Raw genomic sequence first — 43,690 nt, 5'->3', positions numbered from 1 at the left:
TAACGACAATGGGAGTGAAAAACTCCCACGCCGGAAGACCAAGGGTTCCTGCGCAACGTTAATCGACGCAGGGTGAGTCGATCCCTAAGGCGAGGCCGACAGGCGTAGTCGATGGGAAACGGGTTAATATTCCCGTACTTCTAGTTACTGCGATGGGGGGACGGAGAAGGCTAGGCCAGCAAGGCGTTGGTTGTCCTTGTTTAAGGCGGTAGGCTGAGATCTTAGGTAAATCCGGGATCTTAAGGCCGAGAACCGATGACGAGCTTTCTTTTAGAAAGCGAAGTGGTTGATGCCATGCTTCCAGGAAAAGCCTCTAAGCTTCAGGTAACTAGGAATCGTACCCCAAACCGACACAGGTGGTCAGGTAGAGAATACCAAGGCGCTTGAGAGAACTCGGGTGAAGGAACTAGGCAAAATGGCACCGTAACTTCGGGAGAAGGTGCGCCGGTGAGGGTGAAGGACTTGCTCCGTAAGCTCATGCCGGTCGAAGATACCAGGCCGCTGCAACTGTTTATTAAAAACACAGCACTCTGCAAACACGAAAGTGGACGTATAGGGTGTGACGCCTGCCCGGTGCCGGAAGGTTAATTGATGGGGTTAGCTTCGGCGAAGCTCTTGATCGAAGCCCCGGTAAACGGCGGCCGTAACTATAACGGTCCTAAGGTAGCGAAATTCCTTGTCGGGTAAGTTCCGACCTGCACGAATGGCGTAATGATGGCGGCGCTGTCTCCACCCGAGACTCAGTGAAATTGAAATCGCTGTGAAGATGCAGTGTATCCGCGGCTAGACGGAAAGACCCCGTGAACCTTTACTATAGCTTTGCACTGGACTTTGAATTTGCTTGTGTAGGATAGGTGGGAGGCTTTGAAGCGTGGACGCCAGTTCGCGTGGAGCCAACCTTGAAATACCACCCTGGCAACTTTGAGGTTCTAACTCTGGTCCGTTATCCGGATCGAGGACAGTGTATGGTGGGTAGTTTGACTGGGGCGGTCTCCTCCCAAAGAGTAACGGAGGAGTACGAAGGTGCGCTCAGCACGGTCGGAAATCGTGCGTAGAGTATAAAGGCAAAAGCGCGCTTGACTGCGAGTCCAACACGACGAGCAGGTACGAAAGTAGGTCTTAGTGATCCGGTGGTTCTGTATGGAAGGGCCATCGCTCAACGGATAAAAGGTACTCCGGGGATAACAGGCTGATACCGCCCAAGAGTTCATATCGACGGCGGTGTTTGGCACCTCGATGTCGGCTCATCACATCCTGGGGCTGAAGCCGGTCCCAAGGGTATGGCTGTTCGCCATTTAAAGTGGTACGCGAGCTGGGTTTAGAACGTCGTGAGACAGTTCGGTCCCTATCTGCCGTGGACGTTTGAGATTTGAGAGGGGCTGCTCCTAGTACGAGAGGACCGGAGTGGACGAACCCCTGGTGTTCCGGTTGTCACGCCAGTGGCATTGCCGGGTAGCTACGTTCGGAAAAGATAACCGCTGAAAGCATCTAAGCGGGAAACTTGCCTCAAGATGAGATCTCACCGGGAGCTTGACTCCCCTAAAGGGCCGTCGAAGACTACGACGTTGATAGGCTGGGTGTGTAAGCGTTGCAAGGCGTTGAGCTAACCAGTACTAATTGCCCGTGTGGCTTGACCATATAACACCCAAGCAATCTGGTGTTAACGATCAAGACAGACAAACGACAAGCTGGAACTGCACGAGATTACAAGATCCGTCTGACTTCTATCACCAACCCAAGCTTTTAGCTGCTCGGACTCAAAACCGGTCAGCAACAAATTGCTTGACGACCATAGAGCATTGGAACCACCTGATCCCATCCCGAACTCAGAAGTGAAACGATGCATCGCCGATGGTAGTGTGGGGTTTCCCCATGTGAGAGTAGGTCATTGTCAAGCGCCTATACCGAACGCCCCGATCTCAAAAAGATCGGGGCGTTCTTCTTTGTGGGGCAAAAATACACGCCAGCGCGGCGACCATGATCGACAGTCACTTCTCTGAACTCTGTCGGCTGCGGAGTGCATGCTTCTCCCGCGCGTGTTACACCACGCTTTCAATCGCTTATCTGATACCTTGAATCGTACCTGTCACGGAGTATGTTCCGATGAACGTGTACGACCGCTATGTTCTGCCAAAGCTGATCGATTTTGCCTGCGGCATAGGCCCGGTGATGAACGTTCGAAGGTCGCTGATCCCTAGAGCCTCCGGCGAGGTGCTGGAGATAGGCATCGGTACCGGTTTGAACCTGGCTTTCTATGACGCAGAGAAGGTGCATTCCATCATAGGCGTAGACCCGGCCGCGCAGATGCACGCCCTTGGGGCGGAGCGTGCCAGGTTGATAGACATTCCGGTGGAGATGATTGCCGTGGATGTGCAGGGTATCGCAGCAGAAACGGCGCGTTTCGACACGATCGTCATGACGTTTACGCTGTGTTCGATAGTCGATCCGATGCCGGCGCTGATCGAGATGCGCCGCGTACTCAAGCCGGACGGTCAACTGCTCTTCGCCGAGCACGGCTTATCTCCGCACCGTTCCGTGAGCCAATGGCAGCACCGGCTGACGCCAGCCTGGAGACGTGTCGCCGGCGGTTGCCATCTGGATCGCGATATAGGCGGACTGATCACCGCTGCCGGATTCGAACTGACGGAATGCCGGGAGGAGTACATCCCCGGCCCCAAGCCGATGACCTATGTATATGCCGGACGGGCGAGAGTGGAAAGGCTACAGCCGGAAACCCTCTGATATGTACTCGGCCAGGCATTCGGTCACCGGATTTCTGTTGGAGTCGTTGCGTAGCAACACAATGCTTGCCGAGGGCATCGGTGGCAGTTTCTCCTGTTCGCCGATGATTCGCATGCCTGCCGGTATAAGGCTGCGAAGCTGCGCCGTGATTGCCAGACCCGCTCCGACCACCGCCATAATGGCTGACAGACTTGGGCTGGTGTACGCCACCCGATAATCCCGCCCCATTGCATCCAGCGCATTACAGGCCCAAGCGCGGCAGAAGCAGTCGCTGTTGAACATCGCCAGCGGCAGGGTCGGGAGCTCATGCAAATCGAAGCCGGCTGCCTGAGCCCAGACCACCTCCTCCTGTTTCAACAGCTGGCCGATCTCCTTGCCTGGCTCGCGTGTCACGATAGTCAGATCCAGATCCTTTCGCTGCAGCAGCTGGAAAGACGGTTCGCAGTGCATTTCTACCTGGACCATGGGGTAGGTCTGAGCGAAACGGGCCAAAACCGCAGGCAGATAGCGCATGACGTAGTCGTCTGGGGTTCCCACCCTGACGACACCGACCATATTCGGCTCACGGAAGGAATTGATAACCTCGCTCTGCAGCGTGAGGATTCGCCTGGCGTACCCCAGCAACAGCTCTCCTTCTGCCGTGATGATCAGCTGGCGGCCTTCACGCCGAAACAGCGGCCGCTGTAGAACATCCTCTTCCAGACGTTTCATCTGCATGCTGACTGCAGACTGGGTTCGATTCAGGATCTGGCCAGCACGGGTAAAGCCGCCATGGTCTGCGATGGCGACGAAGGTGCGCAGCAGCTCGCTGTCGATGGTGGGGTAGTTAGCCAAAGCATCAATTTCGCAGATCGATTACATAAGAAACATTCGTTTGTGTGATGTTAACGCCGGTAGCAGAATTTTTCCATCTCAGGAGGATGGATCATGAACCGACGCATCACGCTTCGCTTGCCCGCTGCCCGCCCCATCGCGTGCTCATGGCTACTGACAATTCCGGCGTATCTGCTGCGCAAGTTCCGCAGATGGCAGCGGCTTTCATACGAGCGCAGCTTGCTCGGATCGATGGACCATCGCATGTTGCGCGATATCGGCGTCACACCAGCCGAAGCCGAAGAAGAAAGCCGTAAACCATTCTGGCGCGAACGATGAGCCGCTCAGCGTGACAATAGTCTCCGGCAGGTTTCGAGGATTCGGGCTGTGTCCACAGGGCTGCGGCCCGGGGCACCTGCACAGTGACCCCAGTCGGAGACGAGTGGAATGACCTCGGCTCTGGGGATCATCGCCGCCTCGTAGCGTGCATCCTGCTCGGTGAAGTACAGGTCAGTGCTGCCAGGCATGATGATGCAGTCAGCGCTTATCGTCTGCAGCGCCTGTGCGAGGTCCCCGTCGTATCGACAGCCGCTGCTCACGTCGGCGCGCCTCCACGTTTCAAGCATTGCTAGCAGATCATTGGCATCCTGTGCCAGGTGGTCCTCCTCCCAGAACTTGAGCAGCGCCTCGATTGTCGGGCAGCCGAGCTGCTGATACAGGCCGTTGCGGTAGAACGCCTGACTGTAGGCCCAGCCAGCATAAACCCGCCCGAATGCGCGCAGCCCCTTCTCGGGCGGTCGTTCATAGTCCCCGCCTTTGAAGGTGCAATCTGCTTGCAGCGCAGCCCGGACACCGTCCAGAAACACCTGATTATGGGGCCAGCAACGGGCCGTTGCGCAGATGCTCATGACTCTGGCTACGCGCTGCGGAAAACTTGCCGCCCACTGCAAAGCCTGCATGCCACCCATTGACCAGCCAAGAATCAGCGCCGGACACGCGTCATTGAAACGCTCTTCGATCAGTTTTTTTTGCGCATATACATTGTCGAGTAGGGAGACGTAAGGAAATCGCGGCCCACGCTGTTCTTCTACGGTATTGGACGGAGAGGAGGAGTGGCCGTTGCCGAACATGTTCGGAACCAGGATACAGAAACGCTCCGGATCGAGCGGAGAGTGCGCACCAACAAGAGGCATATTTCCGGAGTGTGCCCCACCGTAGTACGTCGGGAGAATCACCAGATTGTCCCGGGCCTTATTCAGCTCCCCTAATTGCACATAGGTGATCTGCGCTCGGCGCAGGGTGTCTCCGCTCTGCAGAGCGAAATCGCCTAGCTCGAAGCGTGTAGGTAGCGGCATTGAATGGGTTCTCCATGGTCCCGGCCTTCAGTTTGGCCGATGAGTTTGCATCACATACATGCATGCTGGCATGTATGTTGAATGGAAGATTCGTACCAACTGCCAGCACGTGCAGTCACTTACGACTCGGAGCATAGACATGACGGTTAAGACATCCGCCGACGGCCTTAAACAAACCCTGCAGGACAAGGGTGTGAAATATGCACTAGCCGGCTACGTGGACATCCACGGCATCATCAAGGGCAAGTTCGTACCGGTGGAGCATATCGGTCGGATGATCAAGGGGTCAGAACTGTTCACGGGCGCCGCACTCGACGGTGTTCCGCAGGACATCGCCGACAATGAAGTCGCTGCCATGCCCGACATGACGAACATCACCGTGTGCCCATGGAATACCGAACTGGCATGGTTTCCCAGTGATCTTTACCTGGATGGCGCACCGTTCGAAGCCTGCTCGCGCAACATTCTCAAGCGTCAGGTTGCCGCAGCTGCGGATCTGGGCCTGACGTTCAACCTGGGCATCGAAACCGAGTTCTTCCTGTTCAAGGACAGCGGCGACGGCGGGTTCGAGCCGATCAGTGGCCGCGATACGCTGGCCAAGCCCTGTTACGACCCGCGGACACTAGGCGACAACATGCCTATCGTGGGTGAGCTGGTCGAAGCCATGAACAGCATGGGTTGGGATGTCTATTCATTCGACCATGAAGATGCCAATGGCCAGTTCGAAACCGATTTCACCTACACCGACGCGCTGGGCATGGCCGACCGCCTGGTGTTCTTCCGGCTGATGGCCGGGGAGATTGCACGCAAACACGGCGCGTTCGCCAGTTTCATGCCCAAACCGTCCGCAACGCGCACCGGCAGCGGCGCCCACTACAACATGTCGCTGGCCGATCGCGAAACCGGGAGGAATCTCTTCGATACCGCCAACGGCGTCGATCCGCACGGGTGCGGTGTCACCGAAATGGCCTATCACTTCATCGCCGGCATCATGAAACATGCCAAGGCGATCAGCGCAGTGATCGCGCCGACCGTCAACAGCTACAAGCGGCTCGTGCGCAAGGGCAGCATGTCGGGCTCGACCTGGGCTCCGGTATTCGTCTGCTACGGCAACAACAATCGCACCAACATGTTGCGCATTCCGTCGCAGGGCGGTCGGGTGGAATGCCGTGCCGCAGACATCGCCTGCAACCCGTATCTGGGTAGTGCGCTGATCCTGGCGGCGGGGCTGGAAGGCATTCGCGAAGCGATGGATCCCGGTCTGCCGCACCGCGAGAACATGTACAACTACACCGACGCCCAAGTACGTGACATGGGCATCGAGATGCTGCCGCAGAACCTGGGCGAAGCGATCGACGCGTTTGCGGCGGACCCGCTGTCCCGGCAGGTGTTCGGCGAAGCGATGTTCAACAGTTTTGTCCAGTACAAGCGCGACGAGTGGACCGCCTATCACACGCACGTGTCCGACTGGGAGCTGAACCGATACCTGAAGTTCTTCTGAGGCTGGCCAGCTGCGCAAACATGGCGCGGCTTTTGCTGGTACACCGTCACACCCACTGATTTTCAGGAGTTGATCATGAAAAAGCCTGTTCACCTTGTCAGCCGGTTGAAGCGATTGGCGACTGCCACCGTACTCGGCATTACCGCGTCGACAGTCATTGCGCCAATGGCTTCGGCCCAGGAGCGCGATAGCTTCAAGATTGCCTGGAGTATTTATGCAGGCTGGATTCCCTGGATGTATATCGAAGACTCAGGAATCATGAAGAAGTGGGCTGACAAGTACGGCATCGAAGTCGATATCGTACAGATCAACGATTATATCGAGTCGATCAACCAGTACACCGCCGGCGAGTTTGACGGGGTGGTAGCCACCAGCATGGATGCGCTGTCCATCCCCGCCGCCGGCGGCGTCGATACCACCGCGTTGATTGTCGGTGACTACTCGAACGGCAACGACGGCCTCGTCATGAAGGGCAGCAGCGACCTCAAGGACCTCAAGGGTGCCCAGGTCAATCTGGTCGAGTTGTCGGTGTCGCATTACCTGCTGGCTCGCGCGCTCGACAGCGTGGGTATGAGCGAGCGGGATGTCACCGTGGTGAATACCGGTGATGCGGATATCGTGGCAGCCTTCAACACGCCTGACGTCAGGAACGTCGTCACCTGGAATCCGCTCCTTGCCGACGTGGCAGAGATGCCGGATGCCAACATGGTGTTCGATTCCAGCCAGATACCTGGCCACATCAAGGATCTGACCATCGTCAACACGCAGACGCTGGCCGACAATCCGGCGCTGGGCAAGGCAATGGTCGGCGCCTGGTTCGAGTTGATGGCAGTGATGGCCACCGACAGTGAAGAAGGCCAGAAAGCGCGGGCATTTCTCGGTGAAGCATCGGGTACGGACCAGGCAGGCTACGAAGCCCAGTTGGCCGGCATGAAAATGTTCTGGGAAGCGTCCGACGCCGTCGAGTTCATTTCAAGCAGTGAAGCGATCGAAGCAATGGACAGCGTCCGGCAGTTCTCTTTCGACAAGGGGTTGCTGGGTGAAGGTGCCGATTCACCGGATTTCGTTGGCATCAGCTTTCCTGGCGACAAGGCACTCGGAAGCACCTCGAACGTGAAGCTTCGCTTTGATCCGTCTTACATGCAGATGGCCGCTGACGATAAACTCTGATCAGTCGACCTTCACCGGGCGGGCTGCACCCTGCAGCCTGCTCTCAGCTGGATCTCCAATGCGCAGAACCAAGGAAGACGCGGAAAAGACGCGTCTGCGAATCATCGAGGCGGCACTGACGCTGTTCAGTCGCAACGGTTACTCGAACACCACGCTGGCGATGATCGGAACCGAAGCGGGATTCAGTCGGGGTCCGATCTACTGGCATTTCAAGAACAAGGATGACCTGTACCAGGCGGTGCTGAGCTACTCGCAGGAGCCGCTGGAGCGGCTGATCCAGCAGGCGCATGAAGGCGCCGATTCCCCGCTGGAGGCCATCGAGCGATTCGCCGCGGACTGGATGGAGTTGCTGACCGGCGATGCCTGGTTTCGCCAGTCATTCGAGATATTGCTCAACAAGACCGAACTCACCGAGGCCGTCGCCGGTGTGCTGGACCGGGAACGGCGTCTGACTACCACCGTCGTCGACACGCTGGCCGAGCTGTTCACCCTTTCGCAGCGACAGCAACTCGTCAGTCCACAGCTCGATGCAAGGCAGTTGGGCCTGTTGACCTATACCTATCTGATGGGGATCACTCAGAGCTGGTTGTTTGCTCCGCAGCTCTTCGATCTGGGTAACGAACAGGCTTTCTTTCTTGGGCGTCTGCGCGCGATGCTTCATCACGGGTGAGAACTGAGTCCCGCAATCGCTCGAGACAATTGGCAAGTTTGCTCTTATTATTCTTCACGGCACACCCTGTGTGCCGCAAAGGAAAGCTGCCAGGGCGGCAGCAAATAATAAGCATCAAGGAGCAACCGATGTTCAAGAAAGCATTCATTGCAGCAGTCCTCGCAGGCGCTGCCGTTTCTACTGCCAATGCAGCCGAAGTCAACGGCTATCTCTTTGGCAACGTGGGTCAGGCAGAAGTCGACCTCGGCGCGTTCGAGTCGGACTTGCAAGATCTCGGCCTCTCCACCTCGTCGGACGAGAAAGACACCGCTTTCAAGGTCGGCGCTGGTGTGCAGTTGAATCAGTACGTCGGAGTCGAGTTTCAGTACGTCGACCTGGGTGACTTCACTGTGGACGCGTCAGCAGCAGGCGGCAGTGCCAAGGCTTCGTTCAGCACGTCCGGTCTGGGCGCCAACCTGGTCGGCACCATCCCCATGGGAGCTTTGAAGCTGTACGGCAAAGTGGGCTACAACAAGCTCGAAACCGAAGCAAAGGTGTCCACTGCAGGCTCAACGATCTTTCGTGACGAAGAAAAGGAAAACATCACGTCTTATGCACTTGGCGCAAGCTTCGCGCTGACCCCGCAATTCGAACTGGGACTTGAGTTTGAACGCTACCAGGACCTGGGTAGCGACGATACAACAGGTGGCGAAGAAGACGCCGACCTCGTATCGCTCGGTCTGCGCTACAATTTCTGATGCAATATCCGGCGGCGCTCAGCGCGCCGCCATCCTCCGGCAACTCCTCCGGCCAGCCTTGGGCTGTCTATCTCATCGCTGCTCAATGGAGCGGCCACCCGGTGTGTCATCTCAGCTGTCGCTGAAGTGACTGCGTTTTCTCTCGAAGCCGCCTGCCCTTTACACTATAATCGCGCGCTTTCGAAGCCGGGCAGGTTCCGGTATCTCGGGTTGGCCAGAGGGGTATCGCTAAGGTGATCAAGACACCGTACTACCTGATCGACAAGAGCAAACTGCTGCGCAATCTGGAGAAGATTGCCTATGTACGCGAGCAGTCGGGCGCCAAGGCACTGTTGGCGCTGAAGTGCTTCGCCACCTGGTCGGTGTTCGACCTGATGAATCAGTACATGGACGGTACCACCTCGTCGTCGCTCAACGAGGTCAAGCTGGGTAAGCTGAAGTTCGGTGGCGAGACTCACGCCTACAGCGTTGCCTATGCCGATGATGAAATAGAGGAGGTCCTTGCCCATTCGGACAAGGTCATCTTCAACTCGATCAGCCAGCTTCAGCGCTTCGCCGACGCCTCGGCCTCACATGTGCGGGGTCTCAGACTCAATCCGCAGGTAAGCAGCTCCGAATTCATCATTGCAGATCCCTCGCGTCCGTTCAGTCGCCTCGGCGAATGGGATGCGCAAGAGGTGGAGCGGGTGATGGATCTGGTCTCCGGATTCATGATCCACAACAACTGCGAGAATAGCGATTTCGACTTGTTCGATCGGATGCTCAGACAGATCGAGGAGCGTTTCGGTCATCTGCTCGAGCGCGTCGAGTGGGTCAGTCTGGGCGGCGGGATCCACTTTACCGGCGACGGTTACCCGGTCGACCGGTTCTGTGCGCGACTGAAAGCCTTTTCCGAGCGCTTCGGAGTTCAGGTCTACCTGGAGCCAGGAGAAGCAGCGATCACTCTGAGCAGCTCGCTTGAGGTAAGCGTCCTGGACACGCTTTACAACGGCAAGCAGCTGGCGATCGTCGACAGCTCGATCGAAGCTCACATGCTCGATTTGCTGATCTACCGGCAGCCAGCCAAGATGGAGCCGTGCGACGGCCCACACAGTTATATGGTCTGCGGCAAGTCGTGTCTGGCCGGGGATATCTTCGGCGAGTTTCGGTTCGACCACCCATTGCAGATTGGTGACCGGCTGTCATTCATCGACGCGGCCGGTTACACGATGGTCAAGAAGAACTGGTTCAATGGTGTGCAGATGCCGGCCATTGCGGTGCGTCAACTTGACGGCCAGATCGAACTGGTCCGGGAATTCAGCTTCGACGATTTCGTCAACAGCCTCTCCTGAGGCAAGCAACCCAGCCTTTCCAAGGAGGCGTTTCGAGGAAAAGAGATGAAGAAAAACGTACTGATTATTGGTGGCGGAGGTGTTGCCCAGGTCGTTGCGCACAAGTGTGCCCAGCACAACGACGTACTTGGCAGCATTCATCTTGCCTCGCGTACCGTCGAAAAGTGTCAGGACATCATCGACAGCGTGCGCGAGAAGGGCAGCCTCAAGGTTGCCGGTGACCTGCAAGCCCATGCTCTGGATGCGCTCGATATCGAGGCGACCAAGGCATTGATTGACAAGACACAGTCGCAGATCGTCATCAACGTCGGATCGTCTTTCATCAACATGTCCGTACTCCAGGCCTGCATCGAGACCGGCGCTGCCTATCTCGATACGGCGATCCACGAGGAACAGGACAAGATCTGCGAAACGCCGCCGTGGTATGCCAACTACGAGTGGAAGCGCAAGGCCGCCTGTGAACAGAACGGCGTCACCGCGATCCTCGGTATCGGTTTCGATCCGGGTGTGGTCAACGCCTACGCCGCGCTGGCCGTCAGCGAATACTTCGACTCGGTCGATTCGATCGACATCATCGATATCAACGCGGGCAGCCACGGCCGTTATTTCGCCACCAACTTCGATCCCGAGATCAACTTCCGCGAGTTCACCGGCCGGGTGTGGTCGTGGCAGGGCAGTCAGTGGCAGCAGAATCAGATGTTCGAGGTCAAGCGCACCGATGACCTGCCAGTCGTTGGGCTGCAGACCAGCTACATGACCGGGCACGATGAGCTGCATTCCATGTCGCAGAATTTGAATGTACCGAACATTCGCTTCTGGATGGGTTTCGGCGAACACTACATCAACGTGTTCACCGTACTGAAGAACCTGGGGCTGTTGTCCGAGCAGCCGGTGACCACTGCCGAGGGGCAGGAGGTAGTGCCGTTGAAAGTGGTCAAGGCTGTGCTCCCGGACCCGTCATCGCTGGCACCGGATTACACCGGCAAGACCTGTATCGGTGACCTGGTCAAGGGCACCAGTAATGGGCAGGACAAGGAAGTATTCATCTACAACGTGGCTGATCATGCCGAAGCCTATGCCGAGGTTGGTAGTCAGGGCATCTCCTACACCGCGGGTGTCCCGCCAGTTGCAGCGGCGCTGCTGATCGCCAGCGGCGAGTGGGACGTGAGCAGAATGGTCAATGTGGAGGAACTGCCACCCAAGCCGTTCATCAATCTGCTGAACGAGATGGGCCTGCCGACACGCATCAAGGACGCCGAAGGCGACCGTCTCCTGAGTTTCTGATGTGGGCCAGGCCTGCCGCCAATCGGCAGGCCTGTTCAGCCGATTATCTACTGCACCAGTCGCTTGACCAGCTCGACCCGCCGGTTCTGCTCCCGGCCTTCGTCCGTGGCGTTGTTGGCGGTAGGCGAATACGGACCTGCACCGGCAGCATGCAGGCGTTTGGCGTCGATGCCATAATCGTTTACCAGCCGCTGCACCACCGCCCTCGCGCGATCCTGAGAGAGCTGGAGGTTGTGCTCCACAGGCCCGGTATCATCAGTGTGCCCGACCACGTACAGCTCCAGCTTCGATTGCTCCTTCAGCAACTTGCCGACCGAATCCAGAGCGGGCTTGGATTCCTGCGTGACGGTCGCTTTGTTGGTATCGAACTGGATACCGTAGATCGAGGCTCGGCCAGCTTCTTCCAGTTCCTGGAGCAACAGGTCCGGATTGACTGCGACCAGATCCACTTCGGCCTCGCGAGTCTCGATCACTACCTGCTGAATTGCCGTGCTGTCCCGATAGCCGCCGACGAACAGCGCCACGTATGCCGGGCCCGAAAGCGTACGACGCTTGCCGACCAGGTAATAGGGTTTGCGATAGTAGTTGTAGACATTGCCCGTGGGCGAAACCTGGGCGCCGAGCGTGCGCGCCTGTGAAGAGTTGCCGCACTCGGCGAGCTTGCACTCGAAGATGATCTCGAAATCGGCCGCATCCAGCGCGGAGCGGTAATTCTCGTATACCTGCAGGGACGACACGCCGTCCAGCTCGTAGTAATGCTGGGTAAGCTCGCCAGTCAGATCCAGACGTTCGAAGTTCATTCCCGAGTTGATGCGGGATTCGGCGCTGACCGGCACGGCAAAGGTTTCGTAATCACGGTGGCGGCGTTCGCGAATTCGCGAGCCGGGGTAGCGCGATACCAGCGGGTGGTCACGTGCGCGTTCCGATTCGGAGATTTCCGGTTCTTCGGCCTGGGTGGCAGGCGCCTCACGAAGGTAGCTCGTATCGACCTTGATAAGCTTCAGGCTTTCCTGAGCCGGGTCGATCACGGCCTGGTGGACGACAGATTCTCCGTCCTTGCCGCCGATGAACAGGCCTACATGAACCGTGCCGACATCGGTATCGTGCGCAGCGGCCAGGTAATACGGCTGCCGCCAGCTGCCGAGCAGGTTTTCTCCGATGGCGATGTTGGCCCCCAGAGCGCGAACCTGTCGCAGGTCACCGCACTGATCCCGTTCACAGCTGAACAGCACCTCGAAGCCCGCTTCGGTCAGCTGCGAGCTATACGTCTGGTACAAGGCCAGGCTTGACGTTCCCCGAACCTGGTAGGCATGTCTGGTCAGGTTGCCCACGACGGTCTTGACCGGAAATTCCAGATTGAGCTGGCTTCCCGGTAGTCCGACGGGAATCTCGAAGCGCTCATGCGTGACTTGCTGATGCGCAACGACGGTTGCGCCCTCTGGACGTGATAACAACGGATGATCTGCAGTCCGGGCGAGGCCCAGAGTCGACCAGACACATAGAAAGGTGAGAGCAATCAGGCGAACCATTGGGTATCCTTTCGACGACCGATCCTGTGAGGGATGTACGCGGGAGCGCCTTGAGCCTGGCGGCAGTGGCGCTTTCCCAAAGGGAATGGACCCGGTCGTGGCAAGTAGGTTCACCGTGCGGCGCAAATTGTCGCGCTGCTACGCCATCCTCTGTGAACTGGCGCACTGATCGATCCGTTTTTTCCGTTTCATGGTGGTGGAGACTGCATGCAGCAAGGCGATTCACTGGTACCCGGATTCATGATCGTCCACGGCAACCGTCTCGAGTCGCTGCGGCATCTGGTGGTCAACTGGCTTGCCCGAAATCCGCTTTCACCGCTCGAAAATGAAGTGATGCTGGTGCAGAGCAACGGCATCGCCCAATGGCTCAAGCAGGCGCTGGCAGCAGATGTCTCCACGGACGAATCGGGTGGATGCGGCATCGCTGCGGCCATCGATGTCCAGTTGCCGGCCCGCTTCATGTGGCAGGCCTATCGTGGGGTGCTGGGCAAGGAGTCGGTACCGGAAACGTCGCCGCTGGACAAGCAGCCGCTGACCTGGCGGCTGATGCGGCTGCTCCCGGCGCTGATCGACGCCCCTGCATTCGAACCGCTGCGCCGTTTCCTGAAGGATGACGACGATTGTCGCAAGCGCTATCAGCTGGCTGTCCGACTGGCCGATCTGTTCGACCAGTATCAGGTATACCGCGCCGACTGGCTGGCTGACTGGTCGGCAGGTCGCGACCAGCTGCGCCAGGCCCGGGACGGCATCCGTCCCCTCGAAGCCGCGGACCTATGGCAGCCGGCCCTGTGGCGGGCGCTGCTGGCAGATGTCGGCGAGGCCCATCTGAGCGACAGCCGCGCCGGTATCCATCCGCGCTTCGTGGCCGCGCTGGGGCAGGCTTCCCAGCGCCCCGACGCCTTGCCGAGGCGGGTGGTGGTATTCGGCATTTCCTCGCTCCCGGCCCAGTATGTCGAAGCGCTCGCCGCGATGGGCCGGCATTGCCAGATACTGCTCTGCGTACTCAATCCCTGTCAGCACCACTGGGGCGACATCATCGCCGATCAGGATCTGCTCCGGCATCAGTACCGGCGGCAAGCCCGGCGTCCCGGTGCCCCGCTTCACCTGGACGAACACACGCTGCACCAGCATGCCCATCCTCTACTCGCAGCGTGGGGCAAGCAGGGCCGTGACTATATCAATCTGCTCGACAGTCACGATGAGCAGTCCGAATACCGCGCGGCGTTTGAACCCATCAACGGCGGGCGAATCGACCTGTTCGACGAGCCAGACACCGCAGCGCTGCTGGGCCAGCTCCAGGACGACATACGCGATCTGCGCCCGCTGCAGGAGACCCGCGCCCGATGGCCCGCGGTGAATGTGGAGGCTGATGCGTCAATCCGGTTCCATATTGCCCATAGCGCGCAGCGCGAAGTCGAAATACTGCACGACCAGCTGCTCCACGCTCTGGACAGCGATCGGACGCTCCGGCCGCGCGACATCATTGTCATGATGCCCGACGTCGACAGCTATGCCCCGCACGTCCAGGCGGTGTTCGGACAGCATCCGCCAGGGGACCCGAGGCATATTCCGTTTTCGCTCGCCGATCAGGGCCAGCGCGGACAGGAGCCGCTGCTGATCGCCCTTGAGCATCTGCTGAGGCTTCCCGAAAGCCGGCTGCCAGTCAGCGAGATCCTCGACCTGCTGGATGTGCCGGCGGTGCGCGAGCGGTTCGGCCTGCGCGAAGCGGACCTGCCCACCCTGCAGCGCTGGATCGAAGGTGCCGGAATCCGCTGGGGCCTCGATGAAACGCGCCGTACGGCATTGGGCATGCCGCCGGGACTCGAGGCGACGAGCTGGCGCTTTGGTCTGCGCCGCATGCTCCTGGGTTACGCGGCAGGGCAGAGTCTGCCCTGGGCGGACATAGAGCCGTACGATGAAATTGGTGGATTGGATGCCGCGTTGATCGGTCCGTTGAGCGATCTGCTGCACCGCCTGGATCAACACGAAAGAGCGCTGGCCGAACCGGCCGCGCCGAGTGTCTGGGGGGAGCGGCTGCGCGCGTTGCTGGCTGATTTCTTTACGGTGCATAGCGAGCGAGACCAGTTGCTGCACGCCCAGTTGCTGGAAGGGCTGGCCGGCTGGCTGGAGCTGTGCGAGACGGTGGACCTGCACGAGCCGTTACCGCTGAACGTGGTCGCCGAGGCCTGGCTCGACGGCGTCGGTCAATCGCAGCTGAGCCAGCGCTTTCTGGGTGGTGCAGTAAGCGTGTGTACGCTGATGCCGATGCGTGCCATCCCGTTTCGCCGAGTCTGTCTGCTGGGCATGAACGACGGGGATTATCCGCGCGCCCAGCCGCCACTGGATTTCGATCTGATGGGGCGTGACTACCGCCCCGGCGATCGCTCGCGGCGCGAGGACGACCGGTATCTGCTGCTTGAAGCGCTGCTCTCAGCACGTGACAGCCTTTACGTAAGCTGGGTCGGTCGCAGTATCCGCGACAACAGCGCACGGCCGCCCTCGGTACTGATCGGGCAATTACGCGACCACCTGCACAACGGTTGGCAGTCTGCGGGCGAGGCGGGTCTGCTGGAAAGCCTGACCACCGAACATCCGTTGCAGCCTTTCAGTCGCTCGTATTTCGATGAGCAATCACCGCTGTTCAGCTACGCCAGTGACTGGGTCAGGCTACACACGAACAGTGCCCAGACGCCGGTCAACACGGCTCTGCCACCACTGCACCCGGACGGCCCCATTGAGCTGATCGCTTTGCAGCGGTTCTTGCGTCATCCCGTCGAGCACTTTTTTGCCGCGCGGCTGAAGGTGTGGCTGAGCGAGGATGAGGTGGTCGCGAGCGACGACGAGCCGTTTGCGCTGGGGGGCCTGCAGCGCCATCAGCTCAGCCAGGAGTTGCTGGAGACGCTGCAGGATGCGCCTGTCGATGCAGATTTGCAGACTCTGATCGAGAAGGAAGCTGTGCGGCTTCAGCAGCGCGGCAGACTGCCGCTGGCCGGATTCGGCGACCTGACGCGCGGAGCGCTGATCGAGCCGCTGCATGATCAGCTGGTGCGCTATCGGGAGCAGGCGCAACGCTGGGATCGCCTTCTGGAGCACCCTTTGCCGCTCTTTGCCAGCGCCCCGGGGATCGAGCTGCGCAGCTGGCTGGCCGGCGCCCGCGAGTCGAGCTCCGTGTCGGGCCAGATGCGGCTGCGGCTGGTCACTGGCAATCTGCTGGCAGGGCGCGGCAAGACAATGCGCTGGCGCAAGATGCTCAACGAGTTGTCCCTGCACGTGCTGGCTGCGGCCAGTGGCCACGCGCTCGCAACGACACTCTTCGCCGCCGATGCGACTATCCGCCTGCAGCCGCTCGACACACAGCAGGCTCAAGGCATGGTCGGGGACTGGCTGCTCGGATGGCTGGAAGGATTGAGACGGCCCCTGCCCGTGGAGGTGGAAACGGCCTTTGTTCTGCTCTGCGAGGATGACCCGGCGAAGGCCTTGAGCAAGGCCCGAAGCCAGTATGATGGATCCGATTTCAGTCTGGGAGAGGTGCGCAAGAGCGTGGCGCTGCAGCGAAGCTATCCGGATTTCGCCAGCCTCCTGGCGTCCGAAGAGTTCGAAGGATGGGTCGAGGCTCTCTATCGTCCGCTGGCACGAGCGGCCCACGATGGCTGGCTGGAATGCGTGCCAGTCGAGGAGAGGGGCCATGACTGAATCATCACTACCTCTGGCGCTGCGTTGCCCCCTGCGTGGCAGCCGGCTGATCGAAGCCAGCGCTGGAACAGGCAAGACCTTCACCATATCCGCGCTGTATCTGCGTCTGGTTCTCGGCCATGGCGGCGAGTCCGGCTTCGTCCGCGAGCTGCTGCCGCCCGAGATTCTCGTGGTGACCTTCACGGAAGCCGCGACCCAGGAGCTGCGTGACAGGATTCGTGCTCGTCTGGTCGAGGCAGCCAGCGCCTTCCGCGGGGAGGTTGCCGAGCCCGATCCGATCCTGGCGGGTCTGCTCGAGGATATCGATTCGCAACAGTGGGCGAGTAGCGCACGCAAGCTGGACATCGCTGCCCAATGGATGGACCAGGCGGCGGTCTCGACGATCCATGGCTGGTGCCAGCGGATGCTGCGCGAGCATGCCTTCGATAGCGGTAGTCTCTTCGTTCAGAGCCTGGAGACCGATCAGCGTGATCTGCTAGCCGAGGTGGCCCGGGACTACTGGCGCTTGCATTGCTATTCATTGCGCGACGCGGCACTGGACTGGGTCGATCGCAACTGGCAGGAACCGGCAGGCTTGCTGGCGAAGGCGCGTATCCTGCTCGACCAGCCTCTGCCGGAGCCCGCGCAGAGCCTCCAGACGTTGATCACTCAGGCGTTGGAGAGGGCGGACGATGAGCTCGCCAAACTCAAGCAGCCCTGCGCGAACTGGGGCGACGAGCTTGAACAGCTGCTGGACAAGGCGGTCGCGGACGGCACTGTGGATCGGCGCAAGATTCAGAAGCGCTACTACGCCAGCTGGTGCGACGTCCTGCGCAAGTGGGCCAGCGATCACCAGGCCTACGAGTTGAAACTCCCGGAGTCTGCCTGGGCACGCTTGTGCGAAGCAGGCATGGGTGAAGCCTGCAAGAACGGCGGTGCCATCGATCATGACGCATTGCGCGGGCTGCCCGGCCTGCGCCAGGCGCTGGCCAGCCTGGAAGGTCCGGAGCAGGTGGCGCTGCGTCACGCCGCTGCGTGGATGGCCCGCCGTTTCGAGGCGGAGAAGCGCCGGCGGGCGCAGATAGGGTTCGACGACATGCTGACCCGGCTGGACGCCGCCTTGCAGGGTGTGAACGGCGATCGACTGGCGACGGTGATCCGGCAGCAGTTCCCGGTGGCACTCATCGACGAGTTTCAGGACACCGATCCGCTGCAATACCGCATCTTCGATCGCATATACCGCGTCGAACACAACGCGCCGGAAACCGCGCTGCTGTTGATTGGTGACCCCAAGCAGGCGATCTATGCCTTCCGCGGAGCGGACATCTTCACCTATCTGCGGGCGCGTGAAGCGACGGCAGGCCGGCACGAGCATCTGGACACCAACTTCCGTTCCAGCCAGGCGATGGTTTCTGCGGTCAACAGGGTGTTCGCCAGCGCAGAAAACAGCTTCGATCGCGCCGCGTTCCTGTTTCGCGATGGGCCACGCAATCCTCTGCCTTTTCATGCGGTCAACGCGCGTGGCCGAGGCGAAGTCTGGAGCGTCGCGGGACGGCAGGCGCCGGCACTGACTGCCTGGTATAGCGAGGCGAGCGAGGCGCTCAGCGCCGAAGCCTACCGACGAATGCTGGCCGAGAGCTGTGCAACGGCGATGGTCGAGCTGTTGCGGGCCGGACAGCAGCGGTATGCCGGATTCGTCGACGGCAGCCAGACACTGCGCCCGGTTCGCCCAGCGGACATGGCCGTGCTGGTGCGTACCGGACGCGAGGCACAGGCGATTCGTCAGGCGCTGGCCGAGCGCGGCGTTCGCAGCGTGTATCTCTCGGACAAGGATTCGGTGCTTGATACGCTCGAGGCCAGCGATGTGTTGCGGTGGCTCCACGCCTGCGCCGATCCCGGCAATGACCGGCTGCTGCGCGCTGCGCTGGCGAGCCCTACACTGGATCTCACTTGGGCCGAGCTGGACCAGTTGAATCAGGACGAGCGGCACTGGGAGCGCTGCGTGGATCGCTTTCGGGACTACCGCAAGGTGTGGCAGCGTCAGGGCGTGCTGCCGATGCTTCATCGACTGATCCATGACTACGACCTGCCAGCGCGGCTGCAGCAGCGTCAGGACGGCGAGCGCACGTTGACCAATCTCCTGCACCTCGCGGAACTATTGCAGCGCGCCGCGCGTGAACTTGACGGTGAGCAGGCGATGATTCGCCATCTTGCCGAGCTGACCCGCCGCGCTGCGGAGGGGGCAGCGGACGAGCAGGTGCTTCGGCTGGAGAGCGATGCCGAACTGGTCAAGGTGGTGACCATTCACAAGTCCAAGGGGCTCGAGTACCCGTTGGTCTTCCTGCCGTTCATCTGCCACGCGCGGCCGGTGGAAGCGGGCCGGCCGCTGCGGGTACAGCTGGCCGGGGAGTCGCGGCTGGAACTGCGGCCGGACGATGAGACAGTCCGTTTGGCCGATCGCGAGCGTCTCGGCGAGGATCTGCGGTTGCTGTATGTCGCATTGACCCGAGCCCAGCACGCCTGCTGGCTCGGGCTGGCGGACCTGAAAAAGGGCCAGAGTGCCCGATCCGTGCTGCATCACAGCGCGGTGGGCTATCTGCTTGGCGGCGGTGAGGTGCTGCCGCAGCCGCAGCACCTGCTTCTATGGTTGCAGCGCTGGGAACCGGACGGGCAGGTTGTCGACGTCAAGCCGGTGCCCGAGGCTGATCGCACGGTATATCAACCGGAGCAGGTGGACGCCATGGACCTCGCGGCACGCCGCCCCTCGCATGCCGCGTTCGAGCATTGGTGGGTCGGCTCCTACAGCGCTCTGGCCGTCGGCGGCGAAGCAGCCGAAACCCCACTGTCCGATCAACTGGCCGATGACCAGCGATCGACCCGGTTCGTTCCGCTGCGAGCCGGCGAGACGCCGACCATACACCGCTTTCCACGCGGCCCGCAGCCGGGCACGTTCATTCACGGTCTGCTGGAATCAGCCGGTCTTGACGGCTTCGCCTCGCTGACTGACGCAAAGCGATGCCGGGACTGGCTGTACCCGCGGTGCCAGCGCCGCGGCTGGGCTGAATGGACCGAGACCCTCGGCAGCTGGCTGGCGGCTCTTCTGGCGCGTCCGGGCCTGGTGCCTGATAGCGATATGTCGCTCGCCCGGCTGCATCCCCGCCAGTATCAGAGCGAAATGGAGTTCATGTTCAGCGCCAGTTGCGTCGACGTGCAGGCCATCGATCGGCTGGTTCGGGCTGCCACCCTGGACGGACAAGCCCGGCCGGCCCTGCAGCGTGATCAGCTCAACGGCCTTTTCAAGGGGTTCATCGATCTGGTCTTCGAACACCAGGGTCGTTACTACGTACTCGACTACAAGTCCAACTGGCTTGGCCAAGGCGAGGCGGACTACAGCTGCGAGGCGATGCAGCGTGCGGTACTCGAACACCGTTATGACCTGCAGTACGTCTTCTATCTCCTGGCGTTACACCGCCAGTTGCGTGCCCGGCTCCCTGACTATGATTATGACCGGCACATCGGCGGCGCCCTGTACTGGTTCGTGCGCGGAGTCGAAGCACCCGGTGGCGGGCTCTGGCATACCCGTCCTCCCCGCCAGCTGATCGAGAGATTGGACCGGCTGTTCGCTGGCCAGCCCGTCGAGGAGACAAGCCATGCAGGGTGATCAACTCGATCTACTGGCCACGGCGCCACCGCTACCGATGGCCTTGACCGACACCGAAGCGCTCATGGGCCTGCTGCACCAATGGCGGGAAAACGGCTGGTTGCGTTCGCTGGACAAGGCTCTGGTCGACTTCCTGCTGGAGCAGGAACCCGGCTGTTCCCCCCTCGTGTTACTCGCGGCAGCGCTGGTCAGTCATCAGCTTGGCCACGGCCACGTATGTCTGCATCTGGGTGCAACCCTGGAAGAGCCCGATCTGGCGCTGTCGTTGCCCCCGGAGGGCGAGGCGGCGCAGGGTGCGCTGTTGCCGTCCAGGCTGCTGGGCGGACTGAGCCTGGAGCACTGGCAGGAGGCGCTGCAGAGCAGCGCGGTAGTCGACGCGCATGAACCCGAGCAAGGCAGTCGGCCCCTGGTGATGGCAGGCCCGAGGTTGTATCTGCGCAGATACTGGCAATATGAGCGCGATACGGTCATTGCGTTGAGCCGGCGCCTGCGTCAACCGCTGGCCCTCGCGCCGGGCATGTCCGAGCGGCTGGACAGGCTCTTCGCGGACAGCCTGCAACAGCCGGACTGGCAGCGACTGGCCTGTGCGCTCGCCGCCCGCGGTCGTTTCAGTATCATCACCGGCGGGCCCGGTACGGGAAAAACCACCACCGTGGTGCGCCTGCTGGCGCTCCTGCAGGGCCCGGCCGTCGAAGCCGGGCGCCCGCTGCGCATTCGGCTGGCTGCACCGACCGGCAAGGCCGCTGCACGCCTGACCGAGTCGATCGGCCGCCAGGTAGGGGAGTTGCCCGTCGACGCCTCGATCAAGGCGCAGATCCCTACGGAAGTCAGCACGCTGCACCGGTTGCTCGGCAGTCTGCCGGACAGCCGACATTTTCGGCACCATGCCGGCAACCTGCTGGCGCTTGACGTGCTGGTGATTGATGAAGCCTCCATGATCGACCTGGAGATGATGGCTCGCGTGCTCGGTGCGTTGCCGGCCAATGCCCGCCTGGTGCTGCTGGGCGACAAGGATCAACTGGCTTCCGTCGAGGCCGGGGCCGTGCTTGGCGATCTGTGCAAGCGCGCCGACGACGGTCTGTACAGCGCTGACACGCTCGCCTGGCTGGAACAGGTCAGTGGGCAGTCGCTAGCTCAGGCGCGACTGACGGCGGGCGATCCGGACCGGCATCTGCTGGAGCAGCAAACCGCGATGCTGCGACACTCGCATCGTTTCGGGCAGGACAGCGGCATTGGCGAGCTGGCCAGGGCAGTGAACGACTGCGACGCCCAGGGAGCGCGCGCTCTGCTGCGTGCAGGTAGGTTCGCGGACATTTATTTTCGGCAGCTCAGGCACGCGACCGACCCGCTTTTTGCAGCGCTTGTTACGGATGAGGGGAAGGGGCTGCCAAGCTATGCCAGCTATCTGCAGGTGCTTGCCCAGGCCCGGCCCGACGCGGCCACCGCGGCGGATGATGGTGCCTGGCTACGCTGGGCCCGAGACATTCTCGCCGCCTTCGACCGTTTTCGCCTGCTGTGTGCCGTACGCCGCGGCGAGTGGGGCGTCGAGGCGGTCAATCAACGCGTCGCGACATTGCTGCGCCAACGCGGCCTGCTGACCAGTGATCAGGGTTGGTATGAAGGCCGGCCGGTGCTGGTGACCCGCAACGATTACGGTCTCGGGCTGATGAACGGCGACATCGGTATTGCGCTGCGTATTCGCGAGCCGGCATTGCATGCCGGGGAGGCCGAGCAGTTCGCCCTGCGGGTGGCGTTCCCGCGCAATGACGGTGCTGGCGGCATCCGCTTTGTGCTCCCCAGCCGTCTGCCTGAAGTGGAAACCGTATTCGCCATGACCGTACACAAGTCCCAGGGATCGGAATTCGAGCATGCGGCGCTGCTCGTCCCGGCTACGCGCAACCCGGTCCTGACCAAGGAGCTGGTGTATACCGCCATCACCCGTGCGCGAAGTCATTTCACACTGCTGGAAAGTCGCGAGGATGTGTTCGACGATGCCGTGCGCCGGCGAGTGCGCCGGTTCAGCGGACTCGATCTCCGCCCGGTGCCCTAGCGGTCTGCCTGCAGGCTTGCAGCAGAGCACAGAAAAGCCGGCGCTGGCGGCGGAGAAACAGCAGAAATTCGGGGTGCCACTGCACGCCAAGCAGAAACGGCTGGGTCGGATCCTCCACTGCCTGGATGATGCCGTCCAGATCGCGCCCGACGATGCGCAATCCATGCCCCACTCGGTCGATCGCCTGATTGTGCAGGCTGTTGATCCGGCAGCGGCGGGTGGCGAGCAGCTTGGCCAGCCAGCTGTCGGACTCCACGCACAGGGTCTTGAGCGGGAGAATGGTCCAGCGGTTCGACGTCATCTTGCGGTGGGACCTGAGCTCCTGAAACAGGTTGCCGCCGCGTCTGGCGTTGAGCAACTGTGCACCCCGGCATATGCCCAGCAGCGGCAAGCCGCGGGCCAGCGCGTCGTCGATGACGGCCGTCTCCAGGGCATCGCGCTCGGCGTCGTACTTGGGCTGCACCTCGGGCTCGGCCGCGTAGAGTACGGGGTCTATGTCGTGGCCACCGGTGACCACCACAGCGTCGTAACGCAGCTCAGCCAGAGGGTCTCCGGGGCGCACCTGAAGCGGCTTGCCGCCATACATGCGCACGGCCCAGGCCACCATGAACCGCGGACCGAACGCGCCACGCGTCGGCCCGGTAATCGCTACGACCGGTCGTTTCATGGCGCGTCGCTTAGCCAGTGTTTTTCGATCTGGTCGACCCAGCGGGTAAGCAGGCGCCCCAGGCGCTGATCCAGATGGCGGCAGTAGGCGCGGCAACATGCGTCGAGCCGCTCGGGGTCGGCCGCCAGACGTTCGACTTCCAGCCAGTCATTCCAGGCGATGTGCAGGCCCCAACCGAGCTGATCGATGCGGCAGTCAGGCAAGCGGTAGTGAAAGGTCGGACGCGACTTGATCAGTTCGTCGCCGGTGTGCGCCGCTACCCGGTCAGGGTCCAGGTGCTTGAACAGCGGCAACATGTCCAGCGCCCGGTTGCGGGTGGGGTTGTGTCGAAGATAGTCCTCGATCAGGGTCGGGAGGTCGGGCCAGTAGTACGGGTTGATCATGTGCCTTATATACGCGCCGGGGAAGGGTTCGGCAAAGGCCGTCAGGCGGCGGGTCATGTTGATCTTCGCCCGAGCGTTGATCCAGTCGAACAGGCAGAAAAAGGCTTTCAGGTAAGCGGCGATGACCTCTGGATTGCTGCTTGGGACTTCCGGATTGAATTGCATGCCGAATGCATTGGTCATGCGGTCAGCGGTACCCTTGGCTCCGGCTTCACGCAAGCGTGCGATCAGGCTATTGACCTCTGACAGCCTTTGCATCGGCAGTGGCGGGCTCACCAGCTCGACCGGGACCAGCGAATCGGCGGCCCATTTCAGCAGTTCCTCGGCGGACAGCCGTAGCTCATCGCCCAGATCGTCTGCGTCACGGTGTTCCCGGCCGAGCTGCTTGAGAAGTCGGAAGTCCAGCTCCACGACCCAGTCTCCGGCGGGATCCCCGGTCAAGGTGCGCTCATAGCGGCTGGTCTGTTCGATCTGCAGGTGAAAAAAGTCGGCTGTAAGCCGCGCCAGTTCGCCGATCTGCAGACCGTTCATTTCCAGTTCGACGCCAACCCGTCGCAGCTTCCCTTCCGTGGTGTGCTGGACCGGCGGCAGCCCTGGCCCGACATCAATGCCTGTCATGTAGTCTCCGGTGTGGTGCAGCGGCCGGTTCAGTCGCCCAATGCCACCCCGTCCAGGCGTGGATCGGCACCACCTCGCCAACCGCTCTCTATGCGTTCTATGCCATGCAGTCCGCTGGTCATCGGGACGATGCGAATCTGGTGCCCCAGCGCCTCGAGTTGCGACGCCAGTGCCTCCAGTTCCGTACCGGCTTCGATCTCGATACCCTGGCCGCGTTCCACCATGTTCGGCAGGGCGATTGCATCCTGCACATCAAGGTTCCAGTCCAGTACGCCGATCAGCGTCTTCAGCACATAGCCGATGATGCGACTGCCCCCACGCGAACCGATGACGAGCCTGGGCTCGCCTTGCGCGTCGAAAACCACGAACGGTGACATGGAGCTTCGCGGACGCTTCCCCGGTCCGACGGCATTGGGGTGTGCTCTGCCATCAACGGTCGGGGCGAAGCTGAAATCCGTCAGCTGACTGTTGACGACGAACCCCTGACTCAACATCCGGCTGCCGAAGGGCGCTTCGTTGGAACTGGTCAAGGCGAGCATATTGCCTTCGGCATCGACCACGCTGAAGTGTGAGGTGCCAGTGCCGTCTGGATCCGGGCCCCATCGTGACTGTTCGAGTACCGGGACGCGGGAAGGTTCGCCGGGCGAGGGATCGTCCATTGTCTGCTGCGGATCAATCAGCTCGCTGCGGCCAGCGAGGTAGTCCCGGTCGAGCAACGCCTCGACAGGCACCTCCACGAAATCCGGGTCGCCTATGTAATAGTCGCGGTCCGCAAAGGCCAGCCGGCTTGCTTCGGCAATCAGATGCCAGGTGGTCGGATCATCGGGCGACATCTCCCCCAGCGGGAAGCGTTCCAGCATGCCCAGCGCCTGAAGTATGGTCAGGCCACCGGAGCTGGGCGGCGCGCCGCCACACAGCGTCCATTGTCGATAGCTGCCGCAGACCGGTCGGCGCAGAACCGACCGGTACCCGGCCATGTCCTCGAGTGTCAGATCATCCGGACCCCAGCGACCCTCGCGCACCCTGGCAACGAATTGATCCGCGATATCGCCCTGATAAAAGCTCTGCGGGCCGTCGTCGGCGATTCGCTGCATGGTGCGGGCCAGTTCTTCATTGCGCAGCCGCGGCGGGTCCTGTCTCGCCTGTCTGCGAAAGTAATCGCGCGTGTCGCCGAACAGGCGCAGAGACCAGTCCTGCCGGACCTGGGTCTGCAGGCGCGGGGGCATGTCCATACCCTGTTCTGCCAGTCGAATCGCCGGCTCGAACAACGTTTCCCAGGGCAGACGGCCGTGTTCCTGGTGTGCAGCGCCGAGCATCGCGACCAGGCCCGGCACGCCGACCGAGGCACTGCTGGGAATCGCAACCGCCTTCGGGAGAGGCAATCCCAGTCTGCGAAACCGGTCTTCCGTGGCCGCCTGGGGGGCCGTCTCGCGCCCGTCGTACATCATCGACCTGCCGGAAGCGGCATCGTGCAGCAGCAGGAACCCGCCCCCGCCGATGCCGGTTTCCGGAGCCTCGATGAAGCCGAGCACCATCTGCGTGGCAATGGCGGCATCCACTGCATGCCCACCGCGCCGCAACATGTCGAGGCCTGCCTCGACGGCGGCGGGGTGGGCTGCGCTGACCATGAAGTGTTGAGCCTGGCGCTCTTCGACAGGCTGAGTGGTGGGGTTTGAGGTGCCCGGGTCGGTGCCGGAACAGCCACTCAGTGCGAGGATGAGACCTGCGAGCCAGGTTCGTATATGTGGAGGTAATGCGGGCAGCGTCATCAAGGTGGCATGAAGTCGGGTCATGACCTTCAGGCTAGCCGCAGATACACACAGCGTCTAACCGGCGATGGTGTAGAATCGCCGTTTCGACTCGTCATGAGCAATCCATGAGCAAACTATCCGAATTCAGGGCTGCCGAACGGCGTCTGGCCGAGCAGTTGGCCCAACTAGAATCCCTCAAGCGCGATGCCGGTCTGCAGCAGGAGCTGAGTTTCAGCGATGAACTGCGCGCGCTGATGCAGCAGTACGACATGTCTGCCGCGACGGTGCTGGCACTGCTTGGCCCGGAGACCGGCGCACGGATGACCCGGCGGACCGCATCGAAGCACTGAGCTCGAGCAACACACCCGACCGGTGCGGTTGGCGAGCCGGTGTCTTCGACCTATCATCGACCAACGCCTGGTAGCGATCCGGACTCACGGGTCGCGGCGGAAGTATTCCAAACGCTCGCAGAAGCAAGGAAGCGCCCTATGTTGGAGCACCCACGGCTCGACACAGCCGAACGAATCCTGTTTGGCGCCCTGCTGGCGCTGTTGGTCTGGCTGCCGTTGCCCATGGGCAGCAACCGGGATTGGGCCGTCGGCCTGTTCATTCTGTCTGCCGGCCTGCTTGCTGCGATCTGGAGTGCGGTTCAGTTGGTGCGCAGGGAGCCGCTGGGGACCGGCTTCCGGCGGGCCCTGCTACCGCTGGGGTTGTTGCTGGCGACCCAGGTGTGGGTCGCCATTCAGTGGGTGGGGGGGCTCAGTCAGGACCCCGGCAGTACATTTCAGTATCTGATGCTCGGTATAGGCTACTGCTTGCTGTACCTGCTGGTAGCGGGGCTGGTGCGAACCCGCAAGCGCATCTCGATCCTGCTTGGGGTGCTGGTGTTCAGTGGGGTATTTCAGGCGTTCTTCGGCACCTTCATGACACTCTCGGGAATGGAGTGGCTGGTGCTGGAGGCCAAGCAGTTTCACGTCGGCCACGCGACCGGAACCTTCGTCAATCGTAACCATCTGGCAGGCTATCTTGAGCTTGCCATGGCAGCCGGGATAGGCCTGCTTATGGCCTTGCGTGACGGGGGGCGGTTCCGTTGGGCGCGCCTGATCGAAACGATCATCGGGCCGAAGATGCGCGTGCGTCTGGGGCTGGTGATAATGGTCATCGCCCTGGTGATGAGCCACTCGCGCATGGGCAACACCGCGTTCTTCGCCAGCCTTCTGATCGTCGGCGGTGCCTTCGTGTTGATCGACCGGGAAAATCGACTGCGCAACAGTCTGATCCTGGCGAGCATCATCGTGATCGATATCGTCATCATCAGTCAGTATTTCGGCCTGGATCAGCTCAAGGACCGGCTCGTCAACACGCGGCTGAACGATGTGGTGGTAGATGGGAACGTGGTGCTGGAAGCCAACGAATATCGCGGACTGGTAGTCCAGCAGGCGCTACCGCTGGCTCGGGAAAACCCGCTGACAGGTCAGGGAGCAGGCAGCTTCGAGGCGGTTTTTCCGCCGTACGCCGGCAGTGACATCCCCTTGCATTACGATCATGCGCACAATGACTTTCTGCAGTTTTTCATCGAGTTCGGGCTGATCGGCAGTCTGCCGCTGGCGCTTTTCGTAGGGATATCGATGTTCTATGCGATCCGGGCGATGCGTCAGCGGCAGTCGTTATATCGCAGTGGACTGGGCTTCGGTACGGCGATTGGCATTCTTTCGCTGATGATCCACTCAAGCACCGATTTCAATCTGCAGATACCGGCCAACGCTGCAACGTATATCGTGTTGTGCGCGGTGGCTGTGACGGCGAACTATCACCGTGTGGATCGCGGCGCCGACGGTGAACGAACCGCCGGCGGGTAGATCTACGCGTCGTTACTGGTCGAACACGCGTTGATCGTCCTGGCGAGAGCCGATCGTGCCGCTGTTACGCGCCACGTAATAGAAGAACTGGGGAATACCGATCACGTAGCGCTTGAACAGGCGCCGCGGTTCCTTGCCGAGGCGGTACAGCCACTCCAGACCCATCTTCCGGAACACCAGTGGTGCCCGGGCGAAACGCTCGGCAGAAAAGTCCAGAATCGCACCGCCACAAATCAGCAATGCCGGACAGTCCAGTTCACGCTTGATTCGCAGCGCAACTTCTTCCTGCTTAGGCATACCCATCGCCAGCACCACCACCGGAATCTTGCCGTCCGCACAGTGTTGCCTGGCAAATTCCACGTAGGCTTCTACCGGCTGAAATCCATCGATCGCCTCGAAGGGCTTGTCCTTGAACAGCCTGCGCGCGCCTTTTGACAGCCAGGGTTCACGCGTGCCCATCGCCAGGAAGCGATACTGTCCTTCGTCATGCTCAATGAGATGGTCGATCAATCGAGGGATGAAGTCGGTGCCGTTCATGTTGGCTTGCGGCGCGCGCCCGTTCAGTTGACAGGCTATCTTGATACCAATGCCGTCGCGAAGCAGATAACTCATCTTGGCAAACTGCTGCCTGATGACCGGATCCTGCTGCGCGAGGTTGTAGGCGTGCTGGTTCATGAAGCCGACGGTAACAGGTGCCTTGACTGCCGACAGGTCCTCCATCAGTGGTTGCGTCTGACTCGAATCGATCAGATCGAGCTTGCCAATGAGTGGATCCTGGCGCTTGGTAGCTGAGCTTGTCATCGCCGACCTCTTGCGAAAAGTGTATTCCATGTCCTGAAGGCTTAGGCGGGGGATGGGTCGCTTTGGTTCCCCCCGCAAAGCCAACTAATCGAGGAAATGAGTGTCGGAAGCGAGCGAAGGGGCGAAAAAGATCGAGATTCCGGTAATCGGCTTTACTTGGATCGAGGCGTCTCAACGGAAATACAGGAGGCAACATGCAACGTGTTAAGGGAACAGCTTTGTCGCGCTGGGCCGCCGGGCTCGGCCTAGGTCTGGCACTGGCCGCAGGCACCGGGTACGCGGATGACTTCGAACTGATCGGGATCAACGTCGCCGGGGCGGAGTTTACCTCCAAGGAGCTGCCGGGCAAGCATGGCACGCACTACTTCTTTCCGGACGATGACTATTTCAAGTACTGGCAGGACAAGGGAATCCGCACAGTTCGCTTTCCCATCAAGTGGGAGCGATTGCAGCCGACTCTGGACGCTGAATTTGACGACACCTACGCCAAGCTGATCAACGACATGCTCGACGATGCCGGTCGGCACCAGATGAACGTCATCCTCGATATCCACAACTACGCACGCTACCGCGGTGAAGTGATAGGCAGTGAAGCAGTTCCTTTTTCGGCATACCGGAATCTGATGGAGCGGATTGCCAAGCGCTGGCACACCCATTCGGCGCTCTACGCCTACGACATCATGAACGAGCCCTACGGCGACGCCGAGGATAACTGGCCTGAAGCCGCCCAGGCGGGTATCGACGGCGTACGCAAGTACGACCGCAAGCGTCCGCTATATATAGAAGGCAAGTCCTGGTCGAGTGCAGCGCGATGGCAGAAGTACGCCGCACCGCTTCTGGATCTGAAGGATCCGGCTGACAATATCGTATTCTCCGCTCACCTCTACATCGACAATGATGCCAGCGGCACCTATCAGGAGACGCCGTCCGGCAACTTCGATACGTCGGTCGGGGTCAAGCGTGCGAAGCCCTTCGTCGAGTGGTTGCAGGAGCACGGGAAGCGAGGTCACATCGGCGAGTTCGGCATTCCGCATACGCACCCGAAATGGGCTGAAGCGGCGGAGGAGCTGCTCACGTACCTGCAAAAGCATTGCATCCCGATCAGCTATTGGGCAGCCGGACCCTCATGGGGCAAATATCGTCTCTCGATCGAACCGAAGAAGGGTAAGGACCGCCCGCAGATGGCGGTCCTGGAGAAGTTTATCGGAGAAGGCAACTGCAAGACCTACGGGCCTCAGCCTAACGACAGCTGAAGCCCGATCCGGTCAGCCGATGCTCGAGCGTCCTGTCCACAGGCTGGCCAGGCGCTCCGAACACTTGCGCACGAAGCTTCGGCTCTTGCGCATTGCCTGTGCCTTGAACGCACCGAAGGACGCCCCGGGCACGTACATCTCGTTATTCTCTATGCAGAAAACCGGCTTGTCCGCCAGCTGCATGATGCCGCTGGCATGCGTTTCCTCGCTTTCGATGAACAGCACACAATGCGGGTCTTCGCGGTAAATCCGCGCCTTGAAGCGTATTTTGGCACCAGGCTGACGACGCTGATCCTCGGGTACGTCTGGAAACATGTGCAAGGAGTCATACTCCACGCCATGACGTTGCAGCCAGGCCTCGGTATCGCTGCGGTAGCGTTCGAAGCGTGTGGTGACCAGGCGTGATGCCTTGATCGAGGGAATGAACAGCGGGCTCGCATTCGCCAGCAGTTGCTGATAGTTCGGGCCGTCATCGGCATCCGGAGGAACCGGATCCACGCAGAGCACACCGTCGATATCGACGCAGGCGTGGCTGATGTAGTGGTGGTGCATGATGTTCCATTCGAACACTCGAGGTTGCTCCACCAGCTCCAGATACATGTCCACTGCCTGGGTATTGTGCCGCTCGGCAAAGGCCACCAGGGTGCAAACCGAGCCATGGAACAGCTCATTCACCTGCGCAGCGGCCCGGGCCATCGATTTGCCGGAAGCAATGCTGTCGTCAACCAGCAGTATCTTGCGTGCTTCGAGGGGCTTGATGAGCTGAGCGTGCTTGTATTGTCGCGTGTCTCCGCGCTTGATGTCGTCATTGCGCAGGAAGGAATACAGGTCGGTCAGGGGTAGATTGAGCTTAAGCGAAACAAGGCTCGCCACCAGCATTCCGCTACGCGGAATGCCAACGACCAGATCCACATCTATCGGGATCTGGCCGGCGTGTCGGGTAATCAGCCGCGAGAGGTCATTAACGTTACGATAGTTCATCCGCTTCCTTGCCTCGGGGTCGTCTGTCGCGGATCAGACCGCCGACTTGGTGCCGGTCTTTTCAGGTACGCGACCGTAGTTATCCGACAACCGCACGATGTCGTCTTCACCGAGATACGAGCCGGACTGAACTTCGATCAGCTCGAGCGGAATGACGCCCGGATTCTCCAGTGAATGGACCTGCCCGATGGGGATATAGGTCGACTCGTTCTCCGTCACCATGTAGGTTTCGTCGCCGTTGGTCACGCGAGCGGTCCCGCACACGACAATCCAGTGTTCGGCACGGTGATGGTGCATCTGCACCGACAGTTTCGCGCCGGGTTTGACTGTGATGCGCTTGACCTGATAACGCTGGCCATTGTCGATCGAATCGTAGACGCCCCAGGGTCTGTACACTTCGCGATGGTTGAGGTACTCGGTGCGTTTTTCCGCCTTGAGTTGCTCGACGATCCGCTTCACGTCCTGCGCCTTGTCCTTGTGCGCAACCAGGACAGCATCCTTGGTCTCGACGATGATCAGATCTTCCAGGCCGACGGTGGCGACCAGCCGATGCTCGGCATGCACGTAGGTGTTGGCGGTTTGTTCCCCCATCACATCGCCCTTGAAAACGTTGCCCTGCTCATCCTTCTTGCTCACATCCCACAGCGCTGACCAGGAGCCGATATCGCTCCAGCCGACATCCAGCGGTACCATCACGGCGTCAGCAGTGCGTTCCATGACCGCATAATCGATCGAATCTTCCGGGCAGGCCAGAAAGGCTTCGCGATCGACACGGATGAAATGCATGTCGGTCTCGCGGTTGTCCATCGCAGCGCGGCAGGCCTCGAGGATATCCGGACGGAATTTGCCCAGCTCCTCGAGGTAACGGCTGGCGCGGAACATGAACATGCCGCTGTTCCAGAAAAATTCTCCGGACGCGACGTATTCGCGGGCGGTGTCAGTGTCCGGCTTCTCTACGAAACGCTGCACGGCGAAGGCACTGTCGCCGGCTGCCGGACCGCGCTGGATATAACCGTAGCCGGTTTCCGGATGGGTGGGTACCACGCCGAACGCGACCAGCTTGCCGGCTTCTGCCTGCGGTAGAGCCTTGTTGACGCTGGCACGGAAGCCTGCCTCATCCTGAATCAGATGATCGGCTGCAAGAATCAGCAGAACCGGATCGTCTCCGCTTTCCTGCGCCTGAATCGCGGCGATGGCAACCGCTGGCGCCGTGTTCCGGCCAGCTGGTTCCAGCATGATTGAAGCGTTCTCCATGCCCATCTTGCGCAACTGCTCAGCGGCGAGGAAGCGATGCTCCTCGTTGCAGATCAGCCGGGGCTGCTGCATGTCCAGACCCTTCAGGCGCATGATGGTCGCCTGAAGCATCGAGAAGGAAGCCTCTGCCAGCGGCAGGAACTGCTTGGGATTCAGTTGGCGCGAAAGCGGCCAGAGCCGAGACCCGGTACCGCCGGACATGATGATGGGGATCATTGCTTTGCTCCTTCTAAAAAACTCAATGTATTGCGGTAATGTCTGACCAGAATCGGCAGGAAGCGCCAGGCATCACGCGCATAGCGGCCAGCCAGCCTGCGCGGCTCGGTACACACGCGGTGCAGCCACTCGAGGGCGAGAAATTGCATCCATTCCGGCGCTCGAGGAACTGCGCCGGAGAGAAAGTTCAGTGACCCCCCGACGCAAAGCCCGACGCCGCTGGCCTGCCCGGCCTCCAGAACCTTGAGGGCGAGGATCTCCTGCGTGGGGCAACCAACCGCATAGATGATCAGGCGCGAGGGATGGGCATTGATGTAATCCACACATGCATCCACCGCTGCGGGATCATTGATGAAGCCCATGGGCGGATAGTGATGATGAACCCGTATGCCCGGGTAGCGCTCCGTGACGCGTTGGACGCTTGCTGGCTCACAGCCAATGATGGTCACATCCCACTGTTCGGCGTCGGCGCGCTCGATGAGTTCGGCAGTCAAGGTGCTGCCGGGGATGGCTTCGACGAGCGGCACCTTGAAGGCTCGTACGAACGGCAGCAGTACGCGGCTGTCGCAAATGCGATGGCTTGCAGCGGAATAGGCGGTACGCAACGGAGCGCTGTGTTCCAGCTGCACCACATGATTGACGTTTGGCGTGACGATGTAGCTGTACTTTCCAGCGCTCGCCTCGACGATGTCTGCGATGAGCGTGTCCTTGCTCCCGGTATAGAATTCGATATCAAACGCTTTCAATTGCAACCTCCTTGGCAACTGCATAACGCCAGTGTTTTTCCGCAGAATGTTCAAGCCGTTTTGTTCTCCAGCGCCGCCTGCAGATTTCTGACGTGTGCGTGCAGGTAGTGCAGGGTGTACAGGCCATAGTTCCGGACAGCAGACAGCTTCATGTGCCGACGGCGGATCTGAACGTCTTCCTTGATCGCTTCGAAACGACGCTGCACGGAAACACCTGTGTTATCGAACACGCACAACGGCTGGGCGATATGTACGATCTGCTCGCGCGATGGCACCTGGTTGATGAATTCGATCAGCATGCAGTAGTCCGCAGAGAGCTTGTACTGATCTCTGAAGCGGACCGACTTGAGCAGTTCATTCTCGAAATACATCGCCTGATGGCTCGAGGGCATGCCGACGAACAACCGCTCGATCGGCTTGCCCGGAAAATGATGAACCCGTCCGGCCGCGCTGAAGCGGGCGAAGTCGCCATACACGTAACTCGGCGCAGTGGTGGCTTGCTCGATGGTCTGCGCCACCCGTTCCAGGACGCGCTCGTCGTAGAGCCAGTCGCCACTATTCAGAAACAGCGTGTAGCCGGGCGTGGTCACGGCTTTCTCGAGGCCCTTGTTCATGGCATCGTACAAACCGTTGTCAGGCTCGGAGGTAATCTCTGCCCACGGCTCTTTCACTGTCTGCAGCCATTCGACGGCGCCGTCGTTCGACGCCCCGTCCACCACAATCCAGCGGAAGTTGCGGTATGTCTGGCTGGCAACGCTCTGGTAGGTCTTCTGCAGACCGGCCAGGTTATTCCAATTTATAGTGACGATAGTGAACTGGATCATTGTTAACTCGCTCGTATTGCATGTGAGCCGCTTCGCTAGCCTGTTTTCTTGCGAAATACAGGAAGCACGCCAGCGTGATGCCGAGGGTGTCGCCCCCGTACATGATTGAATTGGACAGGAACATGTTGACCATGCTGAACCAGAAGCCCAGCTGAAACGCATTGAGCAGGGGGCTCTTGTCCTTGACTTGACGCATGAAGTAAATGAAGCCGCCGTAGAACAGCAGCGCAATCAGCGGCGTCAGGAAGCCGAAGCGGTAGTACACACCGATGATGCCCACGTCCGACAGATAGAAGTGCGGGTCGTAGAGGGTTCCGAACCCGCCGTTCCACTGCAGCGACAGCGCGCCCATACCGATGTAGTTGTTCGCATCCAGGGCCGCGAGAATCGTAGCGATGGTGTCGTCGCGCACGCCGGGGCTGTTGACCGCCTCGTCGTACATCAAAATAAGCTTCTCGTACTGCATCACATAGAATTCCGGGAACATCAGATACGACATGCCCAGGAGGATGCCGGCCGTAAACAGGACCTTGGCAGCAGAATCCAGGCGCTTGCGGAAAATCCATACCGCAGCCAGGGCCCAGATCAACATGGTGGAACGGGTCTGCACCACCAGCCAGAGGTAGGCGGCGAAGTACAACAGCAGGGCGAGACTCTTGATCGACAACTGATCGCGCAGCCGATAAAGCAGAATATACGCGCCGAGGGTTACAGCGCCGGCACCGATACGGTAGCGGTCCGGCCGCAGGTCGCCAGTGTCCTTCACATCCTTGGCAAACGCCGGAATCGGATTGTCCGGAAGAATGCTGAAGTAGTACATGAAGCCAATGACTGTGGCTGCTATCGCCGAGGTCATAAAAAACGCTTCGATGTGTCGCTGCTCGGGTTTCGTCTTGATCAGCAGGAACAGCACCAGGAAAAACGACAGCCAGGCCAGGCTGCGGCGTTCCTCGAGCAGGCCGTAAATCAACGGTTGACCGTAGTTCAGATAGGCGAGCAGCGCGGAGAACAACGGAATGAATACGCCGAAGAACAGTACCCACAGGGCAGCTCTGGACTGATAGACCCGGCGCCAGATCAGGCACAGCATAAATGCTGCACCGACCACGCCAAGCAGGTACAGCTCGCGTAAAAACAGTATCCCCGACTTCTTGTCGTCGCTCAGGAACAGGGCACCCGTATTCAAAAAGATGACGACAAAAAGGAGGTTTCTATAGGCGAGTAGGTTCTTCAGCAACGTCTCAATCCCTCGGTCTGCTAGACCTGGTCGTTGTCGACCGATCCGGTCCTGTAACACCCTTTGGCACGATTTTGTCCGGACAGTTCCGAACGAGATGAAAAACCGTCGATCAGCGACCGACGGCGTTCAGGTAGGCGCGAGAATTTTCATGGACCATGGGGTCACGACGCATCTCGTCGGGGCTCCACCAGCGGAATCCGTCGTGCTGGGTATCGGGGAGGGAAAGCTCACAACCCTGTGGCAGATCAAGCAGGTAGCCGCTGACCACGTAGTGCGTGTCTGGCGTGTCGCCAAACACGCTATCGGTGTAGAAATGTTCGTAGAGATCCAGCAGGCGCGCATCAGCGCGGGCGAAGGGTTGGCCAAGCTCGGCCTGGGTAATGCGGGCGAAGGCCCGATCGAGGCGCTCGTTCTTGTAAATCCGGCCCCCTGGCACAAACCAGTAACCTTGCGCCGGCCGGTTCAGCCTCCTACCCAGCAGAATTTCGCCGGCTGCATTACGCACCACGAGATCCAGCGAGACCAGCGGAGCGTGGGCGACCACGCTCCTGAACGTTTCCTTGTCCAGTTGCATAATCAGCCTCGTGCGTCGCCCTGATGCTCGACAAACCAGCGATAGGCATCGCGCAGCCCATCCTCGAGCTTGATGCTGCTCTTCCAGCCGAGCCGTTCCAGACGCGAGACATCCATCAGCTTGCGCGGCGTGCCGTCAGGCTTGCTGGCATCGAAGGTGAGCTTGCCGGGGAACTCGGTCACTTTCTTGACCGTTTCGGCCAGCTCGCGGATGGTGCAGTCTTCGCCGGTGCCGACATTGATGTGCGAGAGCATTGGCTGGGTGTGCTCGCGGTAGGTTGCGGTATCAAGATTCATCACGTGGATGCTGGCCGCGGCCATATCGTCCACATGTAGAAACTCGCGCATCGGCTTGCCGCTGCCCCAGACCACCACCTCTTCATCGCCACGCTGGGTCGCTTCGTGGAAGCGGCGCAGCAGGGCAGGGATGACGTGGCTGTTTTCCGGGTGGTAGTTGTCGTGCGGGCCGTACAGGTTGGTCGGCATCACGCTGCGGTAGTCACGACCGTACTGGCGGTTGTAGCTTTCGCAGAGCTTGATACCGGCAATCTTGGCGATCGCGTAGGGCTCGTTGGTCGGCTCGAGAATGCCGGTCAGCAGGGCCTCTTCGCGCATCGGTTGCTCGGCATGCTTGGGATAGATGCACGAGGAGCCAAGGAACAGCAACTTCTCCACGCCTGCGCTGTGCGCGGCGTGGATGATGTTGGCCTCGATCATCAGGTTCTCGTAGATGAACTCGGCCGGGTACTCGTTGTTCGCGTGAATGCCGCCGACCTTGGCCGCGGCCAGGTAGACCTGGTCGATGCCTTCAGCCTGGAAGAACGCGTTCACCGCGCGCTGATCCAGCAGGTTCAGCTCGTTGCGGCCCCGCGTGACGATGTCGGTATAGCCCAGCGCCTCGAGGCGCCGGACGATCGCCGAGCCGACCATGCCCCGATGGCCGGCTACGAAGATGCGCTGGTTGAGGTCAGCTGCCATGCTCAACCCTCCACGCTGACCGGAATCTCGTGGCCGTGCTCCTTGAGCAGCGCATGGCGCTGGGCGACCTTGAGATCTTCACGGACCATTTCGGCGCACATTTCCTGCACGGTAATTTCCGGAGTCCAGCCGAGTACGTCCTTGGCCTTGCTCGGATCGCCCAGGAGAGTTTCCACTTCGGCCGGGCGAAAGTAGCGCGGATCGACGCGGACGATCACATCGCCAGTCGCCAGACCGGGAGCCTTGTCACCTTCGATCTTCTCGACGATGGCCTTCTCGTCAACGCCCTGGCCTTCGAAACGCAGGGTGATGCCCAGCTCGGCCGCCGACCACTTGATGAATTCACGTACCGAGTACTGCACGCCGGTGGCGATGACGAAGTCGTCAGCGGTTTCCTGCTGCAGCATCATCCACTGCATGCGCACGTAGTCCTTGGCATGGCCCCAGTCGCGCAGCGCGTCCATGTTGCCCATGTACAGGCAGCTTTCCAGACCCTGGGCGATGTTCGCCAGGCCGCGGGTGATCTTGCGCGTGACGAAGGTTTCGCCGCGGCGCGGAGACTCGTGGTTGAACAGGATGCCGTTGCAGGCATACATGCCATAGGCTTCGCGGTAGTTCACGGTGATCCAGTAGGCGTACAGCTTGGCTACGGCGTAGGGCGAACGCGGGTAGAAGGGGGTGGTTTCCTTCTGCGGAATCTCCTGCACCAGACCGTACAGCTCGGAGGTGGAGGCCTGATAGAAACGGGTCTTCTTTTCCAGGCCCAGCAGACGGATCGCCTCGAGGATACGCAGGGTACCCATGGCATCGACGTCTGCGGTGTATTCCGGCGCTTCGAAGCTGACCGCCACGTGCGACTGGGCGCCGAGGTTGTAGACCTCGTCGGGCTGCACTTCCTGGATGATGCGGGTCAGGTTGGACGAATCGCTCAGGTCGCCGTAGTGCAGAACGAAGTTCTTGTTCTCGACATGCGGGTCCTGATAGATGTGATCGACGCGTTGGGTGTTGAACAGCGAGGCGCGACGCTTGATGCCGTGGACTTCGTAGCCCTTCTCCAGGAGAAATTCCGCCAGGTATGAGCCGTCCTGACCTGTGATGCCGGTGATGAGTGCTTTTTTGCGTTCCATTTTAGTTACCTGTAGTCGGGGTTGAATCCACGTGGGAAGTTAATTGGGTCATGGCCCGCTCTAGCGCTTCGCGCCGCGCAGGGCCAGTTGAACTTTCTCCTTGACGCCGAACAGGAGAACTTTCAACGAGGGGAACTTGTAGAAGAATCGGTACAGCCCATATTCGGCTTCCGGCGAGTTCTGAGCCTGCCTGTCCAGCTCGGCGGATTCGATCAGGGCGATACCTTCGCCTTCCAGATCATTGAGTACGCTCAGCTCCATCGGTTTCATGGCGAACTCGAAGCTCATGACGCCCCGCTGCGCCGTGCGAGTCAGCTGCAGGCCGTGTGCGGGCGTTTTTTGCGCGTGGAGGTTGACCACAAAGTCGTACTCGGCGAGCCGCGGGTTCTGCCGCTTGAACGTACGGGGCAGCAATTCGCAGAACGCGTCATAGACCGCGATACTTTCTTCAAGGCCAACGAATCGGTGTTCCTTGCTTTGCTGCTGCACTGCTACCTGAAAGCGCGAGGACGCCATGGTGAAGTGCTGGCCAGGGTCGCCGAAGTTGGTCGACAGCGCCCGGTAGGGATAAACAAAGAACTTGTTCCGATCGATGATGTAGGCGTCATACAGCTTGAGCCAGGAGGACTCCGGCCAGCTTCGAACATCCGGCGGTATATTGTCGATCCGGGAGATATCGTTACCATTGGCTGCCAGCCACCGCCGGAACTCCTGCCAGTGTCGCGCAGACCAGGCCTGTCCCCAGGACGCAGCCAGTTGCAGGAAGTAGACGTCCGCATTGCCGTTATCGATCGGCATGAACGGCAGGTTGGATGTCTGGCAGAAGTTCAGGCTATACAGGCTGATGCCGGCGATATCCTGATCGTCCCCGTAGTACGCCAGCGCGCGCGTCGCGTATTCGTAAAAGTAGGGCGAAACGTACAGATCATCTTCCAGAACGATGATATCGCCGTATTCTTCGGTCAGGTCGCCGCAGCTTAGTACGTGTTCGCGCAAGCCCATCCTGTCGGGCCGAGCCAGCACCCGTTTTTCCCCGAAGGGCCAGTCGAACGCCTCGGCGACCCGGCGCGGCTCTACCGTATCGCATGCGTCGAGGCTGATGACAAGGCGTACGTTGCCGGGTGGATAGTGACCCTTGATCAGCGAGCTTAGAAGCCGCGTCAGGCTGTCTGGTCGGTTGTAACCGACCACAATGATGGTTGGTGTCGCAGGGGTCATGATAATACTGCCATTTCAATTAAGGTCCCGTCTCAATCAGCGTGATCAGCATGCGACAGGTTCGCATACCACGCTCGTGCCTTGATGAATACGACTAAAACCAGAGCGCAATAAATGATGATGCTGGCAATGCTGAAAGCCATGACAGTGTCCATCTGCTCTCCCAGAACCACCGCGCCAAAGTACAGCGCTGATACGCGGAGCGTGGTGCTGCAGATTTCAAATATCAGTGACAGGCGCTGCAGTCCCAGCGCCGGGACTGCCACCGTACAGGGCCTTGAGGCAAACACGGCGTATTCGGCCAGCGCCAGCCAGCGCGCGTATTCACCGGCTGTGCGCCACTCTTCGCCGAACACGGTGGCGAACAGCCAGGGTCCGGTGGCAAACACCAGTGCGAAGGGGACCAGCCCCACCGCTGCGAGACCGGCAACGGCCTTCATTACCGTGCCGGCTATCGGCTCGCCGTGCTGAATGGAGCGGGCCAGCTTCGGGTAGTACACATCGGCCACGGACTTGCCAACCAGATGAGTCGGCATGGTCAGCGCCTGCTTGCACAGCGCGAAGAACCCGGCGGCTGCCGGGCCGAAGTAGGCAGCCAGAACCAGTGTCGGAAGGTTCTGTGAGACGGTGTTGATCAGCATCTGGGGCGCACGGAATTTCGGAAAGTCCTGATAGCGCCCGGCCAGGTCACGCATGCGGACCGGCGACTGGCGCTGCTCTACTTCCGGCTTCACCTGCAGCGGCGGTCCCTTGCGGATGCCCAGCAGCAGCAAGGCCGAGTGCAGGAGCGGGCCGAACCCGGTGGTGACAACCAGCACCGCAGCGGTGGGGCTGACAAGTCCTGCCAGACTACGAATGGAGTTGTGAAGCAGCGAATACGCCACGGCAGCTTTGGCCGTGACACGGAACAACTGCTTGCGAAACAACCATTGCTGGGCGGTTTCCAGCGCCGCGCCGGCAAAGGTGACCGCAGGCAGCAGCATCAGAAACGGAACGGCCGCTTCCACACTCAACGCCTCGGCGAACCAGTCTCCTGCGACGAGCAGAAATATCGCCAACAGGCTCGAGACGAAGGTGGCCATGAGCAAAGACAGCTTGACCAGCTTGAGCGCGTCACTGTCCCGCCGTGGCAGCACGATGGACGTCGGATAGCACAGCGCTGCCACCGGGATCAGCATCATCGCCAGGCCCATGAACACGCCCAGTACCCCGTAGTTCTCCGGACCGTAGATGCGGGTTATAACCGGCATGAACGCCAGCGTCAGTGCCTGCGCACCGGCGGTTCCGGAGACTACCGTGGCGATATTGCGCAGCAGGCTGCTGCGCAAGGTGTTCTGGATCTGCCCGCGCAGGCGCCCGCTTCTGGTGTCGGGGGCGTCTCGGCGCGGGTTCATGCCGGAGTTGGCCAGTTCAGACTGCGGCATGTGCTGGCATGCGTCCAATACCGTAGTAGTGGAACCCGGCGCGCTGGGTTTGCGCCGGATCGTACTGGTTGCGACCGTCGACAATCACCGGCGTGCGCAGCAGCTTTTTCAGCGCCTTGAAGTCCGGGCGGCGGAACGGCTTCCACTCTGTCACCAGGACCAGCGCGTCGGCATCGATGGCGGCTTCGTACTGCCCGTCGACGATTTCCAGCTTCTTCTCGGTGAGCCACTCCGCGGGGAACTCGCGGGGCGCGGTTTCGTGGGCAACCGGATCGAAGGCACGAACCTTGGCGCCAGCATTGATCAGGCTGTTGATCAGCACCACGCTGGGGGCTTCGCGCATATCATCGGTGCCTGGCTTGAATGCCAGACCCCAGACGGCGATGGTCCGTCCCTCAAGGTCGCCGGAGAAGTGCGCGGAGACCTTGTTGAACAGCGAATGCTTCTGCAGGTCATTGCGTGCTTCGACGGCCTGCAGCAGCTTGGGCTCGAAGTCGTTCTGATGCGCAATGCTGATCAGCGCCTTGACGTCCTTCGGGAAGCACGAGCCACCATAGCCGCAACCGGCATAGATGAAGTGGAAGCCGATGCGCTGATCCGAGCCAATACCCAGGCGGACATTTTCCACGTCCACGCCCAGGCGCTCGCACAAGCTGGCCACTTCGTTCATGAAGGATATCTTGGTGGCAAGCATGGCATTGGCTGCGTATTTGGTCATTTCCGCATCGCGCACGCCCATGAACATCATGCGCGGGTGGTTGCGGATGAAGGGCGCATAGAGCTCATCCATGATCTGGCGAGCGCGTGCGCTGTCAGTGCCGACGATGATCCGATCGGGATGCATGAAATCGTCTACCGCTGCGCCTTCCTTGAGGAATTCCGGGTTGGAGACGACATCGAATTCGATATCCACCCCACGCGTTTCCAGCTGCTGGCGAACCGCATCGCGCACCTTGTCAGCGGTGCCGACCGGCACGGTGGATTTGTTGATGACCACCGACGGACGCTCCATCAGGCTGCCAATCTCACGCGCGACGTCGAGTACGTAACGAAGGTCGGCTGAGCCATCTTCACCGGGCGGAGTGCCGACGGCGATGAAGTAGACATCGGTATCGGCCATCGCTTCCCTGAGCGAGGTAGTGAAGTGCAGGCGCCCCGCGGCATGGTTTTCCACCACGATGGTGTCGAGCTCGGGTTCATAGATCGGCAGAATCCCTTTCTTGAGATTCTCGATCTTGTTCTGGTCGACATCGACGCAATACACGGTATTACCCATCTCGGCGATGCAGGCTCCAGTGACCAATCCCACGTAACCGGTTCCAACGACAGTAATGTTCATGCCTATTCCTTATGTTGAGCTTTGAATCTGCATTTGCCCGAGGGCGTTTAGCCGCTGCGAGCGTAATTCGCCTGAGCCGGGCGCTGCCCGGCCCGTCCTAGTAGACGTCCTTCGAGAACAGCGTGAAGGGCGTCTTTATCAGAATCTTGATGTCCAGCCACAGCGACCAGTTGTTGATGTAGGCAAGGTCCTTCTCGACACGCTGTTGCATTTTCTCCAGGGTCTCGGTTTCGCCGCGGTGGCCGGTGACCTGCGCCAGTCCGGTGATGCCGGGCTTGATGCGGTGGCGGGCCATGTACGCGAGAATCTTGTCGCTGTAGTAGTCGTTGTGCGTGACCGCATGCGGGCGCGGACCCACCAGCGACATTTCACCCTTGAGCACATTGAACAGCTGGGGCAGCTCGTCGATCGAGGTGCTGCGCAGGAAGCGTCCGAAAGGGGTCACCCGCGGATCATCCCGTGTAGCCTGCTTCACCTGCTGGTCGTCATGCATGCGCATCGAACGAAACTTCATGACCTTGATGATCTCGCCGTTCCAGCCATGACGGGGCTGACGGAACAGAATCGGACCCGGCGAAGACAGCTTCACGCCAATCGCCGCTGCGATCAGGATCGGACTGAGCGCAATGATCGCCAGCAACGCGATGCCGCGATCCATCAGTTCCTTGCTGAAGACCGAGGCAGGGTGCGAGCTGACTGGCGTCTCGTTCAGGTAGATCGCCGGCATCTGTTCGATCTGTGAAATCGACTGGTTGAGCAGGGGCATGCGACCGAAGTCCGGGATCCAGACGACATCGACGCTCATGTCGAGCAGGGTGATGTAGAGCTCTTCGATCACCGAGACTTCATCCAGGCTCAGCGCGATGTATACGCGGCGGATTCCGTACTGGTCGATGATTTCGCGTACCGTGGAGAGGTCGCCGAGTACCGGAAAGCGGCCGTCGCGGGTTGGTACGTCCGGCCGGGAGGTGATAAGCCCCATCAATGGAACGCGGTTGGAACCTGACAGGCGCGACGCCAGTTCATAGGCAGCGGGTCCGGAACCGATGATCACGGACGTGCGCTCTACCCGTAGCCGGCTGGAATGCCTGGCGGCGAAATAGCGAAGCGGGATATACGCCAGGCCCTGCACCAGAAACCCGAACAGCGCCCACTGAAATAGCACCTCGTACGAAAACAGATGCATGCTGTCGCTCAGATAGGCTATCGCCGACAGGCCGATCAGCAAGGTGGCCCAGCCTGCCAGCAGATGGCCCAGGCCGGTGAGATAGGAGTGTCGCTTGTGATAGACGTGCAGCAACATGTACGCCGGCACCGAGCCGAATACCGTGATGACGATCAGGAAGCGGTACTGCGTGGAGACCATCCCGAACTGTTCGAACACCAGGTAGCACAGCAGCCCGCTGACCAGCGTGACTGCGCAAAGCCATTGGCCCCAGAAGGTAAGGCCGCGGCGGTTTACGGCTGGATTGGTTCGCTTGGCGATCATGATTAACCTTCCTCCTTGCAAATGTGGTGTCGCGTCTGGATCGAGGCGTCAACTGACCAGCACAGTGCTGGGCCGACACCGGCGGCCTGCGCCACCCGTTGCATGTCTTTGGCGTGCTGTTCATTGCGGGCCACGACACGTTCGGCTGCCTGGAGCGCCAGGGCCCGTTGCTCAATGGTCAGGAGCCGCCAGCTGTCGAAGCCGATACGGGCCAGGTCGCGATTGAGCTCCAGACGCCCGTGTCCCAGCCGGGCGGCTTCCTGCCAGGCGTGATCGAATTCGGCATCACGCTCTCCGGCCTGCAGCTTGGCGTGCGCCAGGCGCAACCAGGACCAGGGCCAGGCGGGACGCACTTGGGTGGACGCACGAAAGGATGCGGCGGCCCGTTGCCAGTGCTCGGCGTTTTCGGGTTCGATCAACGCGCCCCATGCCTG

General features: G+C 60.6%; 34 protein-coding genes and 2 rRNA genes (2 of these 36 only partly in view). 16 read left to right on the top strand and 20 right to left on the bottom strand.

Annotation, left to right across the window (positions count from 1 at the left end; translation table 11 throughout):
- From KEM63_RS15045 to KEM63_RS15035, 3 genes are all read left to right on the top strand, one after another.
- A 23S ribosomal RNA gene (locus KEM63_RS15045) occupies positions 1–1,638 on the top strand; it begins 1,252 nt to the left of the window's first position.
- Positions 1,639–1,781: 143 nt separating this feature from the next.
- Positions 1,782–1,897 (top strand): 5S ribosomal RNA (gene rrf, locus KEM63_RS15040).
- Positions 1,898–2,103: 206 nt separating this feature from the next.
- Positions 2,104–2,742 carry a class I SAM-dependent methyltransferase gene (locus KEM63_RS15035; RefSeq protein WP_223653046.1) on the top strand — a complete coding sequence of 213 codons (639 nt, stop codon included), beginning with the start codon at positions 2,104–2,106 and terminating at the stop codon, positions 2,740–2,742.
- Here KEM63_RS15035 and KEM63_RS15030 read toward each other — a convergent pair.
- Positions 2,722–3,576, bottom strand: a complete 855-nt coding sequence (locus KEM63_RS15030; RefSeq protein WP_223653045.1) for a LysR substrate-binding domain-containing protein — start codon at positions 3,574–3,576, stop codon at positions 2,722–2,724. The genes KEM63_RS15035 and KEM63_RS15030 overlap by 21 nt on opposite strands.
- A 93-nt stretch (positions 3,577–3,669) precedes the next feature.
- On the opposite strand from KEM63_RS15030, the gene KEM63_RS15025 reads away from it, so the two are divergent.
- A complete protein-coding gene (locus KEM63_RS15025) occupies positions 3,670–3,894 on the top strand; it encodes a DUF1127 domain-containing protein (protein ID WP_223653043.1) in 225 nt (74 codons plus the stop codon).
- Positions 3,895–3,899: 5 nt separating this feature from the next.
- Here the strand turns inward: KEM63_RS15025 and KEM63_RS15020 are convergent, their stop codons facing one another.
- Positions 3,900–4,910 carry an alpha/beta fold hydrolase gene (locus KEM63_RS15020; RefSeq protein WP_223653041.1) on the bottom strand — a complete coding sequence of 337 codons (1,011 nt, stop codon included), beginning with the start codon at positions 4,908–4,910 and terminating at the stop codon, positions 3,900–3,902.
- A 139-nt stretch (positions 4,911–5,049) separates the two neighbouring features.
- Here KEM63_RS15020 and glnT point away from each other — a divergent pair, with 139 nt between their 5' ends.
- The 6 genes from glnT (at position 5,050) to KEM63_RS14990 (ending at position 11,603) form a co-directional block, all read left to right on the top strand.
- Positions 5,050–6,411: a type III glutamate--ammonia ligase gene (gene glnT, locus KEM63_RS15015; RefSeq protein WP_223653039.1), complete on the top strand. Its 1,362-nt coding sequence runs from the start codon at positions 5,050–5,052 to the stop codon at positions 6,409–6,411.
- Between the two features lie 165 nt (positions 6,412–6,576).
- Positions 6,577–7,581 carry a putative urea ABC transporter substrate-binding protein gene (locus KEM63_RS15010; RefSeq protein WP_223655894.1) on the top strand — a complete coding sequence of 335 codons (1,005 nt, stop codon included), beginning with the start codon at positions 6,577–6,579 and terminating at the stop codon, positions 7,579–7,581.
- A gap of 58 nt (positions 7,582–7,639) precedes the next feature.
- On the top strand, positions 7,640–8,251 hold the full coding sequence (locus KEM63_RS15005; RefSeq protein ID WP_223653037.1) for a TetR family transcriptional regulator: 612 nt from the start codon (positions 7,640–7,642) through the stop codon (positions 8,249–8,251).
- A gap of 128 nt (positions 8,252–8,379) precedes the next feature.
- A complete protein-coding gene (locus KEM63_RS15000) occupies positions 8,380–8,988 on the top strand; it encodes a porin family protein (protein ID WP_223653035.1) in 609 nt (202 codons plus the stop codon).
- Between the two features lie 233 nt (positions 8,989–9,221).
- Entirely contained in the window at positions 9,222–10,319 is a 1,098-nt protein-coding gene (nspC, locus tag KEM63_RS14995; RefSeq protein ID WP_223653028.1) for a carboxynorspermidine decarboxylase, read from the top strand.
- A gap of 45 nt (positions 10,320–10,364) precedes the next feature.
- Positions 10,365–11,603 carry a saccharopine dehydrogenase family protein gene (locus tag KEM63_RS14990; RefSeq protein WP_223653026.1) on the top strand — a complete coding sequence of 413 codons (1,239 nt, stop codon included), beginning with the start codon at positions 10,365–10,367 and terminating at the stop codon, positions 11,601–11,603.
- Between the two features lie 47 nt (positions 11,604–11,650).
- Here the strand turns inward: KEM63_RS14990 and KEM63_RS14985 are convergent, their stop codons facing one another.
- Positions 11,651–13,132, bottom strand: a complete 1,482-nt coding sequence (locus tag KEM63_RS14985; protein WP_223653024.1) for an OmpA family protein — start codon at positions 13,130–13,132, stop codon at positions 11,651–11,653.
- A gap of 207 nt (positions 13,133–13,339) precedes the next feature.
- On the opposite strand from KEM63_RS14985, the gene recC reads away from it, so the two are divergent.
- From recC to recD, 3 genes are read left to right on the top strand one after another with little or no spacing between them, the layout of a single operon-like run.
- The gene (gene recC / locus KEM63_RS14980) at positions 13,340–16,825 is read left to right on the top strand and encodes an exodeoxyribonuclease V subunit gamma (protein WP_223653022.1); all 3,486 of its coding nucleotides are present in this window, start codon (positions 13,340–13,342) and stop codon (positions 16,823–16,825) included.
- Complete coding sequence (gene recB, locus KEM63_RS14975; RefSeq protein WP_223653020.1) at positions 16,818–20,465, top strand: exodeoxyribonuclease V subunit beta; 3,648 nt, start codon at positions 16,818–16,820, stop codon at positions 20,463–20,465. Before recC ends, recB begins: the two co-directional genes overlap by 8 nt.
- Positions 20,455–22,515, top strand: coding sequence for an exodeoxyribonuclease V subunit alpha (gene recD / locus KEM63_RS14970; protein WP_223653018.1), 2,061 nt, complete (start codon positions 20,455–20,457; stop codon positions 22,513–22,515). The genes recB and recD overlap by 11 nt, the downstream gene beginning before the upstream one ends.
- Here recD and KEM63_RS14965 read toward each other — a convergent pair.
- Genes KEM63_RS14965 through ggt form a run of 3 tightly spaced genes read right to left on the bottom strand, consistent with a single transcriptional unit; the run spans position 22,484 to position 25,976 of the window.
- A complete protein-coding gene (locus KEM63_RS14965) occupies positions 22,484–23,182 on the bottom strand; it encodes a gamma-glutamyl-gamma-aminobutyrate hydrolase family protein (RefSeq protein ID WP_223653016.1) in 699 nt (232 codons plus the stop codon). The genes recD and KEM63_RS14965 overlap by 32 nt on opposite strands.
- Positions 23,179–24,183, bottom strand: coding sequence for an amidoligase family protein (locus KEM63_RS14960; protein ID WP_223653014.1), 1,005 nt, complete (start codon positions 24,181–24,183; stop codon positions 23,179–23,181). Before KEM63_RS14960 ends, KEM63_RS14965 begins: the two co-directional genes overlap by 4 nt.
- Positions 24,184–24,212: 29 nt before the next feature.
- A complete protein-coding gene (ggt, locus tag KEM63_RS14955) occupies positions 24,213–25,976 on the bottom strand; it encodes a gamma-glutamyltransferase (RefSeq protein ID WP_223653006.1) in 1,764 nt (587 codons plus the stop codon).
- A gap of 83 nt (positions 25,977–26,059) precedes the next feature.
- Between ggt and KEM63_RS14950 the strand changes: the two genes are divergently transcribed.
- Positions 26,060–26,284 (top strand): hypothetical protein, encoded by a 225-nt coding sequence (locus KEM63_RS14950; protein ID WP_223653004.1) that lies wholly within the window; start codon positions 26,060–26,062, stop codon positions 26,282–26,284.
- 138 nt (positions 26,285–26,422) lie between these two features.
- A complete protein-coding gene (locus tag KEM63_RS14945) occupies positions 26,423–27,793 on the top strand; it encodes an O-antigen ligase family protein (RefSeq protein WP_223653001.1) in 1,371 nt (456 codons plus the stop codon).
- Between the two features lie 12 nt (positions 27,794–27,805).
- On the opposite strand, the gene KEM63_RS14940 is transcribed toward KEM63_RS14945, so the two are convergent.
- Positions 27,806–28,594, bottom strand: a complete 789-nt coding sequence (locus tag KEM63_RS14940; protein ID WP_223652999.1) for a WecB/TagA/CpsF family glycosyltransferase — start codon at positions 28,592–28,594, stop codon at positions 27,806–27,808.
- A 194-nt stretch (positions 28,595–28,788) separates the two neighbouring features.
- Here KEM63_RS14940 and KEM63_RS14935 point away from each other — a divergent pair, with 194 nt between their 5' ends.
- A complete protein-coding gene (locus tag KEM63_RS14935) occupies positions 28,789–29,847 on the top strand; it encodes a glycoside hydrolase family 5 protein (RefSeq protein WP_223652996.1) in 1,059 nt (352 codons plus the stop codon).
- A 12-nt stretch (positions 29,848–29,859) separates the two neighbouring features.
- Here KEM63_RS14935 and KEM63_RS14930 read toward each other — a convergent pair whose 3' ends face one another.
- From KEM63_RS14930 to KEM63_RS14870, 13 genes are all read right to left on the bottom strand, one after another.
- Positions 29,860–30,828 carry a phosphoribosyltransferase gene (locus tag KEM63_RS14930; protein WP_223652994.1) on the bottom strand — a complete coding sequence of 323 codons (969 nt, stop codon included), beginning with the start codon at positions 30,826–30,828 and terminating at the stop codon, positions 29,860–29,862.
- A 33-nt stretch (positions 30,829–30,861) separates the two neighbouring features.
- A complete protein-coding gene (locus KEM63_RS14925) occupies positions 30,862–32,298 on the bottom strand; it encodes a mannose-1-phosphate guanylyltransferase/mannose-6-phosphate isomerase (protein WP_223652993.1) in 1,437 nt (478 codons plus the stop codon).
- Positions 32,295–33,044, bottom strand: coding sequence for a WecB/TagA/CpsF family glycosyltransferase (locus KEM63_RS14920; protein WP_223652991.1), 750 nt, complete (start codon positions 33,042–33,044; stop codon positions 32,295–32,297). The genes KEM63_RS14925 and KEM63_RS14920 overlap by 4 nt, the downstream gene beginning before the upstream one ends.
- A 50-nt stretch (positions 33,045–33,094) precedes the next feature.
- Positions 33,095–33,868 (bottom strand): glycosyltransferase, encoded by a 774-nt coding sequence (locus tag KEM63_RS14915; protein ID WP_223652989.1) that lies wholly within the window; start codon positions 33,866–33,868, stop codon positions 33,095–33,097.
- Positions 33,831–35,105, bottom strand: a complete 1,275-nt coding sequence (locus KEM63_RS14910; protein WP_223652987.1) for a hypothetical protein — start codon at positions 35,103–35,105, stop codon at positions 33,831–33,833. Before KEM63_RS14910 ends, KEM63_RS14915 begins: the two co-directional genes overlap by 38 nt.
- A gap of 112 nt (positions 35,106–35,217) precedes the next feature.
- On the bottom strand, positions 35,218–35,682 hold the full coding sequence (locus KEM63_RS14905; protein WP_223652985.1) for a GDP-mannose mannosyl hydrolase: 465 nt from the start codon (positions 35,680–35,682) through the stop codon (positions 35,218–35,220).
- A gap of 2 nt (positions 35,683–35,684) precedes the next feature.
- Positions 35,685–36,659: a GDP-L-fucose synthase gene (gene fcl / locus KEM63_RS14900; RefSeq protein WP_223652983.1), complete on the bottom strand. Its 975-nt coding sequence runs from the start codon at positions 36,657–36,659 to the stop codon at positions 35,685–35,687.
- A 2-nt stretch (positions 36,660–36,661) separates the two neighbouring features.
- Positions 36,662–37,786, bottom strand: coding sequence for a GDP-mannose 4,6-dehydratase (gene gmd / locus KEM63_RS14895; protein ID WP_223652981.1), 1,125 nt, complete (start codon positions 37,784–37,786; stop codon positions 36,662–36,664).
- Between the two features lie 60 nt (positions 37,787–37,846).
- Complete coding sequence (locus KEM63_RS14890) at positions 37,847–39,004, bottom strand: glycosyltransferase family 2 protein (RefSeq protein WP_223652973.1); 1,158 nt, start codon at positions 39,002–39,004, stop codon at positions 37,847–37,849.
- 32 nt (positions 39,005–39,036) lie between these two features.
- The gene (locus tag KEM63_RS14885; RefSeq protein WP_223652971.1) at positions 39,037–40,428 is read right to left on the bottom strand and encodes a lipopolysaccharide biosynthesis protein; all 1,392 of its coding nucleotides are present in this window, start codon (positions 40,426–40,428) and stop codon (positions 39,037–39,039) included.
- Positions 40,415–41,767, bottom strand: coding sequence for a UDP-glucose dehydrogenase family protein (locus KEM63_RS14880; protein ID WP_223652969.1), 1,353 nt, complete (start codon positions 41,765–41,767; stop codon positions 40,415–40,417). Before KEM63_RS14880 ends, KEM63_RS14885 begins: the two co-directional genes overlap by 14 nt.
- A 97-nt stretch (positions 41,768–41,864) precedes the next feature.
- Positions 41,865–43,256, bottom strand: a complete 1,392-nt coding sequence (locus KEM63_RS14875; protein WP_223652967.1) for an undecaprenyl-phosphate glucose phosphotransferase — start codon at positions 43,254–43,256, stop codon at positions 41,865–41,867.
- A 2-nt stretch (positions 43,257–43,258) separates the two neighbouring features.
- Positions 43,259–43,690, bottom strand: the 3' portion of a protein-coding gene (locus KEM63_RS14870; protein ID WP_223652965.1) for a hypothetical protein. It continues 318 nt past the right edge of the window; only the last 432 of its 750 coding nucleotides appear in the window; its start codon lies beyond the right edge, outside the window — the gene reads right to left on this strand; its stop codon occupies positions 43,259–43,261.

The sequence above is a fragment of the Halopseudomonas nanhaiensis genome, assembly GCF_020025155.1.
Lineage (GTDB): Bacteria > Pseudomonadota > Gammaproteobacteria > Pseudomonadales > Pseudomonadaceae > Halopseudomonas > Halopseudomonas nanhaiensis.
Note: the sequence above shows the minus strand (reverse complement) of the source record. Positions and strands in the feature narration are given on the sequence as shown.

What these genes read in the sequence shown, in the direction of transcription:
- KEM63_RS15035 (WP_223653046.1), top strand. Translation starts at nt 2,104, where the DNA reads ATGAACGTGTACGACCGCTATGTTCTGCCAAAGCTGATCGATTTTGCC.
- KEM63_RS15025 (WP_223653043.1), top strand. Translation starts at nt 3,670, where the DNA reads ATGAACCGACGCATCACGCTTCGCTTGCCCGCTGCCCGCCCCATCGCG.
- KEM63_RS15020 (WP_223653041.1), bottom strand. Translation starts at nt 4,910, where the DNA reads ATGCCGCTACCTACACGCTTCGAGCTAGGCGATTTCGCTCTGCAGAGC.
- glnT (WP_223653039.1), top strand. Translation starts at nt 5,050, where the DNA reads ATGACGGTTAAGACATCCGCCGACGGCCTTAAACAAACCCTGCAGGAC.
- KEM63_RS15010 (WP_223655894.1), top strand. Translation starts at nt 6,577, where the DNA reads ATGGCTTCGGCCCAGGAGCGCGATAGCTTCAAGATTGCCTGGAGTATT.
- KEM63_RS15005 (WP_223653037.1), top strand. Translation starts at nt 7,640, where the DNA reads ATGCGCAGAACCAAGGAAGACGCGGAAAAGACGCGTCTGCGAATCATC.
- KEM63_RS15000 (WP_223653035.1), top strand. Translation starts at nt 8,380, where the DNA reads ATGTTCAAGAAAGCATTCATTGCAGCAGTCCTCGCAGGCGCTGCCGTT.
- KEM63_RS14990 (WP_223653026.1), top strand. Translation starts at nt 10,365, where the DNA reads ATGAAGAAAAACGTACTGATTATTGGTGGCGGAGGTGTTGCCCAGGTC.
- KEM63_RS14985 (WP_223653024.1), bottom strand. Translation starts at nt 13,132, where the DNA reads ATGGTTCGCCTGATTGCTCTCACCTTTCTATGTGTCTGGTCGACTCTG.
- recC (WP_223653022.1), top strand. Translation starts at nt 13,340, where the DNA reads ATGCAGCAAGGCGATTCACTGGTACCCGGATTCATGATCGTCCACGGC.
- recB (WP_223653020.1), top strand. Translation starts at nt 16,818, where the DNA reads ATGACTGAATCATCACTACCTCTGGCGCTGCGTTGCCCCCTGCGTGGC.
- recD (WP_223653018.1), top strand. Translation starts at nt 20,455, where the DNA reads ATGCAGGGTGATCAACTCGATCTACTGGCCACGGCGCCACCGCTACCG.
- KEM63_RS14965 (WP_223653016.1), bottom strand. Translation starts at nt 23,182, where the DNA reads ATGAAACGACCGGTCGTAGCGATTACCGGGCCGACGCGTGGCGCGTTC.
- KEM63_RS14960 (WP_223653014.1), bottom strand. Translation starts at nt 24,183, where the DNA reads ATGACAGGCATTGATGTCGGGCCAGGGCTGCCGCCGGTCCAGCACACC.
- ggt (WP_223653006.1), bottom strand. Translation starts at nt 25,976, where the DNA reads ATGACCCGACTTCATGCCACCTTGATGACGCTGCCCGCATTACCTCCA.
- KEM63_RS14950 (WP_223653004.1), top strand. Translation starts at nt 26,060, where the DNA reads ATGAGCAAACTATCCGAATTCAGGGCTGCCGAACGGCGTCTGGCCGAG.
- KEM63_RS14945 (WP_223653001.1), top strand. Translation starts at nt 26,423, where the DNA reads ATGTTGGAGCACCCACGGCTCGACACAGCCGAACGAATCCTGTTTGGC.
- KEM63_RS14940 (WP_223652999.1), bottom strand. Translation starts at nt 28,594, where the DNA reads ATGACAAGCTCAGCTACCAAGCGCCAGGATCCACTCATTGGCAAGCTC.
- KEM63_RS14935 (WP_223652996.1), top strand. Translation starts at nt 28,789, where the DNA reads ATGCAACGTGTTAAGGGAACAGCTTTGTCGCGCTGGGCCGCCGGGCTC.
- KEM63_RS14930 (WP_223652994.1), bottom strand. Translation starts at nt 30,828, where the DNA reads ATGAACTATCGTAACGTTAATGACCTCTCGCGGCTGATTACCCGACAC.
- KEM63_RS14925 (WP_223652993.1), bottom strand. Translation starts at nt 32,298, where the DNA reads ATGATCCCCATCATCATGTCCGGCGGTACCGGGTCTCGGCTCTGGCCG.
- KEM63_RS14915 (WP_223652989.1), bottom strand. Translation starts at nt 33,868, where the DNA reads ATGATCCAGTTCACTATCGTCACTATAAATTGGAATAACCTGGCCGGT.
- KEM63_RS14905 (WP_223652985.1), bottom strand. Translation starts at nt 35,682, where the DNA reads ATGCAACTGGACAAGGAAACGTTCAGGAGCGTGGTCGCCCACGCTCCG.
- fcl (WP_223652983.1), bottom strand. Translation starts at nt 36,659, where the DNA reads ATGGCAGCTGACCTCAACCAGCGCATCTTCGTAGCCGGCCATCGGGGC.
- gmd (WP_223652981.1), bottom strand. Translation starts at nt 37,786, where the DNA reads ATGGAACGCAAAAAAGCACTCATCACCGGCATCACAGGTCAGGACGGC.
- KEM63_RS14890 (WP_223652973.1), bottom strand. Translation starts at nt 39,004, where the DNA reads ATGACCCCTGCGACACCAACCATCATTGTGGTCGGTTACAACCGACCA.
- KEM63_RS14885 (WP_223652971.1), bottom strand. Translation starts at nt 40,428, where the DNA reads ATGCCGCAGTCTGAACTGGCCAACTCCGGCATGAACCCGCGCCGAGAC.
- KEM63_RS14880 (WP_223652969.1), bottom strand. Translation starts at nt 41,767, where the DNA reads ATGAACATTACTGTCGTTGGAACCGGTTACGTGGGATTGGTCACTGGA.
- KEM63_RS14875 (WP_223652967.1), bottom strand. Translation starts at nt 43,256, where the DNA reads ATGATCGCCAAGCGAACCAATCCAGCCGTAAACCGCCGCGGCCTTACC.